This is a genomic window from Archangium violaceum Cb vi76 (assembly GCF_000733295.1).
Taxonomy (GTDB): domain Bacteria; phylum Myxococcota; class Myxococcia; order Myxococcales; family Myxococcaceae; genus Archangium; species Archangium violaceum.
The window spans coordinates 1-53,299 of the sequence record NZ_JPMI01000203.1 but is presented as its reverse complement, the minus strand read 5'-3'; the positions used below and the strand labels follow the sequence as shown (position 1 = coordinate 53,299).

General features: G+C 68.7%; 46 protein-coding genes and 4 tRNA genes. 37 read left to right on the top strand and 13 right to left on the bottom strand.

Going from position 1 to position 53,299, the window contains the following annotated elements; all coding sequences use genetic code 11:
* From Q664_RS27335 to Q664_RS27320, 4 genes are all read left to right on the top strand, one after another.
* A partial coding sequence (locus Q664_RS27335) for an MOSC domain-containing protein (protein WP_043402098.1) occupies positions 1-709 on the top strand: 709 nt, incomplete at its 5' end.
* Between the two features lie 119 nt (positions 710-828).
* Complete coding sequence (locus tag Q664_RS27330) at positions 829-1,695, top strand: YihY/virulence factor BrkB family protein (RefSeq protein ID WP_052518729.1); 867 nt, start codon at positions 829-831, stop codon at positions 1,693-1,695.
* Positions 1,696-1,867: 172 nt separating this feature from the next.
* Positions 1,868-3,373: a hypothetical protein gene (locus tag Q664_RS27325; protein WP_052518726.1), complete on the top strand. Its 1,506-nt coding sequence runs from the start codon at positions 1,868-1,870 to the stop codon at positions 3,371-3,373.
* Positions 3,373-4,551 (top strand): ARPP-2 domain-containing protein, encoded by a 1,179-nt coding sequence (locus Q664_RS27320; RefSeq protein ID WP_043402072.1) that lies wholly within the window; start codon positions 3,373-3,375, stop codon positions 4,549-4,551. The genes Q664_RS27325 and Q664_RS27320 overlap by 1 nt, the downstream gene beginning before the upstream one ends.
* Positions 4,552-4,636: 85 nt before the next feature.
* Here the strand turns inward: Q664_RS27320 and Q664_RS61235 are convergent, their stop codons facing one another.
* Complete coding sequence (locus Q664_RS61235; protein WP_235216895.1) at positions 4,637-5,338, bottom strand: hypothetical protein; 702 nt, start codon at positions 5,336-5,338, stop codon at positions 4,637-4,639.
* A 140-nt stretch (positions 5,339-5,478) separates the two neighbouring features.
* On the opposite strand from Q664_RS61235, the gene Q664_RS27310 reads away from it, so the two are divergent.
* Positions 5,479-6,942, top strand: a complete 1,464-nt coding sequence (locus Q664_RS27310) for a PQQ-dependent sugar dehydrogenase (RefSeq protein ID WP_063934763.1) — start codon at positions 5,479-5,481, stop codon at positions 6,940-6,942.
* Between the two features lie 45 nt (positions 6,943-6,987).
* Here the strand turns inward: Q664_RS27310 and Q664_RS27305 are convergent, their stop codons facing one another.
* Positions 6,988-7,746 (bottom strand): SDR family NAD(P)-dependent oxidoreductase, encoded by a 759-nt coding sequence (locus tag Q664_RS27305; protein WP_043402069.1) that lies wholly within the window; start codon positions 7,744-7,746, stop codon positions 6,988-6,990.
* A gap of 70 nt (positions 7,747-7,816) precedes the next feature.
* A complete protein-coding gene (locus Q664_RS27300) occupies positions 7,817-8,593 on the bottom strand; it encodes an endonuclease III domain-containing protein (protein ID WP_052518725.1) in 777 nt (258 codons plus the stop codon).
* A 167-nt stretch (positions 8,594-8,760) separates the two neighbouring features.
* Here Q664_RS27300 and Q664_RS27295 point away from each other — a divergent pair, with 167 nt between their 5' ends.
* The 6 genes from Q664_RS27295 (at position 8,761) to Q664_RS27270 (ending at position 15,939) form a co-directional block, all read left to right on the top strand.
* Positions 8,761-10,611: a sensor histidine kinase gene (locus Q664_RS27295; protein ID WP_043402065.1), complete on the top strand. Its 1,851-nt coding sequence runs from the start codon at positions 8,761-8,763 to the stop codon at positions 10,609-10,611.
* A complete protein-coding gene (locus Q664_RS27290) occupies positions 10,586-11,302 on the top strand; it encodes a response regulator transcription factor (RefSeq protein ID WP_043402062.1) in 717 nt (238 codons plus the stop codon). Before Q664_RS27295 ends, Q664_RS27290 begins: the two co-directional genes overlap by 26 nt.
* Positions 11,303-11,391: 89 nt before the next feature.
* Positions 11,392-12,144, top strand: coding sequence for an energy transducer TonB (locus tag Q664_RS27285; RefSeq protein WP_043402060.1), 753 nt, complete (start codon positions 11,392-11,394; stop codon positions 12,142-12,144).
* 150 nt (positions 12,145-12,294) lie between these two features.
* Positions 12,295-13,062 carry a hypothetical protein gene (locus Q664_RS27280; protein ID WP_043402057.1) on the top strand — a complete coding sequence of 256 codons (768 nt, stop codon included), beginning with the start codon at positions 12,295-12,297 and terminating at the stop codon, positions 13,060-13,062.
* The gene (locus Q664_RS27275) at positions 13,044-13,724 is read left to right on the top strand and encodes a carboxypeptidase regulatory-like domain-containing protein (protein WP_043402054.1); all 681 of its coding nucleotides are present in this window, start codon (positions 13,044-13,046) and stop codon (positions 13,722-13,724) included. The genes Q664_RS27280 and Q664_RS27275 overlap by 19 nt, the downstream gene beginning before the upstream one ends.
* A gap of 46 nt (positions 13,725-13,770) precedes the next feature.
* Positions 13,771-15,939, top strand: a complete 2,169-nt coding sequence (locus Q664_RS27270; protein ID WP_235216894.1) for an adenylate/guanylate cyclase domain-containing protein — start codon at positions 13,771-13,773, stop codon at positions 15,937-15,939.
* Between the two features lie 25 nt (positions 15,940-15,964).
* Here Q664_RS27270 and Q664_RS27265 read toward each other — a convergent pair whose 3' ends face one another.
* Positions 15,965-16,522 (bottom strand): Ig-like domain-containing protein, encoded by a 558-nt coding sequence (locus Q664_RS27265; RefSeq protein WP_043402051.1) that lies wholly within the window; start codon positions 16,520-16,522, stop codon positions 15,965-15,967.
* Between the two features lie 372 nt (positions 16,523-16,894).
* Here Q664_RS27265 and modA point away from each other — a divergent pair, with 372 nt between their 5' ends.
* The 4 genes from modA (at position 16,895) to Q664_RS58090 (ending at position 20,459) form a co-directional block, all read left to right on the top strand.
* Positions 16,895-17,728, top strand: coding sequence for a molybdate ABC transporter substrate-binding protein (modA, locus tag Q664_RS27260; protein WP_043402046.1), 834 nt, complete (start codon positions 16,895-16,897; stop codon positions 17,726-17,728).
* A 4-nt stretch (positions 17,729-17,732) separates the two neighbouring features.
* Entirely contained in the window at positions 17,733-18,410 is a 678-nt protein-coding gene (gene modB, locus Q664_RS27255) for a molybdate ABC transporter permease subunit (RefSeq protein WP_043402043.1), read from the top strand.
* A complete protein-coding gene (locus Q664_RS27250; RefSeq protein ID WP_043402040.1) occupies positions 18,392-19,480 on the top strand; it encodes an ABC transporter ATP-binding protein in 1,089 nt (362 codons plus the stop codon). Before modB ends, Q664_RS27250 begins: the two co-directional genes overlap by 19 nt.
* Before the next feature lie 580 nt (positions 19,481-20,060).
* Positions 20,061-20,459, top strand: coding sequence for a hypothetical protein (locus tag Q664_RS58090; protein WP_152622368.1), 399 nt, complete (start codon positions 20,061-20,063; stop codon positions 20,457-20,459).
* Between the two features lie 50 nt (positions 20,460-20,509).
* Here the strand turns inward: Q664_RS58090 and Q664_RS27240 are convergent, their stop codons facing one another.
* Complete coding sequence (locus Q664_RS27240) at positions 20,510-20,899, bottom strand: DUSAM domain-containing protein (RefSeq protein ID WP_043402034.1); 390 nt, start codon at positions 20,897-20,899, stop codon at positions 20,510-20,512.
* Positions 20,900-21,475: 576 nt separating this feature from the next.
* Here Q664_RS27240 and Q664_RS55205 point away from each other — a divergent pair.
* The gene (locus tag Q664_RS55205; protein WP_160174512.1) at positions 21,476-22,384 is read left to right on the top strand and encodes a DUF2381 family protein; all 909 of its coding nucleotides are present in this window, start codon (positions 21,476-21,478) and stop codon (positions 22,382-22,384) included.
* A 779-nt stretch (positions 22,385-23,163) separates the two neighbouring features.
* On the opposite strand, the gene Q664_RS27235 is transcribed toward Q664_RS55205, so the two are convergent.
* On the bottom strand, positions 23,164-23,631 hold the full coding sequence (locus Q664_RS27235; RefSeq protein ID WP_043402031.1) for a peroxiredoxin: 468 nt from the start codon (positions 23,629-23,631) through the stop codon (positions 23,164-23,166).
* Positions 23,632-23,852: 221 nt separating this feature from the next.
* Here Q664_RS27235 and Q664_RS27230 point away from each other — a divergent pair, with 221 nt between their 5' ends.
* Positions 23,853-25,703: a VWA domain-containing protein gene (locus Q664_RS27230; protein ID WP_160174511.1), complete on the top strand. Its 1,851-nt coding sequence runs from the start codon at positions 23,853-23,855 to the stop codon at positions 25,701-25,703.
* Here the strand turns inward: Q664_RS27230 and Q664_RS27225 are convergent.
* Complete coding sequence (locus tag Q664_RS27225) at positions 25,700-26,188, bottom strand: response regulator (RefSeq protein WP_084610400.1); 489 nt, start codon at positions 26,186-26,188, stop codon at positions 25,700-25,702. The two genes, Q664_RS27230 and Q664_RS27225, sit on opposite strands and share 4 nt — an antisense overlap.
* A 269-nt stretch (positions 26,189-26,457) precedes the next feature.
* Between Q664_RS27225 and Q664_RS27220 the strand changes: the two genes are divergently transcribed.
* The 5 genes from Q664_RS27220 to Q664_RS27200 all read left to right on the top strand — a co-directional run bounded on the left by Q664_RS27220 (position 26,458) and on the right by Q664_RS27200 (position 32,165).
* The gene (locus tag Q664_RS27220) at positions 26,458-26,700 is read left to right on the top strand and encodes a hypothetical protein (protein WP_043402023.1); all 243 of its coding nucleotides are present in this window, start codon (positions 26,458-26,460) and stop codon (positions 26,698-26,700) included.
* A gap of 89 nt (positions 26,701-26,789) precedes the next feature.
* Positions 26,790-27,047 (top strand): hypothetical protein, encoded by a 258-nt coding sequence (locus Q664_RS59355; protein ID WP_043402020.1) that lies wholly within the window; start codon positions 26,790-26,792, stop codon positions 27,045-27,047.
* A gap of 1,052 nt (positions 27,048-28,099) precedes the next feature.
* Entirely contained in the window at positions 28,100-28,999 is a 900-nt protein-coding gene (locus tag Q664_RS27210; RefSeq protein ID WP_235216893.1) for an efflux RND transporter periplasmic adaptor subunit, read from the top strand.
* On the top strand, positions 29,000-29,947 hold the full coding sequence (locus Q664_RS27205) for an efflux RND transporter periplasmic adaptor subunit (RefSeq protein ID WP_043402014.1): 948 nt from the start codon (positions 29,000-29,002) through the stop codon (positions 29,945-29,947).
* A complete protein-coding gene (locus tag Q664_RS27200; protein WP_043402011.1) occupies positions 29,937-32,165 on the top strand; it encodes a peptidase domain-containing ABC transporter in 2,229 nt (742 codons plus the stop codon). The genes Q664_RS27205 and Q664_RS27200 overlap by 11 nt, the downstream gene beginning before the upstream one ends.
* A gap of 146 nt (positions 32,166-32,311) precedes the next feature.
* Here the strand turns inward: Q664_RS27200 and Q664_RS60155 are convergent, their stop codons facing one another.
* The gene (locus tag Q664_RS60155; protein WP_052518724.1) at positions 32,312-34,390 is read right to left on the bottom strand and encodes a peptidoglycan-binding protein; all 2,079 of its coding nucleotides are present in this window, start codon (positions 34,388-34,390) and stop codon (positions 32,312-32,314) included.
* 151 nt (positions 34,391-34,541) lie between these two features.
* Between Q664_RS60155 and Q664_RS27190 the strand changes: the two genes are divergently transcribed.
* The 3 genes from Q664_RS27190 to Q664_RS27180 all read left to right on the top strand — a co-directional run bounded on the left by Q664_RS27190 (position 34,542) and on the right by Q664_RS27180 (position 37,052).
* Complete coding sequence (locus Q664_RS27190; protein WP_043402009.1) at positions 34,542-35,594, top strand: hypothetical protein; 1,053 nt, start codon at positions 34,542-34,544, stop codon at positions 35,592-35,594.
* A gap of 30 nt (positions 35,595-35,624) precedes the next feature.
* Positions 35,625-36,116 carry a thiol peroxidase gene (gene tpx, locus Q664_RS27185; RefSeq protein WP_043402007.1) on the top strand — a complete coding sequence of 164 codons (492 nt, stop codon included), beginning with the start codon at positions 35,625-35,627 and terminating at the stop codon, positions 36,114-36,116.
* Between the two features lie 63 nt (positions 36,117-36,179).
* Positions 36,180-37,052 (top strand): class I SAM-dependent methyltransferase, encoded by an 873-nt coding sequence (locus Q664_RS27180; protein WP_052518723.1) that lies wholly within the window; start codon positions 36,180-36,182, stop codon positions 37,050-37,052.
* Positions 37,053-37,088: 36 nt separating this feature from the next.
* Here the strand turns inward: Q664_RS27180 and Q664_RS52695 are convergent, their stop codons facing one another.
* Positions 37,089-37,997 (bottom strand): flavodoxin domain-containing protein, encoded by a 909-nt coding sequence (locus Q664_RS52695; RefSeq protein ID WP_160174510.1) that lies wholly within the window; start codon positions 37,995-37,997, stop codon positions 37,089-37,091.
* 152 nt (positions 37,998-38,149) lie between these two features.
* Here Q664_RS52695 and Q664_RS52690 point away from each other — a divergent pair, with 152 nt between their 5' ends.
* Together Q664_RS52690 and Q664_RS27165 are read left to right on the top strand one after the other, a co-directional pair.
* A complete protein-coding gene (locus Q664_RS52690; protein ID WP_043402004.1) occupies positions 38,150-38,386 on the top strand; it encodes a mersacidin/lichenicidin family type 2 lantibiotic in 237 nt (78 codons plus the stop codon).
* 29 nt (positions 38,387-38,415) lie between these two features.
* Entirely contained in the window at positions 38,416-41,643 is a 3,228-nt protein-coding gene (locus Q664_RS27165) for a type 2 lanthipeptide synthetase LanM family protein (RefSeq protein WP_043402002.1), read from the top strand.
* A gap of 1 nt (position 41,644) precedes the next feature.
* Here Q664_RS27165 and Q664_RS27160 read toward each other — a convergent pair whose 3' ends face one another.
* Positions 41,645-42,430 carry a WecB/TagA/CpsF family glycosyltransferase gene (locus tag Q664_RS27160; protein WP_084610398.1) on the bottom strand — a complete coding sequence of 262 codons (786 nt, stop codon included), beginning with the start codon at positions 42,428-42,430 and terminating at the stop codon, positions 41,645-41,647.
* 134 nt (positions 42,431-42,564) lie between these two features.
* Positions 42,565-43,254 carry a helix-turn-helix transcriptional regulator gene (locus Q664_RS27155; RefSeq protein ID WP_043401998.1) on the bottom strand — a complete coding sequence of 230 codons (690 nt, stop codon included), beginning with the start codon at positions 43,252-43,254 and terminating at the stop codon, positions 42,565-42,567.
* A 441-nt stretch (positions 43,255-43,695) separates the two neighbouring features.
* On the opposite strand from Q664_RS27155, the gene Q664_RS27150 reads away from it, so the two are divergent.
* On the top strand, positions 43,696-44,205 hold the full coding sequence (locus tag Q664_RS27150; RefSeq protein WP_043401995.1) for an Hsp20/alpha crystallin family protein: 510 nt from the start codon (positions 43,696-43,698) through the stop codon (positions 44,203-44,205).
* Positions 44,206-44,275: 70 nt separating this feature from the next.
* Here Q664_RS27150 and Q664_RS27145 read toward each other — a convergent pair whose 3' ends face one another.
* Positions 44,276-44,767, bottom strand: a complete 492-nt coding sequence (locus Q664_RS27145; RefSeq protein WP_043401992.1) for a DUF2267 domain-containing protein — start codon at positions 44,765-44,767, stop codon at positions 44,276-44,278.
* Positions 44,768-44,913: 146 nt separating this feature from the next.
* On the opposite strand from Q664_RS27145, the gene Q664_RS27140 reads away from it, so the two are divergent.
* From Q664_RS27140 to Q664_RS58065, 6 genes are all read left to right on the top strand, one after another.
* Entirely contained in the window at positions 44,914-45,678 is a 765-nt protein-coding gene (locus tag Q664_RS27140) for an RDD family protein (protein ID WP_043401989.1), read from the top strand.
* 1 nt (position 45,679) lies between these two features.
* Positions 45,680-46,657: a stage II sporulation protein M gene (locus tag Q664_RS27135; RefSeq protein ID WP_043401986.1), complete on the top strand. Its 978-nt coding sequence runs from the start codon at positions 45,680-45,682 to the stop codon at positions 46,655-46,657.
* A gap of 76 nt (positions 46,658-46,733) precedes the next feature.
* Positions 46,734-46,804, top strand: a tRNA-Ile gene (locus tag Q664_RS27130).
* A gap of 17 nt (positions 46,805-46,821) precedes the next feature.
* Positions 46,822-46,892: transfer RNA gene (locus Q664_RS27125), tRNA-Val, on the top strand.
* A 4-nt stretch (positions 46,893-46,896) separates the two neighbouring features.
* Positions 46,897-46,967 (top strand) — tRNA-Ala (locus Q664_RS58070).
* A 20-nt stretch (positions 46,968-46,987) separates the two neighbouring features.
* Positions 46,988-47,056: transfer RNA gene (locus tag Q664_RS58065), tRNA-OTHER, on the top strand.
* Positions 47,057-47,070: 14 nt separating this feature from the next.
* Here the strand turns inward: Q664_RS58065 and Q664_RS27120 are convergent.
* Complete coding sequence (locus Q664_RS27120) at positions 47,071-48,507, bottom strand: DUF92 domain-containing protein (RefSeq protein ID WP_235216892.1); 1,437 nt, start codon at positions 48,505-48,507, stop codon at positions 47,071-47,073.
* A gap of 208 nt (positions 48,508-48,715) precedes the next feature.
* Between Q664_RS27120 and Q664_RS27115 the strand changes: the two genes are divergently transcribed.
* From Q664_RS27115 to Q664_RS27105, 3 genes are all read left to right on the top strand, one after another.
* Positions 48,716-52,489, top strand: a complete 3,774-nt coding sequence (locus tag Q664_RS27115; protein ID WP_043401983.1) for a pilus assembly protein — start codon at positions 48,716-48,718, stop codon at positions 52,487-52,489.
* A 7-nt stretch (positions 52,490-52,496) separates the two neighbouring features.
* Entirely contained in the window at positions 52,497-53,066 is a 570-nt protein-coding gene (locus tag Q664_RS27110) for a type IV pilus modification PilV family protein (RefSeq protein WP_075207521.1), read from the top strand.
* The coding region (locus tag Q664_RS27105) for a hypothetical protein (RefSeq protein ID WP_425117449.1) at positions 53,033-53,299 on the top strand (267 nt) is incomplete at its 3' end. The genes Q664_RS27110 and Q664_RS27105, both read left to right, overlap by 34 nt.

Sequence of the window (53,299 nt, the reverse complement as noted above, 5' to 3'; positions counted from 1 at the left end):
CCGGTGGATGGCGGTCCGCCCGGATGGCTCCTTCATGACCGGACGCGAGCTGCCCGCCCTGGTGCTCGTGCGCGCCGTGCCGGGGCCCTCGGGGCTGCACCTGTCCGCCCCGGGCATGCCGGAACTCGAGGTGCCCTTGCCTCCCGCCGGTGCGCCCCGCCTCGACGTCACCGTCTGGGATGACACCTGCTCGGCCGCCCGCGCCCATGAGAGCGCGGACCGGTGGCTCTCCGAGTACCTCGGTGAGCCCACGCGGCTCGTGTACGTGGACGAGCGCATGCAGCGCCCGGTGGACCCCCAGTACGCCGCTCCGGAGGACCGTGTCGGCTTCGCCGATGGCTTCCCCCTGCTGCTCATCTCCCAGGCCTCACTGGCGGACCTCAACCAGCGTCTGGCGCAGCCCGTGCCGATGAGCCGCTTCCGTCCCAACCTCGTGGTGGACGGCTGCGAGGCCTTCGCCGAGGACGGGTGGAAGCGGCTGCGCATCGGCACAGTGGAGCTGGCTGGGGTCAAGCCGTGCGCCCGCTGCGTCTTCACCACGGTGGATCCGGAGACGGCCCGCGCCGATCCCCAGCAGGAGCCCCTGCGCACGCTCTCCACGTACCGGCGCACCGTTCCCAACAAGGGGGGCGTGATGTTCGGCCAGAATGTCATCGTCCGGCGCCCGGGGGAGATCCGCGTGGGGGATGCGGTGGAGATCCTGGAGTAGGGCTGAAAGAATTACGCCCCCTTCACGGTGGGCTCTGTCACCGGGCGCCCATTTCCCTCGGATTCGAGCCAGGAGAGGGGTCCGGCGCGCTGGCACGGCGCGTGCTGTGCCCATGCGCCATGACCGTTGCGCTGCGTGCTCGAAACACCCTCCAGCTCTTCAAGAAAGCCTTCTCGGAGTGGAACGAGGACAAGGCCCCGACGTTCGCGGCCTCGCTCTCCTACTACACGATGTTCTCGATCGCCCCGATGCTCGTCATCGCCGTGAGTGTGGCCGGCATGGTCTTCGGCGAGGAGGCGGCGCGAGGACAGATCCAGACGCAACTGGAGGGGCTCGTGGGCACGAGCGGGGCCGAGGTCATCGGGCAGATGATGATCAGCGCCCGCAAGCCGAGCTCCGGCATCCTCGCGACGGCGCTGGGCGTGATTGCCCTCATCTTCGGTGCCACGGGCGTCTTCGTGCAGTTGCAGGAGGCGCTCAACCACATCTGGCACGTCCAACCGAAGCCGAGAAACGGCGTGCTGAACTTCCTGCGCAACCGCTTCCTGTCGTTCGCGATGGTGCTGGTGATCGGCTTCCTGCTGCTCGTGTCGCTGGTGGTGAGCGCCGCGCTGGCGGGCATCGGCGCCTATTTCGAGCACGTGTTCCCCGGCTGGACGCTGCTGTGGCAGGGGCTCAACCTGCTCATCTCCTTCGCCGTCATCACCGTGCTGTTCGCGATGATGTACAAAATCCTCCCCGACACGCATGTGGCCTGGAGGGACGTGTGGCTCGGGGCCGCGGTGACGTCGCTGCTCTTCAGCCTGGGCAAGTTCGGCATCGGCCTGTACCTGGGCCGGAGCACCGTCTCCTCGAGCTATGGCGCCGCCGGCTCGCTGGCGGTGGTGCTCATCTGGGTCTACTACTCCGCGCAGATCCTCTTCCTGGGCGCGGAGTTCACCCAGGTCTACGCCCGGAGCCACGGCAGCCGGGCCCAGCCGGCGTGACCCGCTCCCCGGTGCGCGTCAGGAAGCGGCGCACCGGCCGTCGTGATAGGGTGAAGGAGCCGCTCGCGGGACTGTGATGCGACTTCCGAACCGAGCTTCTGCAGCTTGACTAGCTGGTCGTGTCCGCCTTCCCCGAGCGGCTCCTTCTTCCCGCCTGGCGGAGGTGGACGTGATGGACGCGGCGTTGGCGCGCGCCGAGCAGGTCGCTCGCGAGGACTTGGTGATGTTCGTGAACGCGTGCTTCTCCTGCACGGGGCAGCGCGAGTTCTACAACGACGCACGCGGGCAGGCCGTCTCCATCGAGTTCCTGCACGCATACATCCTGGGCAACTACCGCCGCCTCTACGCGCGGACGCTGGCCGCGGGCATCAACCACTTCAACCAGGCGCAGATCATCCTCAACCTGCTGGCCACCGGGAAGGAGACGCGGGCCGAGGACAAGCAGGAGGAGGGAGCCCTCATCGCGGCGGCGCTCCGGGCATTGCCTCCGCAGCGGGCCTTCCGGATGCTGGAGGTGCTGCGCGAGCGCCGCATCAACAACCGCCGGGCCCGCGCCATCGTCCAGGAGTACCTGGAGGGACGGCCGGATCCGAGCTTCGACGCCATCAAGTACCGCTCCAAGCTGCGGGCCGCGGTGTCGCACGGGCACCTGAAGCTCGGGGGCGAGCTGAACCTCTTCCTGTTCCACGGCTGGCGCAAGCGCGTGTACACGACGCCCCTGCTGGAGAAGTTCCGCCAGGCCCACTACGACGAGTCGGCGATCTTCGAGCTGCCCTTCACCGTCGCCGAGGGGCTGGCCGCCAAGCACCGCATCCCCCGTGACGTGTTCCTGAAGCGCATCGAGCCGCGCCTCACCGCCGCCGAGCGGCTGCGCCTCCAGGGCGCGGCGGCCCGCGAGGACGGGGTGACGCTCACGATGGACCTGGGACGCGCGCCGCTCACGAAGCTGGCGCTCTACGTGCTGTCCCTGAAGCCCGAGGTGCGGCGGGAGCGCCGGGCCGAGCTGCATGCCGCGATGGAGCAGGCCGCGGCCCGCACGCTGCGCCGGGCCTCGGTGCCCCTGGGCCGGGTGGCCGCCGTGCTGGACAACAGCTACTCCGCCTCGGGCTCCACCGAGAAGCGCCGCCGTCCGCTCGCCGTGGCGCTCGCCGCGCACTACCTGCTGTCCGCCTCGGCCCGCGAGTACCGCGCCTTCTGGACGAACCCCGTCGAGGAGCCGCTCTTCATGGGCGCACGCGGGCAGACCGACCTGGCCACCCCGCTGCTCGATGCCCTGGACTGGATGCCGCACCTGGTCGTCGTGGTGTCCGACGGCTACGACAATGATCCGCCCAACGCCGTGGCCGAGGTGACCCGCGTCTTCCGCACGAAGCTGGACCCGGCGCGCCGCACGTCCATCGTCCACGCGAACCCCGTATTCGCCTCGGAGCTGTACGCGCCCCGGGGCATCGGCTTCCACGTGCCCACGGTGGGCGTGCGGGACGCGGAGGATCTGCCCACGGTGCTCGGCTTCGCGCGCTTCGCGGAGGGCGCGGCCCCGCTGTCGGAGCTCGAGGACTACCTCGCGGCGCGCGTGCGGATGCTGCTGGAGCGCGGGCAACGGAGCCAGGGGACGGCGAAGCCCCTGGATGCCACTACGGAGGCCAGCGGGGAGCCGACGGCCGAGGAGGAGGAGTGATGGCCCGCACGGAGATGAAGCACATCCTGCCCACGGGCCTGCGGCTGGCACCCTCGCAGGTGTGGGGGAGCATCCGTCTGGTCCCGGTGCTGAGGGACGAGGTGCGGGGAGACCTGCGCTTCGCCCGGCGGACGTACAACGACGATCTCACCATCGTCTCGCTCAAGGGCGGGCTGATGGAGCCCGGGCTCAAGTACATCTCCTACGTGCCGCACGGGCTGGTCATGGGGTGGGACGACAAGAGCCGGAGCGCGGGCGCGGTCTTCGGGACGCAGCTCCACCAGCCCGAGGGCAAGGCGCTGAAGGTGGGCCCCTTCACCGTCCGCGTGCTGCACCGCATGGCGCATCGCGAGGACAAGAACCGGCTGCGGTTGTTGCCCCTGCACCTGGCGATGGAGGGCTTCCTCGCCCTGCACTTCGGTGGGCCGGAGGTGGCGTGGACCGAGTACTCGCAGGAGGCCCTGTCCCGGGGGTTGGATCCCCGGAGCGAGTGGTCCGTGCCGGGCTGGTCGAGCACGGCCTTCGACGAGGCCCTGCGCATCTTCGAGATCCACGAGCAGCAGGTGGGCGTGCTCATCTTCCACGCGGACCTGCTGCTGTCCGCCTTCATCGTCTCGCACCCCGAGGACTACCGGGCGCTGCACCGGGCGCTGCTGGAGGACTTCTACGGAGATCTGCTGCTCCAGTACGGCTTCCTCGGGGACGTGCCGCCCCTGTCGCTGTCCATCGATGACCGGCGCGTCTCCTCGCTCGGGGACCTGCGGGCCGCCATCACACGGATGCGCGAGGACTGGGGCGTGTTCCAGGGCTTCATGGCCGGGGGCGTGTTCGGCGTGGAGGTCTCGGCGAGCACCGTCTACGAGGCGGGGCCCTTCCACCTCCAGCGCTTCGTCACCAGCCTGTCGCCCTCTGAGGAGAACCACGTCGGCGAGGTCATCATGCGCGGAGACGGGACGCTGGAGTACCTCAAGACGTACCGCCTGTCGGCGGCGCAGACGCGGCGGGCCTACCTGCTCAAGCAGCTCTCGCAGGCGGACTGGAACCTGGAGCGAGCGGCGGTGAACCTGAAGACCACCCGGAACGAGCTGATGCTGCGCCTGAGCAACGCGGGCTTCGGCTACCTGCTCAAGGAGTCCGTGCTCCAGGCGGCCCTGCGGCAACATCAGGGCCGGCGATAGCGCCTGGGGGTATCAACGAAAACGCCCGGAAGCCGATGGGGCTCCCAGGCGTCTTCACTTCAGCGGTTGCTCCGGCGCGGTACCACTACGCCTTCGGAGCCTCCTGCTGGGACTGCTGCTCCGGCTTCTTGGGGGAGACCAGCGAGTCGATCTTCCGCGTCAGCCGATCCAGCTCGCGGTTGATGGCCTCCACCTGCGACTGGCTCGCCACGCCGCCCACCACCTTCACCATGCGGTCCTGCAGCCCGTTGAGGCGCTGGCGTACCTCGCCACCCACCCACGTCGCCTTCTTCTCCAGCTCCTTCACCGCCGGCTTCTCGCGCAGCTCGTTCACGTGCAGCCGCTGCAGCACCTCGCGGCTGGACTCGCGGCCGCGCGACACCAGCGTCTGCAGCGCCTTCTGCGCCTCCGTCTCGAGCTGGCCGAACTGCTTCTGCGCCTGCTCCAGCCGGCCCTTCACGAAGGACGTCACCTGGCCCGCGGCCCCGGTCACCACCGTCTCCACCTTCGCCGCCTCGGCCTTCACCGCCTCGGCCACCTTCTCCACCACCGGCGTCTCGGCCTTCACCGCCTCGGCATTCACCGCCTCGGCCACGACCGTCTCCGCATTCACCGTCTCGGCCTGCTGCTGGGCCACCGGCGCGGCCTCCTGGGCCACCGTCTCCGCCTGCTGCTGGGCCACCGGCGCGGCCTCCTGGGCCACTGCCTCGTTGTTCACCTGCTCCGTCGTCTGGGCCACGGACTCCTTGGCGGCCCCCTCGATCTTCGCCGTCTTGTTCTTCGCCATGTGTGCTCGTCTCCTGGACTCGGACTGACGGGCCTACAGGTAACGCATCGCGTCAACGACGTCAACCATTTTTGACGCAATGCGACAAATGCCTCGTACCCGAGGGAGGGGCGGGCAGGCGGGCATACAGTGTACGCCTCATGTTCAACGCCTTCCGATCCACCCTGACGTGCGGCCTGCTTGGACTGTCCACTCTCGTACAAGCCCAGCCTTCCGAGGCCTCCCGGCGCGACGTCGCCGACATCTACGCCTCGCTCTGCGCCAACTGCCATGGCGCCAAGATGGAGGGCGCGCTGGGGCCGAGCCTGATCGACGACATCTGGAAGTCCGGCGCCGACGACGAGGGCATCGCGCGGAGCATCCGCGAGGGACAACCCGCCTCGGGCATGCCGGCGTTCTCGGGCGCTCTGTCGTCCCAGGACATCCGCGCGCTCGTCATCTACATCCGCGAGCAGGGCGCGCAGCGGCGGAACGCGGCCGCCTCGATCGCGAAGCCGGTGGCCGACAAGGCCGTGCGCAGCGAGCTGCACGCCTTCAAGCTCGAGACGGTCACCGAGGGGCTCGACACGCCGTGGTCCGTGGCCTTCCTGCCAGACGGGCGCATGCTCGTGACGGAGAAGGCGGGACGGCTGCGCCTGGTGGAGAAGGGCCGCCTCCTGCCCGAGCCCATCGCCGGCACACCGGGCGTCTGGTCCAGGGGCCAGGGGGGGCTGCTCGATGTAGCCGTGCATCCCGACTACGCGAAGAACGGGTGGATCTACCTCTCCTATAGCGACGCGGGCGCGAATGGCTCCGCCATGACGGCGATCGTCCGGGGCAAGCTGCGCGCGGGCCGGTTCGTGGAGCAGCAGACGCTCTTCCGCGCGCCGCCCGAGCAGTACCGCACCGGGAACGTGCACTTCGGCTCGCGCTTCGTCTTCGACGGCAAGGGGCACCTGTTCTTCTCCATCGGCGAGCGGGGGAAGAAGGAGGACGCGCAGGAGCTGTCGCGGCCCAACGGCAAGGTGCACCGCATCCACGACGACGGGCGCATTCCGGAGGACAACCCGTTCGCCGGCCGCGAGGGCGCCATCGCGAGCATCTGGAGCTACGGCAACCGCAACCCGCAGGGGCTCGCGCGGCACCCGGTGACGGGAGAGCTGTGGGAGACGGAGCACGGCCCCCGGGGCGGCGACGAGCTGAACCGCATCGAGCCGGGCCGCAACTACGGCTGGCCGGTCATCACCTACGGCATGAACTACGACGGCACGCCGATGACGGATCGCACCGCGCAGGAGGGCATGCAGCAGCCGGTGTTGCACTGGACGCCGTCCATCGCCGTGTGCGCGGCGGACTTCTACACGGGCAGCCGCTTCCCCCAGTGGAAGAACGATCTGTTCGTGGGCGCGCTCGCGCAGCAGGAGGTGCGGCGCCTGAGGCTCGAGGGCGGCAAGGTGGTGCACCAGGAGGTGCTGTTCAAGGACGTGGGCCGCGTGCGCGACGTGGTGAGCGGCCCCGATGGCTACCTCTATGTGGCCTTCAACGGGCCCGATCGCATCGCGCGGCTCGTCCCGGCGCCCGCGATCGAGCCCGCCTCCGGCAAGGCCCCGGGCGCGAAACCGTGAGCGAAGGACGCGCTCGGAGGCCAGCACCCGGGAGCCCTCACGGGCTCACGACATGACGAGACCGCCGGTGGCGCCAATGGACTGACCCGTCACCCACTGGCTGCTCTCCGAGGCGAGGAGGGCAACGATCTCCGAGATGTCCTCGGGCTTCGCCATGCGCCGCAGGGGGGTGGCCTGGATCATCGCCTGGACGGTCGCCCGGGACGAATCTCCCGAGCTGAGCCCCATCGTCATGTCCGTCTCCACCATGCCGGCGAAGATGGCATTGGCGGTGATGCCCTTCGGTCCGAGCTCGGCCGCGAGGGTGCGCGTGAAGGCCTCCACGGCGCCCTTGCTCGCCGCGTAGATGCCGAGCGCGGAGAAGGGCGTCCGGGTGGCGGCCGAGGTGATATTGATGATCCGGCCGCCCTGGCCCAGGCGCCGCGCGGCCTGCTGGCTGGCGCACACGACCCCCCACAGGTTGGTGTCCAGCACGCGCTGGAAGTGCGCCCGATCAATGGCGTCGATGGGACGGAACTCGAGGATGCCCGCGTTGTTGACCAGGATGTCCAGGCGCCCGAAGCGCGCGTCCGTCCGCTCGAAGAGCTGTTTCACCTGGGCCTCATCGGCCACGTCCGCGCGCTCGACGAGCACCTCGCCTCCGGCGCGCTGGATGTCGGCGGCCACCTGGTGGGCGGCATCCTCGTTGCGCGTGTAGTTGATGACGACCTTCGCGCCCTGCGACGCCAGCTTCCGCGCGATGCTCGCACCAATACCGCGCGAGGCTCCCGTGACGACGGCGACCTTTCCTTCGAGTCCCTGCATGTGTGCTCCTTGGGAAGAAGCCACATCATGCCCCAATCCCGCCGGGGACCCTCTCAACCCACCGGAAACATCACGTTGCTGGGAGTTCCTCCTCCTCGCTGTCTCCGGCGGGCCTCGAACCCCGTTGGGACGCGAGCCGGGCTTGACCCGTGGGGCACAGATCGAGCACCGCGCACCGCTGGCACGCCGGCTCCCGATAGAAACAGCACCGCTGCCCATGCAGCATCAGCGCCTCGTGGTTGTCATAGACGCGCTGTGCATCCCAGTCCGGCGGGAGCTGCGCCTCCAGCAATCGGTGCGCTGGTCCCACCGCCGTGGTCTCGGGGATGAGCCCCAGCCGCACGGCGACCCGGTGGTGGTGGCTGTCCACCGGTAGCGCGGGCTTCCTCAAGCGGCTGAACAGCAGCGTCGCGGCGCTCGACTTGGGCCCCACCCCGGGCAGGTGCTCGAGCCAGTCCCGCGCCTCGCGCACCGGCAGCTCCGCCAGGAAGTCCAGCGACAGCTCCCCTCCCCTCCGGTCGGTGATGCACCGCAGCACCTGCTGGATGCGCGGCGCCTTCTGCTCCGGCCAGGTCACCGCGGAGATCGCCTCCTGCACCTCCACGCAGGGTGCATCACGCACCGCCTCCCAGGTGGGAAAGCGCGCGCGCAACTGGCGGAAGGCCGCGCCGCTGGAGGCGTTCCGCGTGCGGTGGCTCAGCAGCGCGGAAACGAGCTCGCTGAGCGGATCCTGCGAGCGGAACCACGGGATGGGACAGCCGTACTCGGCGCACAGGCGCTCGTGCACCCGCAGTGCCTTCGCGCTCAGGCCGACCGGGGCCTCGGGGAACAACGGGAGAGATGGCATGTCAGCACCCCACTTCTGAAGTCACCCCTCCAACCTTCTCATCCCCTTCCCTCCTGGCGACCCCGGACGTCTCCTCCAAACGGCGGCCGGGCCAGCGAGCGTCCGAGAGTCCGCGCGATGGCCAGCCCACCCCCTGCACGTATAATGCGCGAGCCCCTCGGGCCCCCATGCTGCGCCGGCTCCTTCCCACCCTCATCGCCCTCGGATGCGGACTCCTCGCCCTCACCTGGGGGCTGGTGAGCCTCCAGCGCATCTTCGCCCAGGAGCGCGAGGACGCCCGTGCACAGCTCGCCTCCCGCCGCCACGCCATCGAGGAGTTCGCCACCCTCGCCCTGCGGCAGACGCTCGGCGCGCAACTCAAGAACAACCTCACCGCCCTCCACGCGGCCATGGGAGATCCGCTCGCTCCGGGCGAGGGCTTCTTCCTCAATTTCCGCGGCCACCAGTTCCTGCCCCGCCTCACCCGCTCCACTCGCGGCTCGCGCGCCACCGCGGTACGTCACTACCGCGAGCTCGCCAAGGCCTTCGCCGAGAGCTCCACGGCCGAGCCCTGGGGCGAGCGGCTCGTCCGCCTTCGCGCGGTGGAGGCGGCGCTCGACCAGGGCCGTGCCTCCCGCGCCCATGCGCTCGCCGAGGAACTGCTGCGCCACCACGCGGAGCACCCCCTCCCGCCCGTCCAGGAGCTCCCCTTCGTCCTCCTCATGCTGGAGCGGCTCCAGCGCGGTGAGGCCACTCCACCGCTCGTCCGCGCGCTGCTGCGCGAGGGGCTCCCCGAGGACTTCGGCGGCATCGAGCGCTCCGCCGGCCTGCAGCGCGATCTCCTGCGTGAGCGCTGGCGCTTCACCCAGCCCGACTTCGAGTTCCTGCTCGCCCATGTAGTCCAGCTCAGCACGGCGCTCGGCGAGCCCTCCGACGACTTCCAGGCCCGTGCCCGCGAGGCCGGCGCCGGCATGCTCGTCATCCCCGAGAACCTCTCCGGCCCCACCCTCATCGGCCAGCGCTGGTACGTGGAGCAGCAGGAAGAGGTGGTGCGCGGCATCGCCGTGGACCTCGACGCGCTCCTCCGCGACCTGGCCCAGGAGCTGCGCCGGCGCAACCACTTCGGCGCGGACGGTCTGGTGCGGCTGCGGAACCCCGAGGCCGTGCAGCCCCTGGAGTCCCTGTGGCTGGAGGTGTCCGTCCCCGCGTGGACCGCCGCGGAGAACGCCATCGAGCAGCGCTACGGGCTGAAGACACTGCTGGTGGCCACCTGTGGGGCGCTCGCGGTGGCCATCGTGGTGATGGCGGTGGTGGCCCAGCACGGCCGCTACCGCTACGTGGAGCTCAAGAGCGACTTCGTGGCCACCGTCTCCCACGAGCTGCGCACCCCCCTGGCCTCCATCCGCCTGCTGGCCGAGACGATGGAGCGCAAGCTCTCCAAGGTCCCCGAGATGCGCGACTACCCCGAGCGCATCATCCAGGCCGCCGACGGGCTGCACTTCCTCGTCGAGAACATCCTGTCCTTCAACCGCATCGACAAGGGCCGCTGGCAGCTCAAGCCCGCCCGCGTGAAGCTGGACGAGCTGGTCGGCATGTTGCGCTCGGACCTGGTGGGCAACTCCTCCGTCCCCGTCCAGCTCTCCGCCGACGTGGGCGACGTGGAACTCGAGGTGGACCCGTCCCTGCTGCGCCTGCTGCTCATCAACCTCGCGCGCAACGCGTGCGCCTACAACCGCCGCGCTCCCGTGGAGCTCTCCATCCGCGCCTACCCCCACGAGGGCCATGGCTGCGTGGTGCTCTTCAGCGACAACGGCATCGGCATCCCCGAGTCCGAGTGGGAGAACGTCTTCCGCGACTTCTACCGGCTGGGCTCGCAGGGCCCCGAGGTCCACGGCAGTGGCCTGGGGCTCGCGCTGTGCCGGAAGATCATGGCCCTGCACAAGGGCCTCATCTCCATCGACAACTCCGGCCCCCAGGGCACCACCTTCTCCCTGCTCTTCCCCGAACCCCGCCATGAACGCCCCGAGCAGCCCTCCTAACCCCCGCCCCTCCATCCTCGTCGTCGAGGACGACGCGAACCTGCGGATCGGCCTGCGCGACAACCTCCAGGACGAGGGGTACGACGTGACCGTGGCCTCCCACACCCAGGAGGCCGAGCCGCTGCTGCGCGCGCGGACGTATGATCTGCTCATCCTCGACGTGATGCTCCCGGGCGAGGACGGCTATTCGTTCTGCCGGAGGCTGCGCGCCAGTGGAGTCCAGTCCATGGTGCTGATGCTCACCGCGCGCTCGCTCGAGGACGACATCGTCCGCGGCTTCGACGCCGGAGCGCAGGACTACCTCACCAAGCCCTACCGGCTGCGCGAGCTGCTCGCCCGGGTGGGAGCCCTGGTACGCCGGGCCGGTGGCGCGCCGCCCACCGTCATGTCCTTCGCGGGCTTCACGCTGGACCTGGGCAAGCGCATCCTCGCGCGCGCCGATGGGAGCGTCATCGACCTCACCCGTACCGAGTTCGATCTGCTCGTCTACCTCCTCAAGCATCGCGACCGCGCCCTGCCCCGGGGGGAGATCCTCGACGCGGTGTGGGGCCGGGACGTCATCGTGGACCCGCGCACCGTGGACAACTTCGTCTCCAACCTGAAGAAGAAGCTCGGCTGGACGAGTGCCTCCTCCTTCTCCATCCACACCATCCGCGGGGTGGGATACCGCATGGAGCTCGGGGGTCCATGACGAAACCATGACGAAGAGATGGCCAACCCAAGGCCACCCGCCCTTCTGGAATCCGTAGCTTCACGGGTGTCAGCCAGGAGGGATTCCAAATGTTCCAGTCGGTCATCAATCAGCCGGGATTGAGCGCGGGTCGGTTCGGGACGGGGATGTGGGTGTCGTTGTTGGTGCACGCGGGTGTGTTCGGCAGCATGCTCGGCCTGTCCGGCCAGGCGGCGAAGGCGATCAAGGAAGATCCCGTGCTCACCTTCAACGTCCCCCAGCCGCCCAAGGGCAACCCGAATCCGCCCAAGGCGGCGGTGACCCCCACCGCGCCCAAGCCGAAGCCCAAGCCGAAGACCGAGCTGGTCCAGCCCAAGAAGATCCCTCCCCCGCCTCCGGAAGAGACGAAGACCGTCGAGGCGACTCCTCCCCCGGAGGACACCGAGCCCGAGACCAATGACCTGCCCTACATCCCCGGTAGCGATCCCAATGGTGTCGAGACGGGCGGCGTCCCCGGTGCCCAGGTCATCGCCGGGCTGGCGTTGGGCAACATCGGCCAGTCCACGGGTGAGGAGGTGCTCCCCTTCGGCGCTGGCATGACGCCGCCGCAGATCCTCTCCACCGGCGTGCCCCTGCAGTACACCTACGATGCGCTCCGAGCCCGCGTCAGTGGTGTCATCATCGCCAAGTGCACCATCACCCGCGAGGGCGACGTCGAGAACTGCCGCATCATCAAGGGCCTGCCCTTCATGGATGAGGCCGTGCTCCAGTCCGTGTCGAGCCGCCAGTACCGCCCGGTCACCTTCCAGGGCAGGCCGGTCAACGTGAGCTACACCTTCACCGTGACCCTCAAGCTGCCGTAGCGGGCACGCCCGGCCAGGGGGGACCGGGTCTGAAGGGAAATACCCGCTGTGCTCGCACAAGCACCGGCTCGTCGGATATGCCTGCCTCCCGGACGTCCACCCTGGCCCCCGCTGGTGCGGAGGGCTCGGGGCCCGTCCCCGGGAGGGTAGATGAGCGCAGTGCGTCGTTTCGTGTTGCTGGGGGTCCTCGCCCTGGCCGTGCTTCCCACGCCGGCCGAGGCCGGACGGCGGCCCTTCATCTGGGTGTGGGACACGGAGATCGTCCCCAAGGGGGATGTGGAGCTCGAGCAGTGGTTGTGGGTGAAGTCCCGGGCGCCCGGTGTGCCGGAACGGACCTCCAACTACTGGGTCTGGTGGGGCCCCGTGTTCGGCCTCACCCAGCGGCTGGAGCTGGCCGTCCCCTTCCAGGTGCTGGCCACCCGGGAGCGCACGCAGCTCGAGTCCTTCGACGCGGACCTGCGCCTGCGCTTCAATCCCCGGGGGGATGACTCGCCCTGGCAGGGACTGCTGCGCGTGGCCTACCACCACACCATCCACACGACGCAGCCCCCCCGCCTGGACGCCAACCTGGTGCAGTCCTTCGAGACGGAGGGTGGCCTGCGCCTGGTGCTCGATCTGGGCGCGCAGGTGGGCCTGCCGGCGCTGCGAGGGCAGGAGGGCCCGGTGCGGCTGCTCGGGACCTATGCGGCGGGCGTGTCCTATCCCCTCATCGAGGACGAGCTGCGTGCCTCGCTCGAGGCCTTCGGGGAGATTCCCCTCCAGGGCATTCCGGGCGGGCAGCACCACTTCGTGGGCGCCGACGTGGCCTGGACGTTCGGCCGGACGTGGGTCACGCTCGGGGTCATGGTAGGGCTCACTCCCCTGTTCCCGGAGACGCCCCAATTCATGCCGAGGCTGATATGGGCCGTGGTGCTCTGATTCTCCTGCTGTCCCTCGCCGCTCCGCTCGCCGCCGCGCAGCAGGGCACCGTCCGCGGCGAGGTCCGTATCACCGTCCAGGGCCCGGATGGGCGCCCCGTCCTCAAGGCGGATCGCTCCGGCGTGGTGGTCTACCTCACCGGCTACACCGAGCCCCCTCCCTCGGGTGAGGTGAACATGGCCCAGCGCAACAAGGCCTTCCAGCCCTCGGTGGTGGGCGTGGTGGCCGGGCAGAAGGTGCGTTTCTCCAACAACGACGTGGTGGTGCACAACGTCTTCTCCCGCTCGCGCGCCGGGAAGTTCGACGCCGGGAAGAACCGCCCGGGCGAGGACTACACGGAGACCTTCAAGAAGACGGGCCTCATCGACGTCTACTGCGACATCCACGAGCAGATGGTGGCCACGCTGGTGGTGGTGCCCAACCGGGCCTTCGCCGTCACCGGGCCGGATGGGCGCTTCGTCCTCGAGGGGGTGCCGCCTGGTACGCATCCCATCTTCGCCGTGCACCGGCGGGACGAGCGCAGCGACGTGTCTCGCGCCGAGGTCACCGTGAAGCCCGGCGGGGAGGCGGTGGTGACGCTGGAGCTGAACGAGACGCGCGCCGACGACAAGCACCTGGACAAGCATGGCCGCCAGTACACCCCCCGCTCCGATGCCTACTGAGCCCCCGGCGTCGCGGGAAGCTGGCGCCCGTGCCGGAGGCCTGGGGTTGAATTCGCTCTCCGCGCGGCTCGTGGCGGCCTTCATGCTGCTGTCGGTGGTGGCGCTCGCCGTGGCGCTCGTGGTCACCCAACGGGCGGTGGAGGAGGCCGCCGAAGAGAAGATCCGTGCCGACCTGACCCGCACGCTGGACGCCTTCCAGAGGCTCTCCCAAGCCGCCCAGACTCGTATCAAAGATGTCGCCGACGCGCATGCGCGCGACCGCACGTTCAAGGACGAGGCTCTCAGAGTCAACTCCGACGACAGCGCCGCTGGCCTCGATGACGGAGATGCCGAACTCGAGGGCATCCAGAGCGCTCATGACGTCATCATCTCCGCGGACACAGAGGTCTTCGGGTGGATCGACAAGAATCCGAGCATCTGGGCCTTCTTCAACGTGCGCAAGCGGCTGGTGTTCACCCACGGCGATGACGAGCAGGTGGGGAAAACCGTGGACAACGTGCCCCTGTTGGACCGGGCGCTGCACGAGGGTTTCGCCTCCGAGCTCTGGTCCCCCGCCTACGTGCGCAACCTGCCCTTCACTTTCGTGCCCAAGACATGCACCGATATGAACACGAAGGAGTGCATGCGCGAGGACGATCTGCTGCTCGTGCACGCACACCGTGCAACAACCTCGGGCGGAGAAAACTCGCTGGAGCAGTCGGCCCGCCGGCCCCTTGGCGTGGTGCTGACGGGTCGGTGGGTGAAGGAACCGTTATTGGAGAACTCCCTGGAGAAGGGGTCCTCTGGAGCCGCCCTCTTCGCCCTGCTCGCCAAGGACGGCACGCTGACCACCTCCAGTGACGTCCCCGAGCAGGTGCGAAAGAGGCTCGTCGAGTCCAGCTCCGACACCATCAGGCCCCTCAAGGCGCCCAGCGACGGTGGTACTCCTATCGTCCTCGAGAATGACTCGCGGGACGAAAACGAGACGGACAGCAGCTGGGCCTTCGAGGTGCTCGCTGATGATGGCCTCTATCTCGTCCGCGAGGCTGTCTTCTGGGACGTGCACCGGAAGGACGGGAAGGACGGGACGCCCATTGGCCGGGTGTTCGTCATGCGCAACCTCGACACGGAGATCAAACCCATCCTCACGGGCGTCCGCGACTGGATGATGCGCACCGCGGTGGGCGTGGTGCTGCTGGCCTTCGTCCTCGCCGTGATGCTGGCGCGCCGTCTCTCCGCGCCCCTGGTGCAACTGGAGGCCGCCGCCCGGCAGGTGCGCCTGGGCGCGCTGGATGTCGAGGTCCCCGTCCGGGGCACCGACGAGGTGGGCCGGCTCACCGGTGCCTTCAACGAGATGGTCGCCGGCCTCCGTCAGCGGGATCAGATCCACGGCCTCTTCAAGCGCTACCTGGACCCCCAGGTCGTGGACGAGCTCATCCGCAACCCGGAGAAGGCCGCCCCCGGCGGCGAGCGCCGCGAGCTCACCGTGCTCTTCAGCGATCTGGTGGGCTTCACCTCCATGAGCGAGGAGATGAGCCCCGAGGCGCTCGTCGACGTGCTCAATGGCTACTTCGAGCGCGCCACCGAGGTGCTCGGCCAGCACGGCGCCACGCTCGACAAGTTCATCGGCGACGCCATCATGTGCTTCTGGAACGCCCCCCTGCCCCAGGAGGACCATGCGGCTCGCGCATGCCTCACCGCGCTGCGGCTCGTGGCGGTGGTGGACAAGCTGGCCCCCGAGCTGGAAGCACGAGGCGTGTCCCGGTTGGACTGCCGCATCGGCCTCAACACCGGCCCTGGCGTGGTGGGCAACATCGGCTCGCGCGCGGCCCAGGACTACACCGTCATCGGCGACACGGTGAACCTCGCCTCCCGCCTGGAGGGCGCGGCCAAGGTGTACGGCACCCGCATCCTCGTCTCCGAGGAGACCGTGCGGGCCTCCCGCGGCACCGTGCTCGCCCGGGAGCTGGATCTGCTGCGCGTGAAGGGACGGCAGCTCCCCGTGCGCGTCTACGAGCTGGTGGACGTGGCCGGAGCCCCTCCCCCCGCGCACCTCGCCCGGTTCGCCGAGGGGCTCGCCCTCTACCGCGCCCGCCACTTCACCGAGGCCCGCGAGCGCTTCCTCTCCTCGCCCGAGGATCCTCCCTCGCGCGTCTTCGCCGCCCGCTGCGAGGCCTTGAGCACCCAGCCTCCCCCCGAGGACTGGGACGGCGTGTTCTCGCTCGATACCAAGTAGCTCACGTGACGGTGGATGGCGGCCTTCAGTTCGACCGGAGCAGGACCGAGAGCAGGTGCCCGCCCCACCCCCGCCGCTCGACGCCACGCTTCGAGGAGAGATCCCGCGTGCCGTCCACCACGGGCCGGTGCGGGTGCTCCTCATGGGGCTCGGTGGCGGCGGGGTCCACCTTCACCGTGACGAACACGGTGCGCAGGTTGCCCGAGTAGTCCATCGCGCGGATGTAGAGCTCATGGCCTCCGGCCGGCACGGCTCCCGCCTCGGTGCTCGCCTTGTAGGTCATGGACTCCACGTCCAGCGTCAGCGGCTTCCAGACGCCCGAGGTGGAGCCGAGCTGGTACTCCACGCTCTGCACCCCCGAACCCGTGGGCCCGTCGTCCGCCTGGACCGAGATCTCCAGGTGTCCACTGATGGACGCGCCCGTGGCGGGCTGGAGCACCTTCACCTCCGGTGCCGACGAGTACAGGCCCAGCGAGGCGGCCAGGATGTGGGCCCCCACCAGGGTGACGACGCCCACCGAGGGCATCCAGGTCTCCCAGATGGAGTGGTGGTAGATCCGCTTCTGGTTCTTGCTCGGTGCCATCACCGGTCACCTGTAGCCAGAACCGTGCCGGACCCTGGACAGTCCACCTGTTCCCGGGGATGGCTCGCACCCGCCATCCCTTTCTTTCGGGAAAACAGCGGGTTGGCCGATCTCTCCGGGCTTGCGCCGTCTTTCCTGGAGATCGGCTCACGGCAGGCGGTGGCGGAAAGACGGAAGTTCTTTCAGCCTCGCCCGAGGGCCTCGGGGAAAAAACTCCACGCTCCGTGTCCCCTGGCTGTCACCCCGCGCGATGCATCCGGGACTTCTTGTCACCGCCCCCCGCGCGAGCCCCGTTAAGCTGCGGACGTCATGATCGCCCCCGCGTACACCCGGGGGCCCAGGGCGGGCAGCCCCCTCCTGGGAAGGGACCGGATGAACGTCATCGTGAAGGGAGCGCTCGCCGCGGGCGCCCTGATCATCATCGCGGCGGGCCTGCGGGTGGGCCTGCGCGAGAATGGGACCGTTGCCAGCTCCACCCCGTCCGCGGGCGCCGAGCAGCAGCGGACGTTGACCATCGCCGCGGCCTCGGACCTGAAGTTCGCGCTGGACGAGGTGCTGGTGCGATTCCGCGCGAAGCACCCCGGCGCGGACATCCAGGTCACCTACGGCTCGTCGGGCAACTTCCTCGCGCAGATTGGCAACGGCGCCCCCTTCGACGTCTTCCTCTCCGCGGACGTGGCCTATCCGCGCGAGCTGGCCGCGCAGGGACTGGTGGCGGGCGAGGTCTTCCTCTACGCCGTGGGCCGCATCGTGGTGTGGGTGCCCAGGGACTCGCCGCTGTCCGTGGAGCAGCGCGGAATGGAGGCCCTGCGCGAACCGGCCGCCCGGCGCATCGCCATCGCCAACCCCCAGCATGCCCCCTACGGCCGGGCCGCCGAGGCCGCCCTGAAGAGCCAGGGTGTGTACGACACCGTGAAGGAGAAACTGGTGCTCGGGGAGAACATCGCGCAGACCGCGCAGTTCGTGCAGAGCGGGGCCGCGGACGCGGGCATCATCGCCCTGGCACTCGCGCTCGCCCCGGCCATGCGGGAGCAGGGCCACGCCTGGGTGGTGCCGCTCGACGCCTACCCGCGCATGGAGCAGGGGGGCGCCATCCTGAAGCGCGCGAAGGATGAGGCGCTCGCCCGGGAGTTCCGCGACCACCTGCTCGGCCCCGAGGGCACGGCGGTGCTCGATCGCTACGGCTTCTCCCTGCCCAAGGAGTGAGGCGTTGGACCGGGCCGCCATCCTCTTGAGCCTGCGCCTCGCCGCGTGGACGACACTCCTCCTGCTGATGCTGGGACTTCCCCTCTCCTGGTGGCTGGCCACGTCGCGCTGGCGGTGGAAGTTCCTCGTGGAGGCCGTGGTGTCACTGCCGCTGGTGCTGCCCCCCACGGTGCTGGGCTTCTACCTGCTGCTCGCGCTCGGCCCGCGGGGTCCCCTGGGCGGGGCCTTCGAGTCGCTCTTCGGCAGCACCCTGCCCTTCAGCTTCGGTGGCCTGCTGGTGGCCTCGGTGCTCTACAGCCTGCCCTTCAGCGTCCAGCCCTTCACCGCGGCCCTGGCGGGCGTGGATCGCCGTCTGCTGGAGGCGTCGTGGTGCCTGGGCGTCTCGCGCTTCCAGACGTTCCTGCGCGTCGTGCTGCCCCTGTCCGCCACCGGCATCCTCTCCGGCATGGTGCTGACGTTCGCGCACACGCTGGGGGAGTTCGGCGTGGTGCTCATGGTGGGCGGCAACCTGGAGGGCCGCACGCGCACGGCCTCCATCTCCATCTACGACGCGGTGCAGGCGCTGGACTACGCCTCGGCGGGCCGCACGGCGCTGGTGCTGCTCGTCTTCTCGTTCCTCGTGCTGGCCCTCACCTACGGGCTGCAGCGCAGGGTGTGGGCATCATGGCCGACACGCTCGTAGTCGATCTGGAGAAGCGCTTCCACGGCGGGCCCACCGTCCGGGCCACCCTCGAGCTGCCCGCCACGCCCGGCCGGGTGGCGGTGCTGTTCGGCCCCTCGGGCGCGGGAAAGACGACGGTGCTGCGGTGCCTCGCGGGGCTCGACCAGCCCGAGCACGGGCGCGTCCTCTTCCACGGCGAGCCCTGGTGTGACACCTCGGCCCGCATCTTCCTGCCGCCCCAGCGGCGGCGCGTGGGCCTCCTCTTCCAGGACTACGCCCTCTTCCCCCACCTCACCGCGGAGCAGAACGTCCAGTACGGCCTGGGAGCGCTGCCCGCGGACGAGCGGCGCGAGCGCTCGCGCTCCCTCTTCGCGCTGTTGCACCTGGAGGGGCTGGAGGGGCGCCGGCCGCGCGAGCTGTCCGGCGGGCAGCAGCAGCGGGTGGCGCTGGCCCGGGCGTTGGCCATCCGCCCACGCCTGCTGCTGCTGGACGAGCCGCTGTCCGCGTTGGACGCGCCCTCGCGCGAGCACCTCCGGGGTGAGCTGCGGCGGCTGCTGCGGGAGCTGGGGGTTCCCACGGTGGTGGTGACGCACGACCGCCTGGAGGCGCTCGCGTTGGGGGATGACCTGGTGGCCATGGAGGGCGGCCGGGTGTGCCAGGTGGGGCCGGTGGCGGACGTGTTCAACCACCCGGCGGAGCTGGCGGTGGCGCGGATGACGGGCATCGAGACGGTGCTACCGGGCACGGTGCTGAAACGCGAGGCGGGGCTGGCCACGGTGGAGGTGGGTCCGCATCACCTGGTGGCCCTGGAGCCCGCGCACGAGGGGAGCGCCGTCTTCGTGTGTCTCCGGGCCGAGGACGTCACCCTGGGCCTGCCCGAGGCCGCGCCCACCAGCGCTCGCAACCGGTTGCCCTGCAAGGTGGTGTCGCTCGCACACGAGGGAGCCCTGGTCCGTGTGGGGCTGGACGCGGGCTTCCCCCTGGTGGCGCGGGTGACGCGCTTCTCCACGGAGGAGCTGGGGCTCGCCGAGGGGCGGGCGCTCACCGCCACCTTCAAGGCGCCCGCGGTGCGGCTGGTGCCTCGCCCGTGAGCGGAATCCCCTCTCCCCCTCGGAGAGGGGCAGGGGATGGGAGCGGGACGGGTCGTGGGCGGCTTCCCGGGCCCGGTCGGCTGGTGGGTGACGTGGCGCGGAAGGCCAGGAGCTACAGACCGGACAGGGGGAGGGGGCCCCGGGGTATCAACCCCCAGGGAAACTCCATCAGGGCGCCGGGGGCCCCAAGCGAGGATTCAGACCCGAAAAAGATTAAACGATAATTCCCCCCTGCTACCGTCATGGCCGTTGCCTTGTGCGTCCCGCCAGTCACGGAGCATTCCCAGCGAGTACGAACCGCGATGCCCACATCGTCGGGAGTGGCCCCAGGGTCCGTCTACGCTTTGATATCCGACGCGCTCACAGGGTTGCGATTTGCGATTGACCTGAACGCCCTTGCAGCATAGGGTGAGGACCAATGGCGTCGTCCGCGCCAATGCCTTAGCAGCTCTCCGTGCGGAGTCTCTTCAAAGGGCAAAGGGGACCCAGTCCTCGGATCGTTGTTTGTTGTGCCACCTGACGGATGGGCGGCAAGCGCGGGGCACGGTCCGCAAAGCCTCGTTATCCCGAAGGAACACAGATGAACGGCAATAAAAAGCTGAAACGATTGATCCGGGCGCGGATGAAGCAAACTGGCGAGTCGTATTGTGTGGCGAGGAGGCGCATCCTTGCCGAGCACTCGTCTGGCTCTGGAAGCAGCGTCATCGTAGCGAATTCTCTAACTCCCTCTGTAGAGGACCCCGTGCAGCAGTTGGCCGCTCGGGTCTTCGACTTCATGGGGGACGTGGCGCAGAACGCTGAACCGCTCTCCGAGTTGTTGGCTTCGTTCGTGGCCGGTCTCATGAAGGCCCTGGAGCGATGGGCCGAGCCGGTCTCCGAAATCTTGGCCGGTCTCATGAAGGCCCTGGAGTGGCTGTGCTCATTCGTAGGGGAGCGCGCATTCCCGATGACGGAAGCAAGCTTGGCTCTGCCGGAGTAGTTCTAGGCTTTGTTGGCGAGGGGCGTCCTGTTGACGCCCTTTGCCGTTCCCTACGAAAGCTTATTCAGCTTCTCTACCTCGCCCTCGGCAACCTCCCGGTACTGCGGCACAACCTCTACGGCCAGCACGTCGAGCATTTGTTGGCGGGCGCCGTCAAGGTCCCCTTTTTCCCGAAGCTGGTACATCCGATGGAGTGCATCAACCAGTCGGTTTGATCCCTCGGTGATGCGACGCCGGATCTCCTGGAGTAAGGCAGTTCCGCTGTCCCGGCTGGCGAGGGCGGTTTTTGCATCGGCCTCGGGGATAGCAACCGTTCGGGCAGTGCGTTTGAGCAGATCGCGCACATCATCGGTTAATTCCAAGACTTCCCCCTGCCGGACCCGGTTGTCCAGCACTCGTATTTCGTGCCAGTCGCCTTCTTCCGCTTCTACTGTCTTCATGCCTTAGCTCTCCTTCACTTACGCGGCCTGCATTGGCGAATTGGCCACTCGTGCTGTCCCTCGCAATATCGGAGGCAGTCGTCGCATTTTCCGGTCCATCCATACTGCTGGCACGAGTAATAGGCTTTGATGCACCGTTGCTTCCATTCCGGTAGGTCTTTGTTGTTGGCGAAATCGTCTCCGTCCACGTCCAACTCCACGTCGGCGCGCACGGCTCTTAGCACCTGCTCGACCTCCGAGGGAGAGGCGCCACAGGCCCCTACCGGGTCAAGAGGGTGTTTCTTGATACAGCACGTCATGGTGGAGTCTCCCGGTCGGCAGTCCGCCGGACCCAGAGCCGAAGCCCCAGCCGAGCAACCGGACGCGAACAGCCCCGAAAGCAGGGCCAGGCCCACGAACACAACGGAAGTCAAGTGTTTCATGCGGCCAGCGTAGAGCAGTCTCTTTTCGAGACGCTACGACGGGCCCGCTCACAGGGGGCTGGCCGCTCGCGCCCCTTATTCTGGTAGGTTAAGCCGCGATCTGCGTAACTTCTTACCTCCCCGGTCTGCCCTTCTGCTCGTCATCTTGGCGTCCGTGGCTGTCGCCCAAGAGCGCTTCGCGAGCGAACGCTTCCCCTCAGTCCGGAGTGTCTACGTTCGGGACGACCCACAGGCGAGGGCCGAGCAGTTATTTGTGACTCGTCACGTGACAACCGTTCTCCGATTCGAGCAGCCCTGCACTGAGGCAGGAACGAAAATGCTGGGGTGGGAAGGTCGCTTTGAGCCGGTGGCATGTGCCGGGAAACGAGTGCTTGTTGAGCCGCTCCAAGCCCTTGAGCCCGAGGACCGATTTATTTTGGTGGTGAGGCTCGTAGATGGGACGGAAGTGCCCTTCACCATTTCGGGTTCAAGTTGGAAGGAGGGAGAATGGCCTGACCAACAGGTAAACGTATTCTTAAAACCGGATGACCCGGATGCACTCCGCAAGCAACTAGAGGAATCCCAGAAAAGGGAGCGTGAGCTTTGGAATCAGCTTGCCGTTGAGAGCTTTACGGGGTCGTCTGAAGACCACACCCTCGCGGCGCTCCTTACGCAAGGCGCGGTGAGGTTCACGCCATTTGTGTTCCGTAAAGCCTGGATCTTCAAGAATGAGGATTCAAACATTCAAGCTAGCGTTCTTACCGATGGCAAGGAAAAGGTGGCGGTTCTGTTTCGTGTGACAAACAAAGACCCCTCCAATCCTTGGAGATTGATGGACGCTCGCCTGTTTGTGCTGCCACCGGGGTTCCAGCCCCCGTTGTTCGTCGGTGAAGCAAGGCCGTTTGCCCTACGAGCGGACAAAAAGGTGATTCCTCCTGGCGAAACAGGATTTGTCGCCGTTGTCGCGGATAAGAGCGTGTTTGACTCGCCACAGGGACCCAGCAAGCTTACCCTGGCAGTTTTTCGCCACGACGGAATGCTGGCGGCGCATGTGACGCTGGATCGTAGGCTCTTCAAGAAGTAAGAGAAATGCTCATGCGTTCAGCTAGAGCACTAATTCGCCCCTCTCTCCTCCTGTTTCTCGCGGCCACGGGTTGCCCAACGGCGGGAGTGCCCTTGCGTCCGGATGGCAGCCCTGGACCGGAGAAGTGTCCGGAGGAGGCCCTTACGGCGATGCGAATTCTTCGGCTACGTCCTGGGGACGCGGCTTTCGTTGAACTCGATGTGAACCAGACCGACACCAGCCCAATCACCCTGTATGACGGGCCTGTCGAGAGCATGTTGAACGAATCTCTCGGATTACTTGAAGCGCCTACACGGCTATACGGACGAGTCTGGACAGGTGGCCCGCAAGTCGTCGTCCGATATTACGAAGCACGGCCGCCACACGGCGAAACAATCCCGATTTGCGCGGTGGCAAGGCTCGCGCATGGCCAGCTAAAGAAACTGCCCGAATCGAAACCGGGAATGGCGGTGCTCGAATTCTCCTCGTCTGGCGTGTTCGTAGTGGACTCGTTCCGTTGAGCCGACCCACCGGGACGCCTCGCCTGAACGACCCCGGTAGTCGGTTCACCTCCGGTGCGCATCCCGTGTAGTTGCGGATGTAGCTTCGTGCACCAGAGGGGGCCTGAATTTCTGTACTCCGAGCCCCCATCAATTCGACCTAAGTGCCCGAAACTTTTGAAGATGCGTTTTTCCTCACACCAAGAGAGGGTCAGGGTGAGGGTCTTCCCTCTGTCCTGAGCGGCGAGAACGGCGGTGACGACCCTCACCCCCCGCCCTCTCCCAGAGGGAGAGGGCGCATCACGCTCCGGCGCCCTGGAGCTGCTTGACGATGCCCAGCGCCTCGGTGACGTGGCGCGTGGCGTTGATCTGCGAGTTGAAAACGTGCCGGACGACGCCCTTGCGGTCGATGACGTACGTCACCCGCCCCGGCAGCAGGCCCAGGGTGCTCGGCACACCGTACTGGCGCCGCACCTTGCCGCCCTCGTCGGCCAGCAGCGTGAAGGGCAGCCGGTACTTCGCCGCGAAGGCCTCGTGCGAGGCCGCCGACTGCGAGCTGATGCCCACCACCTCGGCTCCGGCATCCTTGAAGGCCTCATACGAGTCGCGGAACGAGCACGCCTCCTTCGTGCAGCCCGGCGTATCGTCCTTGGGATAGAAGTAGAGGACCACCGTCGCCTTCTGGAGCAAGTCCTTCAGCTGTACGGCGGTGCCATCCTGCTTGGGCAGTGAGAAATCGGGGGCCTGGTCGCCAGTCTTGATGCTCATGGCCGCCTTGCTAACCAACAGCCCCTGGCGTTTCAACGAACAAGGAGCAACAAACCGCTGGCGGGTACAATGCTCCCATGCGGCACCTCTCGCGTCCCCTCTCCCTCTGGGTTCTCCTCCTCCTCGCCTGGGGGCCGGGAACGGCCACAGCGGAGGAGCCCTCTCTCTGCGAGGAGGACAAACTCACCGGAGCGGAGCGCGGCCAAGAGGTGGAGCACCGGGTGGAAGCCCGGCCCGAGGGAGACCTGGTGCGCTTCACCGTGCACCGCACCTTCCACAACCCCCGCCCGCGCCACACCGAGCTGGAAGCCCGCTTCACCCTGCCCCGAGAGGGCACGGTGCATGGCCTCGCCCTCGAGTCCCAGGGACAGTGGACGGAGGGGCTCCTGCTCGAGGCCGCCCAGGCGAAGCGCCGCTACGAGGCCCTCCGGCGCAAGGGCCCCGCCGCCCCCCGGGCGCTCGCGCTGCTGTCCTCGGAGGACGGAGCCACGGTCCGCCTGAAGCTCTGGAACCTGCCGCCCCGGGCCTCGGTGACGGTGCGCTACGAGGTCCGCGCGCGGCTCGCCTATGCCCACGGGCGGAAATCCTTCACCTATCCCCTGCCCGAATGCGAGCACAGCCCCCGGCCCGCGCTCACCCTGGTGCCCGCCTCTCCCGGCGAGGACCTCCGCCTCGAGACGCCGAACTCGAATCCCTGGAGGCGCGAGCTGGAGGCCTCGTGGGAAGCGGGGACCGCCCGGGGGCTCGACGCGCGCGCCGGTCTCGTCCCCTGGGGCACGGGCTCCCTGGGCTTCCTCCAGGTCCGGGCGGAACGTCTCTCCGAGGTGCCCGCGCGGGCCCGGGTCGTCTTCGTGGTGGATGCCTCCCACAGCGTGGGCCCCCAGGGCATCTCCCGCCAGTTGGAGCTCGCCGGCGAGTACCTCCAGTGGCTGCCCGATGCGACGGCCGAGGTGGTGGTGTTCCGCCGCTCCGCCCAGCGCCTCTTCGGACGCCTCATCCCCGCCTCGGAGTGGAAGACGGCGCTGGCCACCCTTCCCCCCGAGCGGCTCGCTCCCGGCAATGGCTCGCACCTGGACGAGGGGCTGAAGCTCGCCCAGCGGGTGCTCGAGGACGGCAGCGGACCCACGCGCGTCCTCGCCCTCACGGACGGGCTGCTCCGCGAGGCCTTCGAGCCGGTGCCCCCGGCCCCCTCCACCTCGGCCCCCGATGCCGCCGTGCACCTGCGGTGGCTGCCCCTCCGCACCGGCAACGCCGCCCCGCATGAGAAGCTCTCCGAGCCCCTCGTTCGCGGCTCCTGCGGCACGCAGTTGCACGCCTACGGCGGCGGCAGCACCCTGGAGTCGCTCGTGCGTCCCCTGCGGTGGGAGGAGGTCCACCTCCAGGACGACCAGGGCGCCCGGCTGAAGGAGCTGCCCACGCTCCAGGAGGGCGAAGGGCTCCAGCTCTGGCTGCCGAGTCCCCAGACGACCCTGGGCGAGCTGGTGCTGCATGGACGGCGCTGGGGCTGTGCCGCCTCCCAGCCGGTGGCCCGCGATGACTCGCTCTCCGCCGACCTCGTCCGCAACGCCTGGGCCCACCAGCGCTTCGAGCCGTGGAACCGGAACAAGGAGGAGCTCCCCCCCCAGGAGGCGGTCGAGCTGCTCGCGCGAAAGGGGGACTGGGTCTCCGGCACCCACTCGCTCCTGGTGGTGCCCCCGGGCGCGGGGCCCTCGACGGCCCGGACGCATGCGCTGCCGGACGGAGAGGCCGGCGGCGTCATCGGAGGCGTGGTCGGCGGCACCATCAGCTGCCCCATGGCGGCCCCCTTCCAGCGGCCGGCGTCTCCCGAGCTGATGGAAGCACTGGAGCGGCTCCTCCAGCCGGTCTTCACCACCTGCCTGGGAGAAGGAGACAACCCCTCCCTCCAGGTCCGGCTGGAGACCACGGGAGACGAGCTCGTCGACGTGCGGGTGACGGGCGCGGCCTCCGAGCCCCAGGCCTCGTGCGTCCGCGAGGCCACCTGGGCCCTCCGCCTGCCGGCCCTCTGCGATGACGGCCTGCGGGCAAGCTACACGCTCACCCCCCGGCGCTAGACGCGCGTCTGGCGCGAGGAGGCCAGCGACACGACGGTGGAGCGCAAATCCTCCAGGCCCGCGGAGTGGTCCATGAACCAGGCACCGGGGATGCGCGCGAGCTGCTCGCGCAGCCGGGGGTTGGTGAAGGGGCTATAGAGGATGACGGGCACGTCCGGGTTGCTGGCGCACAGCCGCTCGAGCGCCGCGAGACCGGCATCGCCCAGCATCCGCGCATTGCACAGGATCAACTCCGGCACCTGCCGCTGCCCGGAGAGGAGCGCCCCGGCGAGCAGCTGGATGGCGTCCCGCGCGTCCTCGACCACCCCGACCTCGAAGCGCTCGTGGGTGAGCATGTCGCACAGGAGGTGGCGGCGCTCCTTCAGGTTCTCGATCAGCAACACCTGACCGTGAAACGCCACCGGACGCTTCCGGGACTCGCCCCGGAACATGGCCCGGCCCGCCCTCGACGACCCCCCCTGCTGGTTCACCGTACTGGCTTGCATGACGACCCTTCCCCTTGCTCGCGACCGGCCGCTGCTGAGCAGGAACCGTGCCGCCACCCGATGCGCCGCGCATGGCACGGCGACACCCGGAATGACTAAACATCCCCGACAGGTCTGACCAGCCCGTGTGGCGGGGAAGAACGCCACATGTGGCGTTCCGCCACAGCGTCTGGGACGCCCACGACAGACCCACAGGACCCCAGCCGGAGGCGGGCCCCTCTCGAGTGCCGAGACCGGTGAGGGCTCCGGTCTCGAGAACCGAGAGGGCCGTGGACGCCATGCGCCGCGAGGGCGTCAACCATGGCGCCCTCGGGCCGACGAACATCCTGATGCGCGACGCGGACTCGCCGCCCATGCTCGTGGACTTCAGCCTCGCCGACTGGCCGGGCAATCCCTTCCCTCCCGAGCACCACCCGCTCGCGGGATTCGGAGGCATCGACACGCTCCTGAGGGGGAACCCGGACATCGGCTTCCAGGCCCCCGGCATCCGCGGCAAGCGGTACCTGACCTGAGGGGACAGCGGCCCCGGAGCGGGAACGGCTCGGCCCGCGCACGGGTCTACGCTGGCTGCTATCCTGAGCTTCTCGGCGCTGGAGGCCCCATGACGAGGCAGCTCCTGACGTTGCTGGCGATTCTTCCCTTGCAGCTGGGGTGCGGCTCGACCTGGGGACGGTCGAGCGCCGTCGAAGTGCCCCTGCACCGGAGTGTGTGGGGACTCGAACCCAAGGGACCCAGGTGCACTCTCAAGGAGGAGGAGTGGAAGAAGCGTTGCACCCGGGAGCACTACGGGCAGTTCGACATCTGCCCTCAAGGATGTCCCCTGGCGGAACCTGAGACACTCTTGGAGGAGGAGGATTGACGCCTCCCCGGAAATGGCGCGCGCTCCTGCTCGCCCTGCTCTGCATCATCCTCCCGATTCCATTGGTGGGACTGGTCTTGATGGCCTCGCATCCGCCGCGGACGCAAATGCCGCGGGCTGAAGCGAGCCACATCCCGATGCTCCCTCCCGATGCACGAAGAGCCTTACCGACCCATGCACGGAGTTGCAACTCGGTGGCGGACTGCGACCCACCACTCGATTGCTTGTTCATCGAAAGCGAGCTGCGTGCCGAATGCACGGACAGCATGTGCATGAAGGACGAGGACTGTCCGGAGGAATTCTCCTGCGTCTCAGTCAGGACGAAAAACGGACAGGCACTGGTCCGCAGGTGCGCGCTCATCGGGCATCGCAAGGAGGGAGAGAATTGCGAGTTGCTCGCGCTCACCCATCACCTGGGATGTGAACGAGGACTGCTCTGCCAGGAAGGTTGGTGTGGCCGGCCATGCCGGTTGGACGAGCCACCGAGCTGCCCCACCGGGTTCTTCTGTGCCGAAGGACGCGAGGGCCCTCCCTCCTGCCTGCCTACATGCAAGGGCCGCTCGTGCCCCGAAGGACAGCGATGTCTTCGTGCCTCGGGTGGTGCTTCTGTTTGCAGGCAGTTGGATGGCCCTGATTGCACGAAGAAGCCCTGTCCCGAGGGCCATACCTGCAAGCTCCTGTCACCCCCTCAGCGCCCCTGGGAGCTGCGGACGGAATGCAGACGGAGTTGTGACTCCGACAAGCCCTGCCCACAGGGGCACGTCTGCTATCGCTTCGAATGCCGCGAGGTGTGTGACCCCCACGGGCCTTCCACATGTGGTCCCGGTCAGATCTGTGGTCAGCGCAGTCCCACGGACCCCGGGTATTACTGCCTCCCCGGCTGAGCGGGCGGCCAGGCCCGGCCTCCTTTCCGGTCGCCCTGGCCTGTCACAAACACCCCGCGCCGCCTCCTCCCAGGTGGGACCTGCCACCGGGAGAGACACGGGATGCGTCGTTGGGTGCGGATGCTGGCAGTGGGGTGGGGACTGGCTTGCTTGGAAAGCGCGGGGCTCGTGGCGCCTGCCCTCGCGAACCCTGGCCCGAACGGGAACGGCGCGCCGCCCGCCCTGGTGGTGGACGGTGGCGCCGCTTCCCGTACGGCACTGGAGGAGCCCTTCCTCGGCGTCATCATTGCCCACGAAACCGTGAACGTGAGCACCCGCTTCGACTCGCGGCTGGAGAAGCTCGAGGTCGAGGTGGGCCAGCGCGTCCACGCGGGCCAGGTGCTCGCACGGCTGGATACCCGCTCGCTGCGGCAGGACCTCGCCGCCGCCGAGGCCAGCCTCCAGGGCTCGCGCGCCGAGGAACAGGCCGCCCGCCTGGCCCTCTCCGAGGCCCGCGCGAAGAAGGCCCGCTACTTCACCCCGCGCTCCCTGGAGCTGGGCGTCTATTCCCAGGAGGAGCTGGACAAGGTGCGCTACGAGGAGAGCACCGCCAACGCCCGCCTGCGGGCCGCCCGGTCACAGACGCTCCAACGGAGCGCCGAGGCCACCGAGCTGCGGCAGAACCTCGACGACGCCACGCTCGTGGCCCCCTTCGACGGCGTGGTGGCGGCGAAGCTCTCCAGCCCCGGCGCACGGCTGGCGGCGGGACAGCCCGTGCTCAAGCTGCTCGGCACCGGCGGTTGGAAGGTGCGCTTCGCCGTGCCCGAGGACGCGGCGCGGCGGCTCCAAACAGGAGGCCCCGTGGAGGTGAAGACCGTGCAACGCGGCCTCGCGCTCGACGGCACGGTGGAGAGCGTGGCGCCCGAGGTGGACTCCGCGGCCCGGCTCGTCTTCGCCACCGCCACCTTCAACCAGCCACCGCCGCCCGAGGTCTCCACGGGCATGGTCGTCCACGTCCGTCCGGGGCCCTCGCAGCAACTCGGAGGACGGGGCACCGGTGGCTCCGCGCCAACGGGAGCCACTCCGTAAATGGAAGCCACGCAACGCACCCGCATCTTCCGCGAGGAGGCCCTGCGCCACCACGAGGGCTCCCAGGAAGACGGAGATCTCCTCCGCATCTCCCCCCGATGGACCCGGTGGACGTACTGGGTGCTGATCGCCCTGGTCGTCTGCGCCGCCCTCTACTCGGTGCTCGGGACCATCCCCGAGTACGCCTCGGGCCCGGCCATGGTGAAGGTCGAGGGCCGAAGCGATCTCACCACCCACTTGCCGGGAATCGTCGCCTCGGTGGAGGTGAAGCCGGGGCAGCGGGTGGAAGCGGAACAGCCCCTGGTGAACTTCCTCTCCCAGGATGAGACGGCGTCACTGGAGCGCATCCAGCGGGAGTTCGAGCTGCAACTCGTGCGCGTGTTGCAGGACCCATCGGACGAGGCCGCGCGCCAGGCCCTCACGTCGTTGCGCGCCGAGCGCGAGCTGGCCGAGGCCCGGCAGCAGGCGCGGACGCTGAGGGCCCCGCACGCCGGAGTGGTGGGCATCCTGCGCGTGCGCGAGGGACAGTACGTCAACCCGGGAGAGAACGTGGTGTCCGTGGTGGGGGACGACGTGCACGTGACGTTGGTGGCGCTGCTGCCCGGTGGCTACCGGCCGAGGCTCGAGCCGGGCAAGCCGCTGCGCGTGGAGCTCAACGGCTTCAACCACGAGTACCAGACGTTCACCATCGAGTCGGTGGGAGATCAGATCATCGGCCCGAGCGAGGTGCGGCGCTATCTGGGCGCGGACACGGGGGATGCGCTCAACCTCTCGGGCCCGATGGTGCTGGTGCGGGCGCGCATCGACGCACCCACGTTCACCATCAAGGGCAAGACGTTCAACTACTTCGACGGAATGCTGGCCCAGGCGGACGCGCGGGTGCGCAAGGAGCGGATCCTCGTGACGCTGATTCCGGGCCTGAAGGGAGCACTGGGACATGAGGACTGACGCCGTCCGGCATCCGGGGCTCACCGAGCGATTCCCCGCGTTCCGCAACCTCCAGGTGAAGGGCCGCGAGCGCCGCATCCCGCTGGTGCGCCAGTTGTCGGAGATGGAATGCGGCGCCGCGTGCCTGGCCATGGTGCTGGGCTATTACGGCAAGCCGCTGCGCCTGGAGGAAGTCCGCCAGGCGATGGGGGCGGCGCGGGATGGGGTGTCGGCGCTCGACATCCTGCGCACGGCGCGCACCTTCGGACTGCGCGGGCGCGGCGTCTCCGTGGATGACGAGGCGCTGCACTATCTGCCCACCGGCACCATCCTCCACTGGCGGTTCTCGCACTTCGTCGTCTTCGAGAAGCTGGGACGGGACGGCGTGCACCTGCTGGACCCCGGGCACGGCAGGCGCAAGGTGTCACTGGAGCGCTTCCGCCAGTCCTTCACCGGCGTGGCCCTGTTGCTGGAGCCGGGCGAGTCCTTCGAGACGGGCAAGAAGCCCCGGCCCCGCTCGGCCGCGAGGTACGCGGTGCAGGTGCTCCAGCAGTCGCACGTCCTGCAGCGCATCATCGTCGTGTCGCTCATCCTGCAGCTCTTCGCGCTGGCGGTGCCGGCACTGACGGGGCTCATCATCGACCGGGTGGTGCCCCGCGGGGACAAGGAGCTGCTGCTGGTGGTGGGCCTGGGCTTCATCTCGCTGGCCGGATTCCAGCTGCTCACCTCGCTCATCCGGAGCCACCTGCTGCTCGAGCTGCGCACGCGCATGGACTCGAACATGACGCTGGGCTTCCTGGAGCACATGGTGAGCCTGTCCTACGCCTTCTTCCAGGTGCGCGCGGCGGGAGACCTGATGCAGCGGCTCAACAGCAACGCCACCGTGCGGGAGATCCTCTCCTCCAGCACGCTGTCCGCGCTGCTCGATGGCGCCCTGGTGGTCATCTACCTCGGGCTCCTGTTCCTGATCAGCCCGACCATGGCGCTCATCGTCCTGGGGCTGGGCAGCCTGCAGATCCTCATCCTCCTGCTCTCCACGAGGCGCCAGCGCGCACTGATGTCGGAGAACCTGGAGGTGGAGGCGAAGAACCAGAGCTACCAGATTGAAATGCTCACGGGCATCCAGACGCTGAAGGCGTTCGGCGTGGAGCACCAGGCGGTGCAGCGCTTCTCGGAGAGCTTCGTCAACGTGCTCAACGTGTCGCTGAAGCGGGGCCGGCTGACGGCGTGGGTGGACTCGCTCACGGGGACGCTGCGGCTGGTGGCCCCGCTGGTGCTGCTCACCTGCGGCGCCCTGCTGGTGCTCGAGGGAAGCATGTCACTGGGAACGATGATGGGGCTCAACGCGCTGGCCGGGGCGCTGCTGGTGCCGCTGGGCAACCTGGTGACCACGGGCAGCCAGCTCCAGTTGCTGCGCAGCTACATCGAGCGCATCGACGACGTGCTGGACACCCCGCCCGAGCGGGAGGCGTCCAAGCCGGGCCGGCAGATGAAGCTGCGAGGGGGCATCGAGCTGGACCGGGTGTCGTTCCGCTACGCGGCCACGTCGCCGCTGGTGGTGCAGGACGTGTCGGTGCACATCGAGCCCGGCCAGTCCGTGGCGATCGTCGGCCGCTCGGGCGCGGGGAAGACGACACTGGCCAACCTGTTGCTCGGCCTGTACCTGCCCACCTCCGGGCGCGTGCTCTTCGACGGGGAGGATCTGACGGAGCTGGATCTGCACTCGGTGCGCGGCCAGGTGGGGGTGGTGCCCCAGGAGCCGACGTTCTTCAGCTCGACGCTGCGGGGCAACATCGCCATCACGGACCCGGTGGCCCCACTGGAGCCCGTCATCGAGGCGGCCCGGCTGGCGCAGTTGCATGGCGACGTGATGAACATGCCCATGGGCTATGACACGCCACTGGTGGACCGGGGCGCGTCGCTGTCGGGAGGGCAGCGGCAACGGCTGGCGCTGGCGCGGGCGCTGATGCAGAAGCCGGCGGTGCTGCTGCTGGACGAGGCCACCAGCTCCCTGGACGCCATCACCGAGGCGCGGGTGCAACAATCCCTGGCATCGCTCCAGTGCACGCGCGTCATCATCGCGCACCGGCTGAGCACGGTGGTGGACGCGGACCTCATCCTGGTGATGGACGAGGGCCACCTGGTGGAGGCGGGGAAGCACCAGGAGCTGCTGCTGCACGGTGGCATCTACGCGGAGCTGGTGCGCGCCCAGATGCGCAGCGGCGGCCGGGTGGAGTGAGGCTCACCCAGATCAACGGCTGTCCGCGGACCATCAACTCGTGCGGAATCGTCGCCTGCGTGTAGCGGTGACTGGAACCAGGGCTCCAGAAGGTCCCCGTGCATCGTGCATGGGGACCTTCGGAGCAACCCGGCTCCCTCTCCAGCTCAGCCCACCTTCTTCAGCTTCAGGGTACTCAGCCACTTCTGGGCATAACCCGCGCATTGAGCGGCCTTGTCCGAGCCATTGATGATGGCACGGGCACCGCGGAAATCGACGCGCGAGCCATTGATGTAGGTGGAGAGCGACACCCCCGTGAAGGTGCCTTTCTTCATGCCATGCACCAGCACGAAGAGCGCCACGTCGGGCCGCAAGGCGAGGTCTGGAGTCTTCACCATGTCCAGGCCCAGCAGCTTGCCGTACTTCTCGTAGTTCGTCTTCCACGTGAGCTGCACGTAGCCGCGCCCGTAGTAGGGGTAGTAGCGCAGGTTGTTCTTGCGGTACCCCTCGGCCCTCGCGCCCAGGTAGTCCGCCTCCCGGATGGGCTGGAAGTGACCCGTCTCCAGTTCCACGGTGGCGAGCACATAGGCGATCTGCTCCAGCATCGTCACCCCCTGCCGGAGGCACTCGTCGTGGATGGCCTTCACCGTCCCCGCGCGATCCGCGCCAGCGAAGTTGGGCAGCGGCGACTTCGACGGCACCTTGCTTCCCGCCTTGTTCTGCGCGGGTTTGAGGACGACGACATTCGTGGCCGAGCCCGTTGAAGCCTTCGGGGTGCTGCCCTGTCCCTTGTTGTCCGCCACGCGAACCGCGGGGCCCCGGCTGAAGGTGACGGCATTGCCAACCGTGCGGTACTTCGTTCCCTTGCTGGTGGCGACGTCCGCCTCGAGCCGGCCATCCGTCATCCGGTGCAGCGTGAGCCGATTGCCCCCGGCGGGATCGTTGGCCCGATACTGGTTGCCCGAACGGCCCGTGACGAGGAACCAATGGTCTCCCGTGCCGTCGTATTTTCCCTCGCGCTTCCCCGCGCTGTTCTTGGTGACGTAGTCGACGTGGACGATCACCGGCCGGCCCGCGTCGAGCTCCTGGTCGATCTGGTCCGCCTTGAAGCCGGTCTTGCGGAACAGATCCACCTGCGGAGAGACCAGCGTGCCCATCAGGTCCCACGACTGGATGTCACCCCCGGACCCGAAGCCGTTCTTCTTCTTCATGAACGTGGCCATCTCGTCCGGGGTGATCGTCTTTCCGGTGATGCCACTGAGCGCCATGGTGACGGCCGTCATGGCACAACCAATGGCGCTGACGGTCCTCCCGGTGCCGCTGGCGATGACGATGCTGCCCCAGTCCTCGTTGCGCTTGGTGGTCCCGTCGTAGCCCTGGGCAAAGACGGGGTAGCCATCCTGGCTGAGGAAGGTGCGGCCATTCTTGACGAACCCGGTGTTGCTCACCGCAGGGGGAGTCTGGGGGTTCGGCTGCTGCGGAGCCGGCTTGTTCGGGTTCTTCGGCGCCATGAAGGCCTTGAGTGCCTTCCATGTCATGGGGCCCACGATTCCATCCGGCGTCAGCTTGTGTGCCTTCTGCCAGTGGATGACCGTGTCTTCCGTGATGGGACCGAAGTAGCCATCGGCGCGCACGCCCAGCGCGGCCTGGACCCATTTGACGTCATTGCCCGCACTGCCCTCCTTGATGTTACGGGACCCCAGCTCGATGCCTTCCCGGTACTTCTCGAACCTGGACGCCGTCTGCGGCCCGCTGTGGGGGGTACTCGTGCTCTGGTCCGTGGAGGGTGCCACGTCCTTGACGATCACCATCCCCTTCGACAGCCCCCACGTCGCCGTCGAGTCGTACGAGGCCTTGTCGGAATTCACGGAGACGTGGGCGTGCTTCGTATGCCCATTCGAGCCGGTGTAGTCCGTCGGGGTCCACGCGCTGGCGCCCAGCTTGTCGTAGGACCGCCACATCTTCCAATTCCAGATGATGTACTTGATGCGAGGATCGCGGAGCTTGACCAGGTGCGCGACGATCTTGTTCATGTCCGCGCCATGGGCGGGATCATGCGTGAAGTCACGCGCGGTCACGACCCCCATCGCGCCATCGTCCACCCAAGGGTTGTGGTCGCTCGTCCGCGAGGCGTGAGCTGCATCTCCAATGGCCCCGTCACTGGCCTTGCTCCGGTTGGGAGCGTGGCTGTTCAACTCCGCCAGGAGCTGCTCCAGGGCCTTGGCGACCCTCCATTTCTTGGACATGTATTCAGCCCCCCTCGCGCAAAGTGGGATCCTCATCCTCGCTCATTCCGACGGAGGACTACAACGGGGGGAGCGTAGGTAGGAGAGCCTTCTGGCCGGTGTCGCGCGTGCTAGTCTCCCGCGCCCTTCCATCCGGAGGCCCAGGCTTTCCATGTCCCTGCTTCGCTGGCATCGTCCGTTGCTCGCCGCCGCCCTCGTCGTGGCGGGTTGCAAGTCGAACCCCTCCGCTCCCGCCGCCCAGGCCCCGGGTGCAGTCACCGCGCCCACGCCAGGCAAGGCGCCCACCCCGGCGCCCGCCTCCAGCTCGGCGCTCTCGTACCTCAAGCCCGTGGATGCCCAGCGGTGCGAGTGGGTCCGACAACCGCTTCCCTCCGGTGAGCCCACCGTCTTCGCCTTCGACGCGGCGTGTGACGAGTCCCAGCTGTCCTGGAGCCCGGACGGCAACGTGGGGCTGGTGTTCAACCCGGCCATGGGAGATCGCACCCAGCCGCGCGTCTGGCGGGTGGACTTCCCGGCGAAGAGCGGCAAGCCGGAGGACCTGAAGGGGCTGCTCGGCACGCTGGGAGGACAGGGCTCCGACACGCCACGCATCAACAGGATGGCTTTCGATAGCCAGGGACGCATGGTGGCGCTCGTCTCCGACGTGCCGGTGGAGGACGAGGGCACCCGGGGGCAGGCGTTCGCGTTCCGGCAGGAGGGCGCGGACTGGAAGAATGTCGAGTCCAAGCCCACCACCTTTGATTCAGGCCCCGGCGTCAACGTGCTCGACGCCGCCAAGGCGCTGCCCGATCAGACGCTCTCCCTGTTCGGGGACCTGCCCGGACAAGCGGCTCCGGAGGCCGCAGTGAAGAAGCTGAACGCCGCCCTGCCGGGGCAGGCGGAGGGGAAGATTGGAAAGTGGATGTCCCTGTCCACGCCGGGTGGGGCGCTGTACTACTGGACGGCCCAGGATCCGGAAGACGAGTCCACCTACCCCACCGTCCCGGTGCGCTGGGAGCAGGATGGGAACCTGGTGGAGCTCGAGGAGCTGGCGGCCAGGCCGGGTGAACGCCTCGGCTTCCAGGTGCGCGGTGGAATGCTGCTCGTCTTCGTCATGGGGGAGACGCGCTCGGCCCAGGTGTTCGACCCGCGGACGAAGAAAAGCCTCGTGACGGTCAAGGACATCGAGTCCGCGACCCTGTGGCCTGAACCAACCAGGCGGTAGTTTCCACCCACCTCGAAGGAGACGCACCCCATGGCCAAGATCACCCTGAAGGGAAACCCCATCCAGACCGAGAGCAACCTGCCCGCCGTCGGCGCCCAGGCACCGGACGCCACGCTCACCGGCATCGACCTCGCCGACAAGAAGCTCTCGTCCATCCCGGGCAAGCGCGTGCTCAACATCTTCCCCAGCATCGACACGGGTGTCTGCGCCACGTCCGTGCGCACCTTCAACAAGCGCGCGACCGAGAAGCCCAACGTCACCGTCATCAACGTCTCCATGGACCTGCCCTTCGCGCTCAAGCGCTTCTGCGGCGCCGAGGGCATCGAGAAGGCGCTGACCTTCTCGGGCTTCCGCGGTGACTTCGGCAAGCAGTACGGCGTGACCATCCAGGACGGAGGCCTCGCGGGCCTCTACTCGCGCGCGGTCGTCGTGCTCGACGAGAACGGCAAGATCCTCCACACCGAGCAGGTGCCCGAGATCGGCCAGGAGCCGAACTACGACGCGGCCCTCGCGAAGCTGTAACCCGGCCACTCCGGACGGCCCGGTAGGGAGCCGGGCTCCGCCTTCCACCGCTCGAGCACATCCATGACCACTCCCCCACCCCAGCAGCAGCTCTCCTGGGCCGAGCGCGTCGCCATCGTCCGCCAGCACCACGACATGGAGTCCCGGCTCACGGCTTCCGTCAGTGAGCGGATGCTCGACCTCGCCCGCCTGGGGCCCGGCATGCGGGTGCTCGACGTGGCCTCTGGAATGGGCGAGCCCTCGCTCCGGGCCGCGCAGCGGGTGGGGCCCTCCGGCTTCGTGCTGGGAACGGACCTGGTCGACGGCATGCTCGAGGTCGCTCGCGAGCAGGCACGTGCCCTGGCCCTCTCCAACATCGAGTTCCGTGCCGGAGACGCGGAGACGCTCGAGTTACCGGCACAGTCTTTCGATGCGGCGACCGTGCGCTGGGGGTTGATGTACATGCCCCGGCCCGAGCGTGCGCTCGAGCGGATCTGGCGAGCGCTCCGGCCCTCCGGGCTCCTGGTGTGCGCGACCTGGGGAGGTCCCGAGCAGGTCGAGTACGCGTGGCTGCCGCGCAGGACCATGGCCCGCTTCCGCCCACTTCCTCCCGTGGAGCCCGATGCCCCGAGCGTATTCCGCTTCGCCGACCCCGAGCGCTTCCGTGAGGTGTTGACGCGCAGCGGCTTCACGGTGGAGCACGTCGAGTCCATGCACATCCCCGTGATGGAGGCGGAGGATGGGGCGGGGGTCGTGCGCTGGATTGGTGGCTTCGGCGGCCCCGTGGCGAAGCTCGCGCAGGAGCTGTCGCCGGAAGAGCAACGGGCCTGGGAGGCGGAGGTCATCCGCGAGTGCGAGCACCACCGGACGGACGGGAAGATCCAGCTCGGCGGAGTGACGTGGCTCGTCGTCGCGAGGAGGCGGCCACCCGAACCGCCGCTCGCACCGGAGCGGTGACTCGACCCGGGACGCACGAGCACGCCACGGGGTGGCTCAGGCGTTGACCTGCTTCGCCGCGCGTACCGTTTCCGGCATCATCTCCATCATCCCGCCAACCGCCCAGGTGGTGAGGAAGACGAGGACGAGGGGCAGCCACACGCCCAGGATGCTCGAGAACATCGCGAAATCGCGCTGCACGAGTCCGGCGACGATGACCAGGTCGAGCAGGGCCACGATGGCCGTCCAGACAACGGCTGTCTGCGGGGGAGCGCGTGCGCCGCGGTCGCGGAAGTAATGCCAGCCGACGGCGCTGAAGATGAACGGTACGGCGAGGGTGTGGATGATCCGCGCGGCCGTGATGCCAATGAGCGGAGAAAGGCCCGCCAGGATCACGGCGCCCAGAGCCCAGCCCAGGACACCATGAGCGAGCAGGCGCGGGAGGGATGCCGCGCGATGCTCGATGGGTGTACCGGGAGTGGCGTGGGGGAGCTCGGTGGCAAGACGGTCCGCCCAGGCCCGGATGCGTTCGGGGTTTCGCCAGTCACCGCTGTGTTCCTTCGCCATGGCGCTGGCGGGGAATCCCTTGACGTCGCGTTCGAGCCGGCCACCGAAGGTGATATGGCCTCGAGCCCCCACCCGCTCGGCGAGGACACCCACCTGCCGGGGGGCCGGGATGTCCTGACGTTCAGCGGAGTCGTCGAGCGGCCCACTGGAGAAGAACCAGACGGGCACCTGGCGAAGCCGCGCGAGGTGCCGCCCGATGAAGCGGGGCACGTTGGAGGGCCAACGGTTGGCGTAGAGCGCTCCGCCGATGATGACAGCGTCGAACGTATCGAGTCGCGTGACCTCGTTCACGGAGGAGACCTCGACATCGAATCCGCGCTGTTCGAGCACGTCGCCGAGAATACGGGCGATCCCCTCGGTACCGCCGTGTTTCGAGCCCCAGGTGACGAGTACACGCATGGCGACCTCCCTCTCCATCCTTCATCCATGAAGAAGGTGCACATCTCGCGCCAGCGGGTCCACGCACCATGGGGCCTCGTCACATCCCCGCGGCCTTTCACTCCAACCGGGTGCCGGGTGTGACGCCTGGTACCAGCCCTGGAGTGAACGAAATGAAGAAGGAATCGATTGTCCGTGCCTGGAAGGACCCCGCGTTCCGCGCCAGCCTCTCCGCCGAGGAGCGCGCCTCCCTCCCCGAGTCCCCCTCGGGCCGGGCGTTGACCGAGCTCGACGAGAGCGAGTTGCTCGGAGTCACCGGCGGAAAGGCCGCCCTGGAGCCCTCCACGGGGTGTACCGATGGAGTGCCGACGTGCGGCATCGTCCCGTTCTGCGACCTCGAGGTGGCCTGACCGTTTCCCCGGACCCCAGGTGACCCTCCATGCAATTCATTGCTCCTGTCTTTCCCTGGAAGAAAGCCGCGTTCCTTCACGAGCGGGCCACCGCGAAGCACGAGGATCCCCCTCCGGAATGTGAGCCGGTACTCCAGGAAGCCGAGCGCCGGGCGAGCGCCTGGCGTCAGCTCATGGCGGGAGACGATGCGACGCTCGACGAGCGGTTGAAGAGCGTCGGGCTCGATCGGGAGGCCTTCCTGCGGATCCTCGTCCGGTCGGGAAACCAGGAGGACGCGCCCGAGGACAATGGCCCCTGGGTCTCCCTCATCGAGGAGGTCCTCGAGCAGCGGCACGCCGGAGAGCCGCTGCCTCCCTCGCTCCAGCCTCCCTCCGGTCCGGGGCAGCCAGGACTGGCGTTCTCCGGATTCGTCCAACCGTTCCTCCGGCTCGCGGCCGCGAGGCTGCGCACCGTCACCGCCGCGCTGCAGGCCCGTTTCGGCCTGGGGCTTCCGCTGCTGTCTCCCGAGGCCGAGGCCTCGTTGCTCGAGGGTCTGGCGCGCCGGCTCCAATCCCTGTCCACCCGCACCCTCATCCTCGAGCTGAACGTGGCGCGGGTCATGGAGGAGCTCCCCGGCGACACGCCCCAGGAGCGCTTCCACCACTTCTCCACCGTGCGTCTCCAGGAACCGAGGGTGCTCGCCCCCCTGTTGGAGGAGTACCCGGTGCTCGCCCGCCTGCTCGCCACCAGCGCCGAGCGGTGGCTCACCGTGAGCCTGGAGCTCCTCGAGCGCCTCGCCAGTGAGCGGGAGCAGCTCGGTCAGAGCTTTCTCGGCGGCCAGGACATCGGCACCCTGGTGGGCCTCCAGTCGGGCGTCTCGGACCTGCATCGCGAGGGCCGCGGCGTGGTCCTGCTGCGCTTCAGCTCCGGCCTGCGGCTCGTCTACAAGCCGAAGTCGCTCGCGGTGGACGTCCGCTTCCAGCGGCTTCTCCAGACCCTGAACGCGTGGGGCGCGCGCCATCCACACCGCGTGCTCACCGTGCTGGACCGGGGCACCCATGGCTGGGTCGAGCACGTGAAGGCGGAGGGCTGTGACTCACGCGAGGCGCTCCAGCGCTTCTACTGGCGGCAGGGCAGCTCCCTGGCCCTGCTCCACCTGCTGGCGGCCGTGGACTTCCACCTGGAGAACCTCATCGCCGCGGGCGAGTACCCCGTGCTCGTGGACCTGGAGGCGCTCTTCCATCAGCGGCTCGCCCTGGAGACGGGGGACTCGGCCATGCGGCGCGCCTGGGGCGAGTTGGATCGCTCCATCATCTCCGTGGGCATGCTGCCCATGCTCATCTTCGGCCGGGCGGGACGCGCCGGGGTGGACATGAGCGGCCTGGGCGGCGAGGCCGGACAGCGCTCGCCCCACGCCGTGCCCATGGTGGAGGACGCCCACAGCGACACCATGCGCATGGTGCGCCGCCAGGGCCGCACCTCGGGCTCCAGCAACCGTCCCCTGCTCCAGGGCCAGCCCGTGGACCCCGCCGGCTTCACCGAGGACATCGTCCAGGGCTTCGAGGAGACACACCGGCTCCTGCGCCAGCACCGCGAGGAGCTCGGCGCCCGCCTCCAGTCCTTCGCCGACGTGGAGGTCCGCCACATCGTGCGCGCCACCCAGCGCTACGCCCTGCTGTTGCAGGAGAGCGTCCACCCCGACTTCCTGCGCGAGGGCCTGGAGCGCGACAAGGTGCTCGACAACCTCTGGGCCGAGGCCTCCCTGGTGCCCGCGCTGCGGCGGCTCGTGCCCTCGGAGCACGCGGACCTGCGGCTCGGGGACATTCCCCTCTTCACCACGCGCCCCGGCCAGCGCCACCTGTGGAACAGCACCGGCGAGTGCATCCGCGACTACTTCGCGCGCGACAGCCTGTCCGAGGTCCGCGAGCGGCTCGCGCGGATGGACGAGAAGGACTGTGACTGGCAGGTCTCCCTCATCCGCAAGTCCATGGTGTCGCTCGACAAGGGCCGGAGTACCGCGCGTCCCGCCGCGCGCACCACCCCGCCCCCTTCCCTTCCGCCCGCCTCGCGCGAGGACTGCCTCGCCGCCGCTGTCTCCATCGGAGAGCAGCTCGCGGCCAGGGCCATCCGGGGCAAGACGGATGTGTCGTGGATCGGCATGAGCCTGGAGGACCTCGGCCAATGGCGCTGGAGCCTCTCGCCCCTGGGAACGGACCTGTACGAGGGCGTCGGCGGCGTCTCCCTCTTCCTCGCGTACCTCGCCCGGGAGACGGGACGCGCGGACTTCGAGCAGCTCGCCCGCGCGGGCCTGGAGACCGTCCGTGACGCCTGGCGCAACCCCGACCCGAGCGACGCGGGCGTGGGCGCCTATGTGGGCCGGACGTCCTCCGCGTACGTGCTCGCCCACCTGTCCGCGCTCTGGAACCAGCCGGCGCTGCTGGACGAGGTGATCGCCGGCCTCCCCACCCTGGAGCCACTCATCGACGCCGACACCCGCCTGGATCTCCTCAGTGGCTCCGCGGGCTGCGCGCTCGTGCTGCTCGGACTCCATGCCCGCACCGGGGACCCGCGGCTGCTGGACGCGGCGAGACGGTGCGGGGAGCGGCTCCTCGTCACCGCCCAACCGTGTCCGGAGGGGGGCGTGGGCTGGAAGGGGCCGGCGGCCTGGCGGCCCCTGTCGGGCTTCTCCCATGGCGCGGCGGGCATCGCGTACGCATTGCTGGCACTGGCCGCCGCCACGGGCGACACGCGCTACCGGGAGCTCGCCCACCAGGCGCTCATCCACGAGCGCGCGCTCTTCGTGCCGGAGCGCGGCAACTGGAAGGATCTCCGCGAGCCCGAGACGTCCACGGGAGAGGCCAGCTCCGGCTTCATGGTGACGTGGTGCCATGGCGCGCCGGGCATCGCGCTCGGAAGGCTGTGCTCACTGCGGTACCTGGATGGCCCGGAAGTCCGTGCGGAGCTCGAGACGGCGCTCACCACCACCCTGAGCGAGGGCTTCGGCGGCGGCCACTGTCTCTGCCATGGGGACCTGGGCAACGTGGAGTCGCTGCTCCTGGCGGGCGAGGTGCTCGGGGATGAGCGATGGAGCCACGCCGCGAGGGAGCGCGCGGCCCACAGCCTCCACCAGGCCCGGACGCGCGGCTGGCTTTGCGGACTGCCCCGGGGTACCGAGACCCCGGGACTCTTGATGGGACTGGCCGGTATCGGCTACGGCCTGTTGCGGCTGGCGGCACCGGAGCGGGTGCCCCCGGTGCTCACCCTGGCCATGCCCTGAGTCAGCGCCGCGAGGCCGCGATCACACGCAGGAAGGCCAGGCTCCGGCGCAACCACCGCACCGGGGCCATCACCGAGTCCAGCAGCGACCGCCGGCGGCGGGGAACCCAGGGCCTGTCCAACAACGACTCCAGCGCCCGGCCCGTCCCCACCACCACCGCCGTCTGCAACGACTCCGCGGCGTACTGGCAGAACAGCTCCTGCTTCGGCGTCTCCATGGACACCAGCACCAGGTCCGGACGCGTCAGGGCCACGCGATCGATCAGCCGCTCCACCCCGGGCCCCTGCCCGTCCTCGGGCACACCCGTGGCGGCAACGCCCACGGCGAGCAACTCGTACCGGTCCCGCAGCGCGCACGCGGTCCACTCGGCCAGCCCGGGCTGATCCGCCACCACGAGCACCCGCCACGCCCGCGCACGGGCCAGCCCGGCCAGCGCCGGCACCCACCGCGCACCCAATTCCGGCAGCGGCGAGCCGAGCACCCGCGCCGCACGCACCAGGGCCGTGCCGCCCGCGAGCGACAGCTCCGCCGTGGCGAGCGCCTCGCGCAGTGGTGCCTCCCGCTCGGCGCGGACCACCTGCTCCACCCCTGGCGTGAGGACCCGGCCACCCCGGCCGGTGGCCACGAGCCGCTCGATGCACACGAGCACCTCGTCGAGGCTCCCCATGTCCAGCGAAACCTGACCGATGCGCATGCGCGGGAAGGCCCATCCGGCCTCCCGCTCGACCTTCCTCGGTGCTGGAAGCGCGAGACTCCCTGGCGTCTCCAGCCCGACAACCCCGTTCATCACCCTCCTCCTCCTGGCGCCCTCGATGGGCTGGGACAGTGGTGTCACGCACCACGATCTGCCAGGGGGGTCTGACGATTGAATGACCGGGGACTGACGACGGTGTTACATCCGTCCCCGGATTCTTGGAGCCGCTAGAGATCCGGCGGAGGCCGGACACCCAGGTGACAGGCGCGCAACGCCAGCTGGGTCCGGTTCTCCGCACCCAGCTTCCGGTACAGCTGTGTCACATGCGACTTCACTGTACGCTCGGCGATCTGCAGGTGCGCGGCGATCTTCAGGTTGTCCGCGCCACCGGCCACGTACTGGAGCACCTCGCGCTCACGTTGCGTGAGAGTGAGCAGCACGCTCGCGGTGGACGTGGCCACTGGTGGATGCTCGAAGTCGTTGCGCAACAGTTGCACTGGGAAGAGCTTCTCCCCGCGCACCAGGGCGTTGACGGCCGTGCACACGGCGTTCGTCGTCAGGCTCTGCCGGAAGAGATAGCCCGAGGCCCCCTCGTCGAAGCACTGGGAGATGAAATCCTGTGCATGCGCCGAGGACAGCACGAGCATCCGCACCTCCAGCCGGCGCTTGCGCGCCTCACGCAGGAGGTTCAGCCCTTCCGTGGCCGGGCAGCCCAGGTGCGCGTCGCCTTCCGGCTCCACGTCCAGGATGGCCACCTGCGGCGGATCCGTGCCGATGCCATCGAGGAGCGTCCTCACGTCCCGGGTCACCCACAGGACCTGAAGCCCTTCTCCCCTCAGCCCATCGGCCAGCCCCTGATAGACCGCCCACGGTCCTTCCAACAATCCAACCCGCACTTCCGCTTGATTCGTTGCCATGCAAGGGCCCCCCAGCCGTCATGGCGTACAACTACCTATGAGACGTACTGCCCCCGGTGTTGGAAACACTCGGTCAGCACCATCCACAACCTGTTGACGCTTGTCTCTCTCCTGAGTCGCACCTCCGACGTCTACTGGAAAGATTCGACCCACCACTCCCTCCAGTTCACCCACTGTGTGACCGGCGCTACCCACGAATGCCCATCGGTATGGCATCCGTCCAGTCGCGATCCACGCCAATTTGCCGCTGACTGTGCACGGCTACACCCATAGGCCCAGGAGGTGTCAGGTGGTGGGCTATTCCAGGGTCCGCGGGCGGATGGTCTGGAGGACAGGGAGCGGCCTCCGGGTGTGCCTTGTGCGTCGGCATCCCCGCTCTACCCTGAGTGTAGGGGCCGTACTCCAGCGCGGGTACGACCCGAGCACAAGGAGGGACATGTCATGGCGGATCTTCCAGTGCGTCGAGGCAGTGGCTCGCCGGTTGGCCGGTGGACCCGGGGGTTGGATCCCTTCGAGCGGATGAGGGAATTGATGGGGTTCGATCCGTTCGAGCAGGTGGGACGCATGGTCGGCGGCGGTGACACGTCGTCGAGCTTCATCCCGGCCTTCGAGGTGAAGGAGACGAAGGACGCCTACATCTTCAAGGCGGACGTGCCCGGGGTGAAGGAGGGAGACCTGGACATCACGCTGACGGGGGACCGGCTCAGCATCAGCGGCAAGCGGGAGACGGAGCAGCAGGAGGAATCGGACCGCTTCTACGCCTACGAGCGCAGCTACGGCTCGTTCACCCGCTCGTTCACGTTGCCCGAGGGCGTGGACGCCAACAACGTCAACGCGGAGCTGAAGGACGGCGTGCTCCACCTGCGGTTGCCCAAGCAGCCGGAGCTGCAGCCCAAGCGCATCCAGGTGAGCACCACGGACGCCGGCAAGCAGGGCAAGATGAAGGCCTGAGCCAGGCGTGAAACAACGGGAGAGGGGCTGGAGTCCTCCAGCCCCTTCTTCATTCCAGGTCCCGGGCCCGTCAGATGGCGCGCTGCCACAAATCGCGCAGGTCGTGGGGCAGCTGGCCGATGACGTCCTCGATCTCCCCCTCGGAGACCTGCTCCCTCACCGCGGTGAAGACGGCGCGGATCTTCCGCTCGGCCTCGAGGGAGTCCACCTCCAGGTCCTCCGACACCATCTGGAGGAAGCCCTCCCTGCCGAACTTGCTGGCCGGCTTGCCCACGTGCCGCTCGCAGCGGAGGAGCAGATCCTGGAGCTTGCCGGGCAGCTGGGCCTCCAGGTGCGCGGCCTCCTCTCCGAAGAGCCGCTGCTCCAGCACGCAGAGCACCGACACCGCGGCGCGTTCCGCCTCCTCCTCGTTCATCGAGCCGATGACCATGAGGTTGCGCAAGAAGGCCTTGTAGGTCTGGTTGCGCCGGGTTTCGCTGCGTTGCTCGCGCCGGGCCTGCGGGTCCTCCGTGCGCTGCGACGGCTGATTGATGTTGGTTCCCGTGGGATCCGTGTCCGCCATGTCCGCCTCCCCGTGGCATTGAAGGGTTCCTTCTGACCTTGACCACGCCCGGGCCTGGCGTGCAGCGAGGCCGGGACAATGGGGTGCCCGCCCTGGTGCCTGCCCTGGGGGACCTCCAGGCGTGTTCCGGGTAATCTCCCGGACGAATGAACTCCGCCCCCTCCCCGAGCCTCGACGTCGCCACGCCCGAGCGGGTATCGCTCTCGTTGCCCGTGGCCGGCATCGGCTACCGGTGCCTCGCCTACCTGGTCGATCTCTTCATCCTCTTCGTCTTCTGGGTCGTCGCCTACTTCACCTTCACGCTGCTGGTGAGTGACGTGGTGGGCTTCTTCCAGGGACTGTCCGGCCTGGCGCAGACGCTGCTGGTGGTGGGGGTGTTCGCCACGCAGTGGGTGTACTGGACGGCGGCCGAGGTGCTCATGGGCGGGCAGACGCCGGGCAAGCGCCTCATGGGCATCCGGGTGGTGCGCGTGGATGGCTCGCCCGTGGGCGTGCTGGAGAGCGCGGTGCGCAACCTGGTGCGCGTGGTGGACTCGCTGCCGCTCGTCTACGCCGTGGGCGTCCTCAGCGTGCTGCTGACGCGCCAGCACCGGAGGCTGGGAGATCTGCTCGCCGGCACGTTGCTGGTGCGTGAGGAGCGAATCGACCTGGACAAGTACACGGCGCCCACCGTGGGAGCCATGGCCCTGCCCACCGCCACCCACTCCGAGCGGCTCACCGCGGAGGACGTGGAGCTCATCCTCTCCTTCCTGACCCGGGCGCCGGAGCTGGAACCCCAGGCCCGGGCGCGACTGGGGACGAAGCTGGTGGAGCGCTACGGAGGGCTCGACGAGGCCGGACGCGCCACCGTGCTGGCCTCGGCCCAGAGCACCGAGGCCTTCCTGAGGGCCCGCGTCCAGGCGGAGCGCTGACGTGGCCGCTCCCCTGCCCGCCTTCGTCACCCGCCGCCGCCCCGACTGGGACGCCCTGAAGGAGCTGCTCGACCGGCAGCGCGCGGGCACCCTGCGGCTGGGAGAGCTGCGAACGCTCGATGTCCTCTACCGCCGGGCGGCGGCGGACCTGGCGCATGCCCAGACCTTCTACGCGGGCACGGACGTGCACCGCTTCCTCAACCAGCTGTGCGGCCAGGCCTACGCCACCATCTACCAGCCGCCGCGCGAGCGGCTGGCCTCCACCCTGGCCTTCTTCCGCCAGGACTTCCCGCGCACCCTGCGCGCCAACGGGGCCTTCGTGGCCGCCAGCGCGGGCCTCTTCCTGTTGGGAATCCTCCTGGGCGCGGTGGTGGTGTTGCTGGAGCCGCGCGGCGCGGAGCTGCTCGTCCCCGAGCACCTGCGCGACTTCATCGCGCGCAAGGAGATGTGGACGGATGGCATCCTCACGGTGTCGCCGCCCAACGCGGTGGCCTCGGGCATCGCCACCAACAACCTCACGGTGACCATCGTCACCTTCGCCTCCGGCATCCTGCTGGGGCTGGGGACGGTGTTCGTGCTCATCAACAACGGCGTGCACCTGGGCTCGGTGGCAGCCCTGTGCGTGCACGAGGGCATGGGCGCGAAGCTGTTCGACTTCATCGCCGCCCACGGGCCGGTGGAGCTGTCCATCATCGTCATCGCCGGAGGCGCGGGGCTCATGGTGGGCCAGGCCCTCGTCGACCCGGGCGAGCTGCCCCGGGGACAGGCGCTCGCGCTGCGGGGGCGCGAGGCCGTGAAGCTGGTGCTCGGCTGCGCGCCCTTCCTCGCCCTCATCGCCGTGGTGGAGGGCTTCGTGTCCCCCGGCGACTTCTTCTCCTCGTGGGTGAAGGCCACGCTGGGACTCGCGCTGGGGGGCTTCTTCTGGCTCTACCTGCTGCGCGCCGGCAGGGACGCACCAGGGCCTACGCCCGTTGGATGAGCACGGCGCGGCGGACCTGTCAGGAACGCGCGGCCTCCCGCGTCTGATTTCGCATGACGGTTGAAGCAACTGTCGAAGGGGCGTAGCTCAAAGGTAGAGCACCTGCCTGATAAGCGGGAGACAGCAGTTCGAGTCTGCTCGTCCCTAATGTTCCATGGACAGACACGCGTGTAGCTCAACAGCAGAGCACCGGTTCGACACACCGGAGATCAGGGTGCGACTCCCTGCTCGCGTAATCTGGGGTCATCGTCCAACAGGAAGATGCCGCCATCGCAAGGCGGAGATCCGGGTGCGACTCCCGGTGACTCCACTCTCCTTCCCCATTCTTTCGGGCTGGCCGCCGGGGCGGAATCGGGCTTTGCACGCCTGATGTGCCGGGTTCGACTCCCGGTCGGTCCAATTCCCCTCACGCGCTATGCCCAGAACGCCACCAGGGCGCCCGCGGCCGTGGCCACCACGTTGACGGTGTCATTGCCCAGCCAGGAAAAGCCACGCAGGGGCCGCGCGGGGCGTCCGCACCGGTGCACCCTGCGCTCGGTCTCCCGCCCACAGGCGTCGCACCAGCGCACGTCCTGCACCGTGGCGCCCAGCAGGCTGTCCACCAGCGAGCCCGCCACTCCCGCCAGCACGAGCCACGGAACGAGCGCCACCGGTGCTCCCGCGAGCACGGCCACGCCTCCCACGAACGCGGCGCCCGCGGTGGAGGCCAGCAGCCCGGCTCCCGACACGGCGCCGGACGTACCGGGCGGAACCTGCCGCAACGTGGTGACGAGCCTCGGCGGCGAGCGCGAGAGCACCCCCAGTTCCGTGGCCCACGTGTCCGCGTTGGCCGCGACCAGGGCCCCCAACATGGCCAGCGAGTAGCGCGCGTCTCCGGTGACGCCCAGCAGCACCGCCGCCACCGCGGCCACGCCTCCGTTGGCCAGCGCCTGTCCCAGATCCCTCGTCCCCGTCTTGGCGTACTCCTCCTCCACGCCGGCCTTCCGGGCCCGGAACGCCTTGGAGAGCAGGCTCGAGGAGATGAAGAAGCCGAGCAGCGCCGCGGCCCCCACCGCCCCCGCCAGCCCGAAGACGGGCGTGCCGACGAGGAGAGCCCCCAGCACACCACTCGGGCTCAGCGAGCCCCGGGCCCACGACAGCACGCCGATGGCCAGGGCGATGCAGGCTCCCACTCCCAGTCCCCACGCATGCGTGGACGGCACCAGGTAGAGGACGGCCCCCGCGGACAGCGGCACCCAGAGGTTGTCCCGTCCCTTCGTGCCGAGCGCCTCGGCACAGGTGGCCACCACGGCGCACAGCAGGGCCAGCGGCACCCGCGGCATGTCCGGCGCCACCCCCGGCATCCACGTCAGCACGGCCAGCACGGCCACGAAGGTGCTCGCGCACAGGGCCAGCGAGCCCTCCAGGCTCTTGTGCTCCCCGTGAAAGGTCTCGTACCGGTGGCGCCCGAAACGCCGGCCCACCAGCGAGGCCACGGCATCTCCCACCGCCATGGCCATGACTCCTCCCGCCGCCACCGCCGGCCTGTCCCACGCCAGCCACACCAGCACCGAGTAGGCCACCGGAAACCAGAACGTGCCCAGGTTGTCGGGCTCGGCCTCCACCGACTTCAGCAGCCGCTTGCGGTGGATGTACAAATTCGCCACCGCCGCCGTGGCCGACGGCACCACCGCGAACTCCCGGCTCTCGAAGAGCCCCAGCGTCCCGAAGATCCAGAAGCCCACACCCACGTGGATGATCTTCCGCGCGAGCTCTCTCGACAGGCCCAGCCGCAGGGCCAGCTCCCCCGCTGCGACACAAACCCCGACATATCCGTAGGACCAGAAAAGCGCCTGGATGTCCTGACTCATCACCATTTCTTGGAGCCCAAGAAAAATACAGGAAATCCCGTAGGGGGGCGAGTCTCCCGCATCTCTTACTTGTAGTCTTTTGTCAGTTTTTCTTCCAGTATGCTACCCTGCCGCAGATAAGCGCAGAGCCACCCCCGTGGGATCTGCGCCTACCCCTGAACGTCGACCGGCGTCCCCTCGTCGGCCCCCTTCTGGAGGACAGACACGGATGAAAGCTTTGCGCATTCGCCCCCTCGTCGTCCTGTGCCTCATGACGTTGCCATTCGTTGCAGGCGCAACGGATGTCCGCTTCGAACAGGGCTCGCTCATCATTCCGATGCAACGGGCATATCAGACCCAATGCGGCTCGGTGGCCGCGTATGGGCTCATCTACCGGTTCCTGCAGAAGGGAGTGACGGTCTACTGGGCGGTGCAGCCCACGAAGACGAGCCACCACCGGTGCAAGAACTCGGTGGACACGGCGGTCCACATCGACGGTTGCGACATGGAGGTGGCCAAGGAGAGTGGCTGGCCCGTGTCGCTGCTGAACAACTCGACCGGCGAGTTCATCAATGAGTTCGACACGTTCGACACCCGCGGCGCCCCGAACGGCATGGGCGAGAACACGTTCCGGGTGAAGGGCACCGTGAAGCGGATGCGCTACATGGGCGGGCCCTTCATCATCGAGGCGTCCGAGGCGGCCAAGGCCGTCAGGCTGCTGAAGGAGGATCCGGACTTCGCGAAGTTCAAGGGCCCGGAAGGAACCCCCGACCCCAACTGCGGCCCGGGCACGGGCTTCTACGTCCGGGTGCACAAGGCCAACAATGCCTTCGTGGCGCCCATCGCCCGCATCATGAACGAGGTCCCCCCGCCCATCGCGCTCGTCGAGGGCAGCGGCGGCTCGGTGGGCATCCTGCGCCAGTACCTCTTCAACGCCGGCCTGAACTTCGAGGGCGCCGAGGGCACCTTCGAGAGCCACGGGAAGATCTTCGACGTACTCCACCAGGAGCGGGATCTCATCGACGACGGCACGCACCCCCGGGGCAAGCTCAACTACGCGCCGGATCCGACCATGCCGAACAAGACCTACTACAAGGTCATGTGGGCGCCGCACTGGGAGGGAAACACGCGGGAGCAGGCGAAGCTCAAGCAGGCCCTGGACAACATCGCCCACTTCGCCGACCTCGGGAACAGCATCTTCAACGAGTGCGCGTCCATCCAGACGTACGAGGACAGCTACCGCCCCGACGACAGGCGGCGCACCCACTACGACGACAACGAGCCCACGCAGTTCATGTCCAAGCGCACCCCCGAGCAGGCGGTGGGCGATGGCCTGCAGACCATGGGCACCGGTGAGCTCACCGGCGGCGGTGGCTTCGCGACCAACGGGCAGGACTGCTCGGATCCGGGCGCCAGCGGGGACTGCTACATCTTCCGCAACTACGGGGACCTCTTCAGCCAGAAGGGTGACTACCCGTTCGTCATCACCTCGGGCCTCGTCGAGGGCTTCCGGGTGCGCGCGGGCAAGGAGTACGGCGACGGCACCCTGCGGATGATCACCACGAAGTCCACCAGCAATGCCGCCAAGAACGGGTGGGACCTGTACATCTCCCGCCCGAAGGACAACAACCGCCAGAAGGGCAACATCCTCTACCTGGCCGGACACAGCTTCGCGGGCTCGACGGCCGGCAACCGCGTGGTGCTCAACACGCTGCTCAACCTCGCCTACAAGCCCAGCTCGCTGGAGACCAGCCGCGCCGAGCCCGTGGCGGACATCACCTACAAGGAGGATGGCACGGTGGACAAGGTGCGCGTGCTGTCGGGCACCTTCCTGGATACCCCTCCCCCGGCCCACTTCCCCGAGCGCATCAACTTCCAGATGGGCGCCAAGGGCGCGGACTGGATCTTCCCCTATGTCGAGGGCCGCTTCCGCTCCATCCTGTCCACCGACATCGAGGGCAAGCAGAGCTTCGCCGCCGACGCCGAGTGGGAGGCCGCCGCGCGCATGCCCAAGCCGGGCGAGCGCGAGATCTTCACCGTCCTGGGAACGAACCAGGAAGGGCTCAAGAAGGTGGACTTCAAGCTGAGCGAGCTCCGGGCGGGCTGCCAGGATGAGCCCGAGACCGGGAAGCTGCGCAACGTGTGCGATCTCCAGGAGGCCATCGGGCTGGACCGCAACGCCGCGGGCGCGAGCGTGTTGGATCCGGACGGGGATGGCATCGTGGACACGGCGCTGGCGGCGCTGCTCAACGAGCACATCCACACCAGCCAGCACTTCCTGCAGCGGGTGCGGGGCTTCTGCGTGGCGCATGATCGGACGGACAGCACCCCGTACGACGACCTGGAGCCCACCGAGGCGAAGTGCGACAACCGCCAGTTCGGCGAGGTCCGCTCGACGCTCGGCGGTCTGGACCACGCGAGCGCGGCGGTGGTGGGCCGCAGCGACTACATCCAGATCCAGCGCCCGGACATGGCCTACATCGGCGGGTTGGATGGTCAGCTGCACGCCATCTACCTGCGCGGCCCCATCCCCGGCCGGACGGCGCCCGCCGCGGGTACCGAGCTGTGGTCCTTCATCCCCAAGGGCCAGCTGTCGCGCCTGCGGACCAACGACGCGCGGGTGGACATCTCGCCGGTGGTCTCCGACGTGTACGTGGACTACGAGGACGTCAACCGCAACGGCGTGCTGGATCCGGACGAGCGCAACACGGGCATCTTCCGTTGGCGCACGGTGCTCGTCTCCGGCTCGGGCCGCCTGGGTGGGGAGATGTTCGCGCTGGACGTGACGGATCCCCGCTTCCCCACCGTGCTGTGGGATGTGACGGCGGACCAGGACAACTTCGATGATCCCGAGGCCGACAAGAACACGGCCTTCCGGTGGTCGGACCGCCAGGGGGGACCCGTTCCCAACTACACCGAGCTGGATGGCGCGCGGATCTCGGGTCCCTACAACTACAGGGACTTCGGAGACTCGCTGGCGATGAACCTGGTGCCGGTGCGCCGGGGCAACGTGCCCACCTTCCAGCTCATCGTCGCCACCAACGGCGCGACGACGGGGGCGCAGCAGCTGCATGTGTTCGCCCTGGACTCGGGCACGGGCCGCAAGCTCTGGCAGTGGGAGCGGCCCTACGGCGCCAGCACGTCCAACTCCGTGCCGGGTGGCACCTCCACGCTGGACATGGACAACGACGGCTCCATGGATCGCGTATACGTGGGAGACATGGAGGGCCGGCTCTGGGAGCTGGACATCCGCACCGGCGCCAACCTCAATGCCTTCACCACTGGGAGCGGCGGCAGCTACCCCCTGTTCTCCACGGACAATCCCCAGCACCCCATCAGCACGGTGCCCGCCATCATGCGGCTGCCCTATGAGATGGCCGCCGACAGCCTCTTCTCGAAGATGAGCGTGGGCCAGGCGGCCGCGGGCAAGCTGGCGCTCGTGTTCGGCACGGCGGGCCCGGACTGGGTGCTCACGACGAACCCCAACATCAAGGGCCGCGTGTACGTGGTGGCCTCCAGCCCGGAGGACGTGAAGATCCGCAACCAGCTCACCTACGACAAGGTGAGCTCCGTCTCTCCCACGACGGCGTCCGACATGACCCGGTGGGGCAACGCGAAGCAGGCGGCGGCCTTCTACTTCGAGCTGGACGAGAAGGAGCGCGCCGTTGGCTCGCCGAAGATCGTCGACAGCCAGATCGTGCTCACCACGGCCTTTGGCACCACCGAGAACAACCCCTTCAAGTCGGACATGGCGGGCCACACCCGCGTGCGCGACCTGCGCAAGTCGAAAACGGACGAGGGCTACAAGAGCGCCAGCGGCAAGGCGGCGGCCGGCAGTCTGGTGCTGCCAGACGGCACCATCATCACCCAGAGCATGGTGGGCCTGGAGAGCACCGGGGAGCAGAAGCCCGCCGGCAGCGTGCCGGGCTCGGGCCTCCCCGGGAAGCGGACGCCGGCGCGGATCGGCTCCTGGCTGGACCTGGGCCGTGCACTCGCGGAGTAGGTGAAGCATGCGTGCGCAGAGACACCCTCGAGGGATGACGCTGGTCGAGGTGATGGTCGGCATGACGCTGGTGGCGGTGGCGATGTTGGCGCTCGTATCGGCCAACACCCTCGCCGCCCGCGCCTCCAGCCGCTCCTACCGCCACCACATGGCCATGCGTCTGGCACAGCAACGGGTGGACGCGCTGGTGCTCGGTGACCTCAAGCCGAAGCTGCGCCCGGAGGCCAACGGCGCCACCTTCGTCCACGATGGAACGCTCCTGGATTGCCAGGAGGCGTTCGGCACCCTGCTCCCCGCCACCATCGCGGAGCTGTGCAACGGCACCAAACCGGAGTTGGTGGGCTGGGTGGACATCTACGGCCGTCCGTGCAGGAAGACCGGAATGCCGGAGGAAGGCTTCCACCCCACCTGCCAGTACCGCCGCCACGTGCGCTTCGAGCGGGTCGTCGACGGGACCGCCCAGGGAGACCTCTGGCGGGTCTTCGTGGCGGTCAGCCACGCCACGGACGGCACGTGCGAGAACCTCAGAGAGGGCGATACCCAATGCGTCGTCACCAGCGCACTCCTGACCCGCTGAGGCTCGCCCGGAGGCGGCGCTCCGCGCGGGGACTCACCCTGGTGGAGCTGTTGCTCAGCGCGGCGCTCGGCATCGTGATGCTGGGCGCCGCCGTGGCGGTGTTGCTGGCGGCCGGACGCATGCGGCGCAACCAGCAGCTGCTGTCGGATGCCAACGAGGAGGCCCGCACGGCCCTGCGCCAGGTGTCCCGGGCCATTGCCGCCGCGGGAGCCGGCGGTCCCGTCTACAGCGTC

What these genes read in the sequence shown, in the direction of transcription:
- Q664_RS27160 (WP_084610398.1), bottom strand. Translation starts at nt 42,430, where the DNA reads ATGAACGGGGTTGTCGGGCTGGAGACGCCAGGGAGTCTCGCGCTTCCA.
- Q664_RS27290 (WP_043402062.1), top strand. Translation starts at nt 10,586, where the DNA reads ATGAACGCCCCGAGCAGCCCTCCTAACCCCCGCCCCTCCATCCTCGTC.
- Q664_RS27200 (WP_043402011.1), top strand. Translation starts at nt 29,937, where the DNA reads ATGAGGACTGACGCCGTCCGGCATCCGGGGCTCACCGAGCGATTCCCC.
- modA (WP_043402046.1), top strand. Translation starts at nt 16,895, where the DNA reads ATGAACGTCATCGTGAAGGGAGCGCTCGCCGCGGGCGCCCTGATCATC.
- Q664_RS27110 (WP_075207521.1), top strand. Translation starts at nt 52,497, where the DNA reads ATGCGTGCGCAGAGACACCCTCGAGGGATGACGCTGGTCGAGGTGATG.
- Q664_RS27205 (WP_043402014.1), top strand. Translation starts at nt 29,000, where the DNA reads ATGGAAGCCACGCAACGCACCCGCATCTTCCGCGAGGAGGCCCTGCGC.
- Q664_RS27300 (WP_052518725.1), bottom strand. Translation starts at nt 8,593, where the DNA reads ATGCCATCTCTCCCGTTGTTCCCCGAGGCCCCGGTCGGCCTGAGCGCG.
- Q664_RS60155 (WP_052518724.1), bottom strand. Translation starts at nt 34,390, where the DNA reads ATGTCCAAGAAATGGAGGGTCGCCAAGGCCCTGGAGCAGCTCCTGGCG.
- tpx (WP_043402007.1), top strand. Translation starts at nt 35,625, where the DNA reads ATGGCCAAGATCACCCTGAAGGGAAACCCCATCCAGACCGAGAGCAAC.
- Q664_RS58090 (WP_152622368.1), top strand. Translation starts at nt 20,061, where the DNA reads ATGAACGGCAATAAAAAGCTGAAACGATTGATCCGGGCGCGGATGAAG.
- Q664_RS27140 (WP_043401989.1), top strand. Translation starts at nt 44,914, where the DNA reads ATGAACTCCGCCCCCTCCCCGAGCCTCGACGTCGCCACGCCCGAGCGG.
- Q664_RS27165 (WP_043402002.1), top strand. Translation starts at nt 38,416, where the DNA reads ATGCAATTCATTGCTCCTGTCTTTCCCTGGAAGAAAGCCGCGTTCCTT.
- Q664_RS27120 (WP_235216892.1), bottom strand. Translation starts at nt 48,507, where the DNA reads ATGAGTCAGGACATCCAGGCGCTTTTCTGGTCCTACGGATATGTCGGG.
- Q664_RS27250 (WP_043402040.1), top strand. Translation starts at nt 18,392, where the DNA reads ATGGCCGACACGCTCGTAGTCGATCTGGAGAAGCGCTTCCACGGCGGG.
- Q664_RS27235 (WP_043402031.1), bottom strand. Translation starts at nt 23,631, where the DNA reads ATGAGCATCAAGACTGGCGACCAGGCCCCCGATTTCTCACTGCCCAAG.
- Q664_RS59355 (WP_043402020.1), top strand. Translation starts at nt 26,790, where the DNA reads ATGACGAGGCAGCTCCTGACGTTGCTGGCGATTCTTCCCTTGCAGCTG.
- Q664_RS27320 (WP_043402072.1), top strand. Translation starts at nt 3,373, where the DNA reads ATGGCCCGCACGGAGATGAAGCACATCCTGCCCACGGGCCTGCGGCTG.
- Q664_RS27325 (WP_052518726.1), top strand. Translation starts at nt 1,868, where the DNA reads ATGGACGCGGCGTTGGCGCGCGCCGAGCAGGTCGCTCGCGAGGACTTG.
- Q664_RS27280 (WP_043402057.1), top strand. Translation starts at nt 12,295, where the DNA reads ATGAGCGCAGTGCGTCGTTTCGTGTTGCTGGGGGTCCTCGCCCTGGCC.
- Q664_RS27190 (WP_043402009.1), top strand. Translation starts at nt 34,542, where the DNA reads ATGTCCCTGCTTCGCTGGCATCGTCCGTTGCTCGCCGCCGCCCTCGTC.
- Q664_RS27330 (WP_052518729.1), top strand. Translation starts at nt 829, where the DNA reads ATGACCGTTGCGCTGCGTGCTCGAAACACCCTCCAGCTCTTCAAGAAA.
- Q664_RS27145 (WP_043401992.1), bottom strand. Translation starts at nt 44,767, where the DNA reads ATGGCGGACACGGATCCCACGGGAACCAACATCAATCAGCCGTCGCAG.
- Q664_RS27115 (WP_043401983.1), top strand. Translation starts at nt 48,716, where the DNA reads ATGAAAGCTTTGCGCATTCGCCCCCTCGTCGTCCTGTGCCTCATGACG.
- Q664_RS27310 (WP_063934763.1), top strand. Translation starts at nt 5,479, where the DNA reads ATGTTCAACGCCTTCCGATCCACCCTGACGTGCGGCCTGCTTGGACTG.
- Q664_RS61235 (WP_235216895.1), bottom strand. Translation starts at nt 5,338, where the DNA reads ATGGCGAAGAACAAGACGGCGAAGATCGAGGGGGCCGCCAAGGAGTCC.
- Q664_RS52690 (WP_043402004.1), top strand. Translation starts at nt 38,150, where the DNA reads ATGAAGAAGGAATCGATTGTCCGTGCCTGGAAGGACCCCGCGTTCCGC.
- Q664_RS27285 (WP_043402060.1), top strand. Translation starts at nt 11,392, where the DNA reads ATGTTCCAGTCGGTCATCAATCAGCCGGGATTGAGCGCGGGTCGGTTC.
- Q664_RS27155 (WP_043401998.1), bottom strand. Translation starts at nt 43,254, where the DNA reads ATGGCAACGAATCAAGCGGAAGTGCGGGTTGGATTGTTGGAAGGACCG.
- Q664_RS27265 (WP_043402051.1), bottom strand. Translation starts at nt 16,522, where the DNA reads ATGGCACCGAGCAAGAACCAGAAGCGGATCTACCACCACTCCATCTGG.
- Q664_RS27240 (WP_043402034.1), bottom strand. Translation starts at nt 20,899, where the DNA reads ATGAAGACAGTAGAAGCGGAAGAAGGCGACTGGCACGAAATACGAGTG.
- Q664_RS27305 (WP_043402069.1), bottom strand. Translation starts at nt 7,746, where the DNA reads ATGCAGGGACTCGAAGGAAAGGTCGCCGTCGTCACGGGAGCCTCGCGC.
- Q664_RS27275 (WP_043402054.1), top strand. Translation starts at nt 13,044, where the DNA reads ATGGGCCGTGGTGCTCTGATTCTCCTGCTGTCCCTCGCCGCTCCGCTC.
- Q664_RS27295 (WP_043402065.1), top strand. Translation starts at nt 8,761, where the DNA reads ATGCTGCGCCGGCTCCTTCCCACCCTCATCGCCCTCGGATGCGGACTC.
- Q664_RS27150 (WP_043401995.1), top strand. Translation starts at nt 43,696, where the DNA reads ATGGCGGATCTTCCAGTGCGTCGAGGCAGTGGCTCGCCGGTTGGCCGG.
- Q664_RS27225 (WP_084610400.1), bottom strand. Translation starts at nt 26,188, where the DNA reads ATGCAAGCCAGTACGGTGAACCAGCAGGGGGGGTCGTCGAGGGCGGGC.
- Q664_RS52695 (WP_160174510.1), bottom strand. Translation starts at nt 37,997, where the DNA reads ATGCGTGTACTCGTCACCTGGGGCTCGAAACACGGCGGTACCGAGGGG.
- Q664_RS27180 (WP_052518723.1), top strand. Translation starts at nt 36,180, where the DNA reads ATGACCACTCCCCCACCCCAGCAGCAGCTCTCCTGGGCCGAGCGCGTC.